Source organism: Nocardia amikacinitolerans (assembly GCF_900215415.1).
Lineage (GTDB): Bacteria > Actinomycetota > Actinomycetes > Mycobacteriales > Mycobacteriaceae > Nocardia > Nocardia amikacinitolerans.
Map to the genome: position 1 here is coordinate 1,729,859 of NZ_OBEG01000001.1, position 55,495 is coordinate 1,785,353.

The following is a 55,495-nucleotide window of genomic DNA, read 5'->3' on the forward strand; positions in this document are numbered from 1 at the left end:
GATGGCCAGCAGCGCGCCGAGCGGGCCGAGCACCCAGGACCAGAACACCAGCGACAGGAACGTCACCGTCACGCTCAACCCCACGGCGTCGCCGACGAACTTCGGCTGGATCACCGACTGGATGACGAAATTGATCACGCTGTACAGCACGATCACCCAGATCATCAGCCCGACACCGCCGTCGAGCAGGGCGAGCAGCGCGGGCGGCAGCAATCCGACGATGAATCCGATGTTCGGGATGTAGTTCGTGATGAACGACAGCAGCGCCCACAGGACCGGGAGCGGCACGCCGAGCAACCACAGTCCGATGCCGTCGAACACCGCGACGATGAGACCGAACACCGTCGAGACGATCAGATACTTCCTGGTGCCCTGCGCGAACGCCTCGATGGCGAACGCGATTTCGGGCCGGACGCGCTCGACGACCGCCATCTTCCCCCCGATGGCCATGCCGTCCAGCGCCATGAACACCAGCAGCGCGAGCACGAAGAACAGATTCGAGAAGACGGAGAGCAGACCGCGCAGTGCCCCCTCCAGCAGGTCGACGAGTTTGCCGATGTCGACCGAGCTCAGCAGATTCTGAATCTCCTCGGCGTTGACCCCGGCGTCGGCCAGCGCGCGGCGCACACCCTCCAGCAGCTCGTCGACCCGGTCGGCGTAGTTCGGCAGCTCGGTGGCCAGCTGCGCCGCCGACACCACGAGGGCGCCGACCAGCACGATCAAGATCGACCAGACAGCGATCAGTGCAACGACCATGCCGACCCATGGCGGCCAGCCGCGTCGCCGCGCCCAGGTCTGGAGGGGCTGGACGGCGATGGTCAGCATGAGCGCGAGGAAGACCGGGGCGAGGATGCTCGCGAAGACCTTGATGCCCGCGATGGCGCCCACGGCGCTCGCCGCGGCAAGCAGCACGATGAGGCCGCGCGGAATCGCCCAGGCTCCCGCGGTCGCGGCCGGCGGTTCGCCGTTCCGCGCCTGCCCGGTCCGAGGCGATCGCTTCTCCTCTCGCCCGCTATCGGTCAACTCGCGACGACCTCGCGCATCCTGGCGCTCGGGTGTGCCATGCGTGTTCCTCCGCTCTTCGGTGCGCCGCCGTGGTCGACGCTATGTCCGTCGAGGCCGCGGCGCTTCACACGTTTCGGGTGAGATCGGCTGTCCCGCCGGTGCCTATGCTGGCGCCATGAGCCTTCGGCACGGGGTCTATCTGCCGCCGTTCGGTGAGCTCGCCGACCCGCGGGTGCTGGCGGATCTCGCGGCGGAGGCGGAACAGGCCGGCTTCGACGGCGTCTTCGTCTGGGATCACGTGGTGCGCCCGCACCGGCCGGGGCTCGCGGTGTGCGACGCGTGGATCGCGCTGGCCGCCATGGCCCTCGCGACCCGTCGCGTGACGATCGGACCGCGGGTCACGCCGTTGTCACGGCGGCGGCCGCACGACGTCGCCAGGCAGGCCGTGGCGCTCGATCAGCTCAGCGGCGCCCGGTTCGTGCTCGGCGTCGGCTCGGGTGCGGACACCGGTGGCGAATTGAGCAAGCTCGGTGAGGCCACGGAGCCGCGTGAGCGGGCCCGGTTGCTCGACGAAGGCCTGCACGTGATCACCGCGCTGTGGAGCGGCGACGAGGTCCGGCACGACGGTCCCCGCTACCGCGTCGACGACCTGCGTTTCCTGCCCCGTCCGGTGCGGCGCCCCCGCATCCCGATCTGGGTGGCGGCGCGGTCCGTGCGCGGCGCGCCGTTGCGCCGAGCCGCGCGTTACGACGGTTTGTGCCCGGAAGCGTCGCCCGGCGAACTGACCGAGATGCTCGAGGTGATCGCGGAGTATCGCGCCGACCTCACCGGCTACGAGGTGGCCGTCGCCGTCCCGCCGGAGCGCGACAAGGAACAGGAGGCCTACGAGCGGGCCGGAGCCACCTGGTGGCTGCGCCAGCTGCCCGAGATCTGCACGCGCGCCGAGGCTTTCGCGCTCATCGACCGGGGTCCGTACTGACAACCCATCCGATTGCGTTGCGGTGGTTGGGCTCTCGATGATCAGAACCCGTGCCCACGCGGGCGCTCGGCAATAGCGTCGGACCCATGAGCGTGCGCGGACGACGGCCTTTGAAACTCGTCACCGGGGTCAGCGGCTCGCCGGAGGTGTACGCCGCGGCGGTGGATCCGCGACGGTCCACGCTGGCGCAGGCGGTCGAGATCGCGAAAATCGCCGAGGCCGAGAAGTTCGACGCGCTGTTCGCCGCGGACCTGCTCAGCTTCGGCGCGCAGGGCGCGATCGGCGCGCAGGAGCCGCTGATCTTCGTGTCCGCGCTGGCCGCGGTGACCTCGCACGTCGGGCTCATCGCGACGGTGACGACCACCTTTCACCACCCGTACAACTTGGCCCGCCTGTTCGGCACGCTCGACCACGTCAGCAACGGGCGGGCCGCCTGGAACGCGGTGACCTCGTCGGTGGGCGAGGAGAACTACGGCGACCAGGAGCTGCCGAGCCCGGAGGAACGGTACGCGCGGGCGGCCGAATCGCTCGCGGTGGTCAACGCCCTGTTCGACAGCTGGGCGCCGGGAGCGCTGACTCCCGACGGCCGCGGCGGCGCGGTGCTGCGGCCCGAGTTCGTGCGATCGATCGACCACGCGGGCCGGTACTTCACGGTGCGCGGTCCGCTGAACATCCCACCGCTGCCGCAGCGACGCCCGGTGCAGTTCCAGGCCGGTCAATCCGAGGGCGGCATCGAGCTCGGCGCCCGCTTCGCGGAGGTGGTCTTCACCTCGCTGCCCACCTTGGAAGACGCCGTCACCTACACCAAGCGGATCCGGGCACGCGCCGCCGAACTCGGTCGCGCGGAGGGGCTTCCGTTCATCATGAGCTCGTTCCACGCCACCTACGGCGCCACCGAGGCCGAGGCGCGCGCCGCAGTACGGGAGCGCGAAGAGGCCACCGACTTCGAGGCGGGGCGAATCGCCTTGGCCGACATGCTCGGCGGCGGTGTCGACCTGTCCGAGCTGCCGCTCGACAAGCCGATCCCCGAGCGGCTGCTGCCCGACGTCGGCGCGGTGCACCGCCGACGCGGGCGCGTCGAGATCTTCACCAAATTCGCCAGGTCGGGAAAGACGTTGCGGGAGTTGATCATCGCCGCCAAGGACACCGGCCACTGGGCTGCGGCGGGCACCCCGGAGCAGCTCGCCGACGCCATCGCGGAACGCTACGAGGCGGGTGTCCTCGACGTCATCGCCCTCGGCGGCCTGGACGACCCGCGCACCGGCGACTTCCTCCGCAACGGACTGCTGCCCGAGCTCCGCCGCCGCGGTATCGTCGGCGCCGACTACGTCGGCGACACGTTCCGCGCGAATCTGGAACTGCCGCCGCTGCCGGAGTGAATCCCACCGTGTCCGTTCGGAATACCCTCAACCGAGGGCGGCGAGTTTTCCTTCCAGCACCGACCTTTCCCGTTCGTTGGCGCACAACCGCACCGCACGCTTCAGCTCGTCCCGCGCCTCGTCCGTGCGGCCGAGCCGGGTGAGCAGTTCACCGCGCACGCTGGGCAGCAGGTGCGAATTCGCCAGCGCGCCAGCGGTTACCAGTTCGTCCACGATCGGCAGTGCCGCGGCGGGTCCCTGCGCCATGGCGACCGCGACCGCCCTGTTGAGGTCGACGACCGGTGACGGTGCGAGTCTGCCGAGCGCCTCGTAGACGAGAACGATGCGCTCCCAATCGGTTTCGTCCACCGACGGCGCGAGAGCGTGGCATTCCGCGATCGCCGCCTGCAAGCCGTAGGCGCCGAGACCGCGGCCGAGCTGCTCCGCACGGGCGAGGGCGGCGCGGCCGCGCCGGATCGCGCCGCGGTCCCAGCGCCGTCGGTCCTGCTGTTCGAGCAGTACCGGCTGCCCGTCGGGGCCGGTGCGGGCGGGGAACCGCGCCGCGGTCAGTTCGAGCAGCGCCAGCAGGCCGTGCGTCTCGGGTTCGCCCGGCATCAGCCGGGCCAGCACCCGTGCGAGGCGCTGCGCCTCGCTCGCCAGGTCGAACCGGATCAGATCGTCACCCGAACTGGCCGTCGATCCTTCGGTGAAGATCACGTAGATCACGCTGAGCACCGATCCGAGCCGCGCGCGCCGCTCCTCGGCCGAGGGCAGCGCGAACGGCACCCGCGCCGCGGCGAGCGTCTTCTTCGCCCTGGTGATCCTGGCCTGCACGGTCGCGGTCGGGACGAGGAACGCCTTGGCGATCTCGTCGCTGGTGAGACCGCCGACCACCCGGAGCGTGAGCGCGATTCGCGCCTCCCGCGGCAGCACCTCGTGACAGGAGACGAACATCAGCGCGAGGACGTCGTCGTCGATCTGGTCCGGGTCCCAGAGCACGTCGCCGACCTGCTCGGCGGGCGCGCCACCGGAGGCCGCGCCGCCCTCGTCCAATTCGTGAGCGAGGGCGGCGTACCTCTCGTCGAGGGCCGAACGCCTGCGAAACGCGTCGATGGCGCGGCGCTTGCCGACGGTGAGCAGCCATCCGGCGGGATTGCGCGGCACGCCTTCTCGCGGCCAGTTCACCAGCGCTTCGGCCAGCGCCTCCTGGGCGAGGTCCTCGGCCAGCGCGAAATCGCCGGTGTAGCGCGCGAGCGCACCGACGATCCGCGCGGACTCGATCCGCCAGACGGCGGCGACGGCCTCACGGCCGGTGTGGTCGGCCATCGCGGGTCGGCTCGCTCAGAGCTGGCCGGTGGCTTCGCGCCACGCCCGCTCTTTCTGGATCCACACGTTGTCCTGCGGGAACTCGTCGATCGTCGGGACGCGGCGGATCTCGGTCTTGAAGCCGGGTCCGGAGATGGGCATCCGCTTGGCCCACTCGATGGCCTCTTCCTTCGATGCCACGTTGAGGATGTAGAAGCCGCCGAACAGCTCCTTGGTCTCGCCGTAGGGGCCGTCGGTGACCACGGGCGTCTCCGAGGAGTGGTCGACGACAACGCCTTCGGCGGCGTCCTCGAGGCCCTCCGCGGCCAGCAGCACGCCCGCCCGGATCAGCTCGTCGTTGAACCGGCCCATGGTTTCGAGCATCTTGTCGAAATCGATGTCGCCCATTGCCTTGTAGGCCTCGTCGGTGGCGCGCATGATCAGCATGTACTTCATGGTGTGTCTCCCTGTGCTGTGCGGGTCCCTCGTGGACCCTCTCGCCCATAGGTCGAACGGGGATCGCCGCGGATCGACACCGGGGCCGAACTTTTTTTCCGGCGATCGCGGGCAGCATATGACGGACCGTCCGCCGAGGGGTTCGCTCGGCGATCATCGGCCGATCCGTCCATCTCCAGACGCCGGGAGCGCTGCCGTCTTTCCATCGCGTTCGCGGGGGCCCGTCGACGCGCGCGGGTCACCGTTCGGATCCGTATCGTGGTGCCGTGCAGACCTTTTCAACGCCACACGTCGGCGCCGTCAACGATCTGACCGCACGGTGGTGCGCCGCCGCGGGCGACGGCGACTTCGTCGTCTCCGGAGCCGGGCTCTGGCCGCTGCTCGCCCTGCTGGCCGCCGCGGCGGACGGGCCCGCGCGATCGGAACTGGAAGCCGCCGTCGGCCTGCCCGCCGAGGCGGCGCAGGAGGCGGCACTGCGGACGCTCGACATCCTCGCCGACGCCGTCGATTTGTCCGCCGCGCTCGGTATCTGGGTCCGAAGGGACCTTCCGCTGCACGACGAGTGGCTGAGCTCGCTGCCGGTCGGCACGGTCGATCTGCTGACCGGTCAGCCCGCGCTGGACGAGTGGGCGCGACGGCACACCAAGGGCTTGATCGAACGATTCCCGCTGCCCGTCAGCCCCGACACGCTGCTGGTCCTGGCCACCGCGCTCGCCGCGAAGACGAGCTGGCGGTTGCCGTTCCGCGCCACCGTCATGTCGCCGGAAGCCGGTCCGTGGCGTGGACGCCGACTTTCCGCGCTCACCCGCACCGACCACGACCTTCGCACAGTGGCCGTGCTGGACGACGAACGGCCGGTGACGCGGTTGGTAGTCGCCGGGAAGGCCGACCTCGACGTGCATCTGCTGATCGGCTCCGACAGTCCCGCCGAAGTCCTCGCCACCGGGTTGTCCGCGCTCGGCGGGTCGGTGCCGTACCGCACCGGACTCGACGCGGGTCCGGTCGCGCCGGGGCTGGTCGCGCGGCAGGTGTTCGGCCGCGAACAGCTCGACCGTCTCGAGGTTCGCCTGCCGCCCTTCGCGATCCGCTCCCAACACGACCTCATGAAGCATGCCGAACTGTTCGGGTTGCGCGCGGCGAGCGACCCGAGCAGGGGTCATTTCCCCCGGATCTCGCCCACTCCGCTGGCGATCGACCAAGGTGCCCAGGACGTGCTCGCCAAGTTCGACCGCGAGGGGTTCGAGGCTGCGGCCGTCACCGCGTTGTCCATGAATGTCGGTGCCGCACCGGCGCGTCCCGAGCAGCGCCACACCACCGTCTTGGAGCTGGACTTCGACCGGCCGTTCGGCTTCCTCGCCGTCCACCGCCCGAGCGGGATGGCCGTGGTCGCGGGATGGGTCGCCGATGTCGCCGACGCTCCGCCGCCGAATCCGTATCCCGTGCCGGTTCCCGGATTCCCGCGGTGATCGGCGTCAGCCGCGGTCGCGCCGCCGGGCGCGCAAGCGACGCGCCCGCGCGGTGATCGTCGCCGACACCGTCCGCAACTCCCCGGACAGCAGGAACGCCTGCACCAAGCCCTCGACCTCGTCGATGACCGCACCGTCCGGCCCGCACACCAGGCAGTGATACCAGCATCGGCCCCGGTGCAGGCCGCCCGCGCCCGGCCCGAGCAGATCTCGGTAGATCCGCGTCGCCAACTCCGACAGCGCCGCCGCCGTCTGCGCGGGCGTGCCGGAGTTGCTGACCCGCCACCACCGCTCCTCCAGCCGGCCGGGTAGCGAGATCTCGACCACGTAAGTCAGCTCCGACCTCGGATCTCCCATATCAGCAATGGTGCCCAGCGGAACCCGTCCTATTCGGCAACGACGCGCCGTCCGCGACCGGGCTGCGGATTCCGAGACGCGGTTTGGTGCCATCTCCGCCGGGTACGCGGGCGAAAACGAGCGGGTAGTGCGGACCGGGAGGTGCGGGATGCGTCGGTGGCGACAGATCGCGGGAGCTGGAGTCGCGGTGTGCGCGCTGGGACTCACCGGATGTGGTGACGACGACGCGGACACCGGCCCGACCGCGAGCCCGACCACTCCGATCGCGACTCCGGCCACCACGACCACCCCGGACTCCGCGAGCCAGCAGTCGGTGGAGACGGCCTCGATCTCGGCGGCGCAACGGGCGCTGCGGACCGCGGCCGACGCCGTGCCGAACGGCCGCGCGTTCGACGTGGAGATCGAGACGAGCAACGGCAAACAGGTCTTCGACGTCAAGGTGGCCTCCGACGGCAACGAGGTGAAGGTGCTCGTCGACCAACTCGGCGAACAGGTCGTGGCCCAGAGCCGATCCGACGAGCCGAGCGACGACGTGGCGAAGGTCGAGTCCGCCACGTTCGACGCCGGTCGCGCGCTGGAAGCCGCCGCGGAGCGCGAGCCGGGCGCGAAGCTGGTCGAGATGGAGCTGGACACCAACCGGGACGGGTTGTTGATCTGGCAGGTCGAACTGGTCCGCGCCAACGGTTCGGAGGTCGAGGTCGACGTGGACGCCCGCACCGGCGCTGTCGTCGGCATCGGCCAGGGCTGAGCCGTAATGTGACTCTTGCCACAGGCCGGTACATGCGCGTACCGTTCGAATGGTACGCCGAAGTACCACGCTGGGAGATGGCGCATGAGCACCGTGACACTGCCCGAAGGACCCTCCACGCCGCCGCTCGTCCAGAGCCTCGCGATCGTGGCAGGCCGGACCCGCGCCTGGCGACACTGGCGCCGCAAGTACGGCTCCGCGTTCACGGTCCACATGCCCAGATTCGGCCGCACCGTGGTGATCTCCGATCCCGCGGAGGTCAAAGCGCTGTTCACCGCGGGTAGCGACGTCGCGGACAACCTGGATGTCAACCTCGGCCAATTCCTCGGTCCCGGTTCGCTTTTCGCGCTGAGCGGGGCCGAGCACCGCAAGCAGCGCAAGTTGCTCACCCCGCCCTTCCACGGCAAGCGGCTCGCGGTGTACGAGGCGCTCATCGAAGAGGAGACCGAACGCGAGCTGGCGACCTGGCCCTCGGGTGTCGAGTTCGCGACGATGGATTCGATGATGCGGATCACCCTGAACGTGATCCTGCGCGCGGTGTTCGGCGCGGAAGGCCGGGAGTTCGAGGAGTTGCGCGACCTGCTGCCCCGGCTGGTTCTCGTCGGATCGGCGCTGGCCGCCTTGCCCGTTCCGCGCAACTTCCTCGGCCGCTACGGGCCGTGGGCTCGCTTCGCCGCGCACCGCAAGCACTACGACGAGATCGTCGCGCGCCTCATCGCTCGCGCCGCCGCCGACCCCGATCTGGGCGACCGCGACGACGTGCTGTCGATGATGTTGCAGGCCCGCTACGACGACGGCTCCGCGATGACGCACGGCGAGATCGCCGACGAACTGCTCACCCTGCTCACCGCCGGGCACGAGACCACCGCCACGACGTTGGCCTGGACCGTCGAGCGGCTGCGCAGGCACCCGGATATCCTGCGGCGCTTGGTCGCCGAGGTCGACGCGGGCGGCTCGGAGCTGCGCGAAGCGACGCTGCTCGAGGTGCAGCGCGTGCGGCCGGTGATCGATGCGACCGCGCGCAAAGTGCGCGCCGAGTCGATGACACTGGGACGCTGGACGCTGCCCAAGGGCCAGAACGTGCTGGTGAGCATTCGGCTGATGCACGACAACGAGGAGCTCTTCCCGAGGGCCCGCACCTTCGACCCGGACCGATTCGTCGGGGTGCGACCGGGCACCTTCACCTGGATCCCGTTCGGCGGCGGTTCGCGCCGCTGCATCGGCGCGGCCTTCGCCACGATGGAGATGAACGTCGTGTTGCGCACGCTGCTCAGGGATTTCACGCTGGAGCCGAGCACCGCGCCGGACGAGCGCGCGCACTTCCGCGGTGTGGCGCTGGTACCCGCTAAGAAGGGCAGGGCGGTCGTGCGTAGGCGAACGCCGCGTCCCACGGTTCCGGCCGAGACACGGGCCGCCGAGGTGACCGCATGAGCGAAGGTCTTGTCGACGTCGGTCGCGGCGTCCGCCTCGCCTACCAGCGCCTCGGCGCGACCGAAGGGACGCCGATCGTCCTGATCGCCGGACTCGGCCAACAGCTGCACGCGTGGCCCGACGGGCTGTGCCGTCTGCTCGTCGAACGCGGTCATCCGGTGCTGCGCTTCGACAATCGCGATGTCGGCGAGTCGACGCATTTCGCCTTCCCGCCGCCGGGACCTCTCGACTTTCTGCGCAAGCGGTGGCATCCCCAGCAGTACGAACTGGGCGACATGGCCGCCGACACCGTCGGCCTGCTCGACGCGCTCGAGCTGGAATCCGTACACCTGGTTGGCATGTCGATGGGTGGCATGATCGCGCAGACCGTCGCCGCCCGCCATCCCGAGCGGGTCGCTTCGCTGATCTCCGTCATGTCCACCACCGGTGCGCCGCGCGTCGGCCGCCCGGCGCTCTCGACATGGCGCCGCATGTTCGGCAGACCACCGCGCACCCGCGCCGAGCACGTGGACGCCGCCGTCCGCATGTACCGGCACATCGGTTCCGCCGGTTATCCGTTCGACGAGGCCGCGGTGCGCGCGGCGGCGGCACTCGTGTGGGATCGCGACCCGCGGCCAGCGGCGGGCGTCGGCCGCCAGCTCGCCGGAATCCTGAAGTCCGGCGACCGGACTCGCGAACTCCGCGCGGTGACCGCACCGACGCTGGTGCTGCACGGCGATCGCGACCTCATGGTGGCGCCGACCGGTGGCGCCGTCACCGCCCGCGCCATCACGGGCGCGCGCCTGCACACGCTGACCGGCCTTGGTCACGATCTGCCCGACGGCATCTGGCCGACGCTCGCCGACCTCATCGATGATCACATCCGCACCGCAGTCACCAGGAGCACCGATGCCCCGAAACACTAGGCCCCTGTCCGGTCACCCGGCGATGATCACCGGCGCCGCCTCCGGCATCGGACGCGCACTCGCCCAGCATCTTTCCCGCCGCGGGTCCCCGGTCGCCATCGCCGACATCGACGCGGCGGGACTGAAGGAGACCGCCGCGTCGCTGTCCGGTCCCGTGCTCACCCGCGTGCTCGACGTCCGCGACGCGGCCGATCAGCGGGCATTCGCCGACGAGGTGCGAGACTGGCTGACCGCGCCGTTGGCCGCCGTGTTCAACAACGCGGGGGTCGCGGTGTCCGCGTCGGTGCTCGACGCGGACGCCGAGGACGACGAATGGTTGCGCCGGATCAACTTCGACGGCGTGGTCAACGGCACGCGCGCCTTCCTGCCGCTACTCGTCGAGCAGGACAGCGGCGTGATCGTCAATACGTCGAGCGTGTTCGGGTTGGTCGGGATGCCGAACCAAAGCGCCTACTGCGCGGCGAAATTCGCGGTCCGCGGCTTCACCGACGCACTGCGCCAAGAACTTCGGGGCACCGGCGTCTCGGCGGTGAACGTACACCCCGGCGGCATCACGACGAATATCGCGCGAAATGCCAGGGTGCGCAGGGATCCCGAGGGCCTCGGGCGCAGCAAGGAGCAGATGGCGGCCGATTTCGAAGCCGTCACCCTGACCTCGCCCGAGAAGGCGGCCGACATCATCACTCGGGGCGTCGAACGGGGCAAAGCGCGGATCCTGGTCGGCCCGGACGCCTACCTCTTCGACGCGCTCGCGCGGCTCACGCCAACCCACTACTACGCCGTGATCTCCTTGCTGGAGAGGCGTTTACGGGCCAGGGGACGCGCCGCGAATCCGGGCGTCAGCGAGGCGCGGGCATGAGTGAGCACCTCGACGTCGTGATCGTCGGCGCCGGCCTTTCCGGCATCGGCGCCGCCCACCACTTGCAAACGGCTCTGCCCGACCGGACCTACCTCGTGCTGGAGGCGCGCGAGACGATCGGCGGCACCTGGGACCTGTTCCGCTATCCGGGCGTGCGCTCGGACTCGGATATGCACACCCTCGGCTACCGGTTCCGGCCGTGGACCGACGCCAAGGCGATCGCCGACGGACCTGCGATACTCGACTACGTGCGCGCGACCGCGACCGAGGCGGGCATCGATCGGCGAATCCGCTTCGGGCACAGGGTCGTCGACGCGTCCTGGGACAGCGCGACGGCACGCTGGACGCTCACCGTCGAGCACGCCGCCGCGACGGTCACCATGACGTGCTCGTACCTGTACGTCTGCGGCGGCTACTACCACTACGACAGTGGCTACACCCCCGAGTTCGACGGCATCGAGGATTTCCGCGGGCAGGTGGTGCACCCGCAGCACTGGCCCGACGATCTCGACCACGCGGGTCGGCGCGTCGTCGTGATCGGCAGCGGCGCCACGGCGGTGACACTGGTCCCCGCCCTGGCGACAGACGCTGCCCACGTCACCATGCTCCAGCGTTCGCCCACCTACATCATGTCCGTCCCGACCGTGGATACCGTGGCCACCCGATTGCGCGCGCTGCTCGGTCCGCGCCGTGCCTACGCCGTCACCCGATGGAAGAACGTGCTCATCGGCACGCTCATCTATCAGCTCAGCCAGCGGCGGCCCGCGATGATGCGCAAGTTCATCCGCGAGCAGACGATCAAGCAGCTGCCCGCGGGCTACGACGTGGACGTCCACTTCAACCCGACCTACGGCCCATGGGACCAACGGCTGTGCCTGGTTCCGGACGCCGATCTGTTCCGGGCGATCGGTAACGGCAGCGCATCGGTGGTCACCGACCGGATCGACCGCTTCACCGAACGCGGGCTGCTGCTGGCCTCCGGCACGGAGCTCGAGGCCGACATCGTGGTGACCGCGACGGGTCTGCGATTGCTCGCGCTCGGTGGCATCCGGCTCACCGTCGACGGGCGGGAGGTCCCGCTGCCGCAGACCATCGCCTACAAAGGCATGATGCTCGGCGGCGTACCGAATTTCGCTTTCACCATCGGCTACACGAACGCCTCGTGGACGTTGAAGGCCGATCTGGTCGCCGAATACGTCTGCCGGCTGCTGCGGCACATGGACGCGCACGGCTACGACCGCTGCGTGCCGGTGCCCGACCCGGCGATCGACACCAGACCGCTGCTGGACTTCCAGGCCGGCTACGTCCTGCGCTCGCTGGACCGGTTCCCGAAAGCGGGATCGCGGGCGCCGTGGCGGCTCGGCATGAACTACGCGCAGGACGTGCTCACCCTGCGGCACGGCCGGATCGACGACGGCACCCTCCGCTTCGCCCGAGCGACGCGCCACCGCGCGGGATCCGACGTGCTCGCGGAGCCGGGCGGTCACTAACCTGGTCGATGTGACCCGCGCCGAGCCCGCCACCACGACCGCCGCCGAGGCTGCGCCGGAATCCGGCTTCCGGCGCAGGCTGCTCGACGCGATGGCGGAGGTGATTCGGGAGCGCGGCTACCGCGACGCCACGGTGGCCGACGTCGTCCGGGCCGCGCGCACCTCGCGGCGCACCTTCTACGAGCACTTCACCAGCAAGCAGGACTGCTTCATCGCGCTGCTGACCGAACGCAACAGCGAGACCATCCAGCGAATCTACGACGCCGTCGATCCGCGGGCGCCGTGGCGGACCCAGGTCCGCCAGGCCATCGAGGCGTGGATCGAGGCGTCGAAGGCCGACCGGACGGTCACCCTCGCCTGGATCCGTGACACACCTGCGCTGGGTGAGGACGCGCGGCGGCTGCACCGCGAGGCCGCCGACGCATTCGTCGGCCTGATCCAGAATCTCACCGCCACACCGGAATTCGGTGCGCCCGGCGTCCACCGAGCGACCCGCAGAACCGCCACCATCCTCTACGGGGGCTACCGCGAACTCATCGCCTCCGCCGTGGAGGACGGCGAGGACGTCTCGGATCTGGTCGAGGTGGCCGTGGAGACCGCCATCGCCCTGCTCGGTCCGCGCTACGAAGCCGACGAGCGCGAGTAGGCGTACCTCCGCCTTCGCTCCGGCCATGCGCGGGTTATGGACGGACTGCGTCCGGCGGTGTCTATCGTGCGTACTCCGCCTTCGCTCCGGCCATGCGCGGGTTATGGACGGACTGCGTCCGGCGGTGTCTATCGTGCGTACTCCGCCTTCGCTCCGGCCATGCGCGGGTTATGGACGGACTGCGTCCGGCGGTGTCTGTCGTGCGTACTCCGCCTTCGCTCCGGCCATGCGCGGTCTGGCGACGGACTTCGTCCGGCAGCGCCGACTAGAACAGCGACCGAGCTGAGCCCCAGAGGAATTCGCGTCTGGTGAGTGTTCACAGTTTCACGAACACTGCTATTCGCAGAACCTGGTACTCGACTACCTTCCTCTGCGACAGCTCGTACCGAAAGGATCCACTGTGTCCGGACCGATCCGAATCGTGCTCACGATAGTCAGCGTATTAGCTGGTGTCGCATTGACTTTCGTTCCTCGAACGCCCGCCGACGCGGCGGGCATCGTGCGCTGGGAGGCGAGGGTCAGCGACCGCGTCCTCGACATCGGCATCTCCTCCCCCAACCTGGAAGGCCCCGACTGGTCGGTGAAGGTGGTCCGCCTGCTGCTGCCGCCCGGCTGGTCCAAGGACGCGAACCGCACCTGGCCGACGGTCTGGGTGCTGCACGGCGGCTTCGACGACCACAAGTCCTGGACCGACAAGGGCGACCTCGAAGCGCTCACCGCGGACGCGGACGCCATCTTCGTGCTGCCCGAAACCAGTTGGTGCAGCGCCTATTCCGACTGGTACAACAACGGCGCCGGGGGCGCGCCCGCCTGGGAGAAGTACCTCTTGGAAGACGTGCGCACCATCCTCGAATCCACCTACAAGGCCAACACCACCCGCGCCATCGCGGGCAACTCCATGGGCGGTCTCGGCGCGATGAAGTTCGCGGCCGAGTACCAGGGCATGTTCCGTTCCGCGGCATCCTTCAGCGGCAACGTCGACCCGCTGCACGCCTCCGGCGCACCCGGCGACCCGGACAAGCCCGGCCAGGGCTGCGCCGCCGACTGGAAGCGCGTCTGGGGTGACTACAACATCCCCGCCCAGCGTGCGATCTGGGAGCAGAACAACCCGTACAGCCAGGCCGCGAAACTCACCGGCAAGCCCCTGTTCGTCTCCTACGGCCGCAGCGGCGGCGTGGAAGAGGCTGTCTACCAACAGAATTACCGCTTCGTGGACCGCCTCCAGCAACTCGGCGCCACCGTCGACGAGCGCTACGTCGAAAACCACGGCCACGACTGGCCCGCCTGGCGCGCGCAGATGCAGAACGCCCTCGACATGCTGCTCACCTCAGTGGGCGCGTAACCACCGTGCGGCCCCGGCAGCACCGCCGGGGCCGTCGCGGCTCCCCCGCCGGGACCATTCCGACCGAATGTCACCCTCACCGGCCAACACCGGCTCGGGGTCACCTTCGGTCGCGGGCTTCGCCGGCGCGATCTTCCCCGGTACCTTCGAGCACAGGCAACGTCGCCGACGGAAGGACCACCCGATGACCGCCTCTCCCTTCGATCTCGGCGGCCACGTCGCCGTCGTCACCGGCGGCAACTCCGGAATCGGGCTCGGTTTCGCCCGCGGCCTTGCCCGCGCGGGGGCCGACGTCTGCGTCGTCGGCCGCAATGCCGAACGCAACGCCGCGGCCGCCGCCGAGTTGAGCGAGTTCAGCGGCCGTGTGCTTCCGCTCGTCTGCGACGTCGGCGAGGAGCAGCAGATCGTGGACACCATCGCGCGCGCCGCCGCCGAACTCGGGCGCATCGACTCCTGTTTCGTCAATGCCGGTGTGGCACAGGGTATGACGCCCTTTCTAGAGACCGACTTGGCGGAGTTTCGCCGCGTCACCTCGATCAACCTGGACGGCGCCTTCGTCACCCTGCGCGAGGCCGCGAAGGTGATGGTGGCCAACGGCACGGGCGGCAGCCTCGTCGCCACCGCCAGCCTGGCGGCCAGGCAAGGTGTGCCGCGGGGCCAGTCCTACGCCGCGAGCAAGGCGGGCATCATCGCGGTGATCAACTCGATCGCCGTCGAACTCGGCAAGCACGGCATCCGCGCCAACGCCGTGCTCCCCGGCTGGATCGATACCCCGATGACCGAGCACATCTTCGCCTGGGACCGCTTCCGGGAACGCGTTCAGCCGCGAATCCCGGTGCGGCGCTGGGGCTCCCCCGACGACTTCGAGGCGGTCGCGGTCTACCTCGCGAGCCCGGCCAGCGCCTACCACACCGGCGACACCCTGCTGATCGATGGCGGCTACAGCATGTTCTGACAGGCGGCACCGAAGCGGACCGACAGCGCGACGCGTCACGCCGCGGAGGCCGCCTCGTTCCGGGCCCGCAGGCGAAACCGCCGACGGGCCCGGGTGCTCGGTCAGCCGATCACATCGGCGAGACGGTCGACCTGGGTGGGGTCGGAGCCGTAGCAGTAAAGCATCACTTCGTCGGCGCCGAGGTCGGCGAATTGCTTTATGGTCGTGCGGATCTCGTCGGGGGCGGTGCGCAGGCCCGCCACCATGTTGTCGGCCCAGCCGCTGAATTCGTAGTAGGCGGCGATCGCCGTGCGGGCTTCGTCGACCACGGACTGGGGACCGAGGGCGACGTTGACCTGCGCGACGAGCCGGGGCTGGCCGTCGCGTCCGTGGTCGTGCCAGGTCTTGCGGACGGAGTCGAACAACCCGCCCGCCCAGTTCGGCGGGACCGCGGAAAGGAAACCATCGCCCCAGCGCGCGACGCGTTCCAGGGCGGCGGGCTTGAAGCCGCCGAACAGGATCGGCGGACCTCCCAGCCGGACGGGAGTCGGTCCGATCGGACCGCACTCCGCGCCGAACGGCTCTCCCGACCACAGCCTGCGCAGCTGTGCGAGTTGCTCGTTCATCCGGCGGCCGCGCGTGCGCAGCGCGACGCTGGCGGCCAAGTGGTCGTCGGCGCGACCGCCGACGCCGAGTCCGAGTATCAGCCTGCCGCCGGACATACGGTCCAGTGTCGCAACCTGTTTGGCGAGCAGCGCCGTCTCGCGCAGCGGGGCGAGCAGCACCTCGGTTTGCACATTGATACGGCTGGTCGCTCCGGCGACGACGGACAGCGCGACCAACGGTTCGGGATTGTCGTAGACGAGGCGGTCGAGCAGGCCGAGGGTCGAGAACGGTCCCGCGTCGGCACGCCGGGCCCAATCGAGCAGGGCGATGGGGTCGGAGACCGGCAATCCGAGTCCGATATGCATGGATTCCTCCAGAAAAATGGGTGGGCAAACAACACCGCCCACTCCATCGCCTGGATCATCGAGGCGTGGTCTCCCATTCTGCGGCTGTACTTCTGGGGAGCACCAATCGGATTACGGCCACTATAGATTCACCGGGTCGCACCGCACAAACGAGCGTGCCTACTTCATGTAGTTCAGCAGGCCGAGGTTCGGTTCGAGTGCGCCGTCCTGGCCGAGGGCAACGAAGTCCGCTTCCACGGCCGAGCGCGCGAGCTTCCCGGCGCGCACGGCGCGGTAGCGCACGAACGACCAGAGGAAGACGTCGAGGTTGTCGAAGCGGGTGCCGCCTTCGAGCACCTCCTCTTCGTGAAACCACACGGCCACTTGACCATTGGTGAGCACGACGTACAGATTGCCGCCGCCGTCGGCGCCGATCGAGTAGACGTCGTCGTCGGTGAGCTCGGTGGTGTAGTCCGAATCGAGGAGCCCGCAACCATTTTCGCCGAAGTCGAAACCATATGACCAGGAGAAGATGTCCAGGAACTGCGGCAAGCGACCCGAGCGCACCCGGCGGTCGAGGGCAGCCAGGGCCGCCGCGTCCGCGGGAGCTAGGCGCGCGAGAAACGGTGTCACGGGCCGGGTTTGCTCCGGTACCTGAACGGGAGTCGCATCGGGAAACCACCGCGCCAGGTCGGCGTCGAGGTCGCGATCGGTGTAGCCGACGAGGTCGGCGAGGGTGAGCGTCACGCGGGGATTGTAGAAGCAGCTTCGGACATACTTCCGACGGTCAGGGACAGCCGGTGATCAAGGGCTCGCCGCGCAGCGCGCTATCGATCAACTCCTGAAAGGCGCCGTCGATCGGTTCGTCGGCGTGCGACACCCGGCGGCCAGGGCAGAAAGATTGCACGCTCGCGTTCGTCGCGCCGGGCAGTGGTTCGCGCTCCTCGCCCGCGTCCTCGGAGAACAGGTGGTAGGCGGGAAGGTCGGGCGGAATCGCCGGTGCGGCGTTGAGCGCGGTGAGGAACGGCGAACCCGGGCTCAGGTCGCGGCAGCCCGGGTAGAACGGGGCGCACAGCAAGGCCAGAACCACACCGTTCTCCGGGGTTCCGAAATCGACATAGGTGCCCACCGCCGCGCGCCCGTCGAGAAACTTCACGAAGTGCCGCTGGGCCAGGCCGCCCATCGAGTGACCGACGAGATCCACTCGCGCCGAGCCGGTTTCACGGCGAATCTCGGCGACCTTGTCGGCGACCGCGCGCGCCGAGTCGACCAGCGGCGCGGTCGCGGCGGGCTGACCAGGCAGCACCATCGCGTAGGCGGTGTAGCCACGCGAACCCAACCATTCCCGCAGCGTCTCGAGTTTGCCGACGTTCGCGTCGAACCCGCCGATCACCAGGACGGGGTTCCGCGCGGAACCGGGCACCGGCTCGGCGGCGGCGGGTCCGACCACGACGCCGAGACCGAGCGCGACCGGAACCAGAAGGGCGAGCAGCTTTCGCACGGTATCCATCGATCTGCTTCCTCGAAGGAGGCGGAATGTCGATGGGGACAGTAGCGGACGAGGTTGGGCCTGCGCAGCTGCGGGCGATCGCGTCGTCGAACTGCCCGCGGTGACACCGTGGTGCTGTAGCGCAGTGGAGACCGCAGCCGGCCGGACTCCGTCGCACGTCTACTACGCGGCGATCCGCTGGGCGGTCGCTTACGCCAGGCGCGTGAAGTCGGCACCGGCGACCACCGCCAAGAACTCACCGATCGTGCGGGTCGTGCGGGGTGCGAAGACGCCGCCGACGGTGAAGCGGGGGCCGCCCCTACCGGCGGGCCGCGTGAACGGGGCCCGCAGCGGTGCGACCACAGCTCCTTCGGTGGGCGGTACCGCCGGGACGCACCCGCGCGGCACCTCGGCCGTGGCAGGCGTGCAGGTCTAGTCGGCTCCGACGCCGAGGGCGGTGAGCAGGACCAGGACGACCGTGGTGACGGCCAGGACACCGTGCGCGGCGACGATCGCGACCGGGAAGTGCCGTTCCGGCGGAGTGGCTTCGCCGACCTCGGCGGTGCGGGCGCGGTACACCGGCAGCCAGCGCGCCAGCATGCCGAATCCGAGGGCCGCGACGGGGACCAGCAGGGCGAACGCGATCCATGCCAGCGCCGTCGAGTCCGCTATCAGGTAGATGATCCAGACGATCAGCCCCGCCGCGGCGAGCAGGAAGTGACCGAAGACGACCGCGGGCGGCAGGTGGCTGGCGGTCGGTTCGCGCGCGCCGCCTTTGGCGATCCAAGTGCCGAGCAGGACCGAGCCACCGCCCGCGGTCAACAGCCAGGTGATCAGTGCTGCGATGCCCATGACGTGCTCCTCCAGGTGAAGTTCGAAGGGAATATCAGCGTGGGAATCCGCGGTCGATCGCACTCCACCCCCGACCGCCGTTCGAGCGACGACCTCCAGGGGCCGATCCGCCCTGGAGGCCGACTTTTCCAGTGATCACATCATCATCGGCATGCCGGGCAGCATGTTGAGCAGACCCATGAACATGTCCATCATCTGCATGCACATACCGGGCATCATCATCGCGATCACCTCCTCGGGTCCCGCGAATCGCTGATCAGTTGCCGCCTACCCATGATCGCCGCGAATATGCGGAAATTTACGACGCCGAGCCCGCAGGGTGCGCTCGAGACTCGCAGGTGAATTGGTGGGATGTTTGGTTCAGGTCGCGGGTTCGGGCTCGAGGGAATCGACGGCTCGGCCGCGAGGTCGTGGAGCCGGTGCGTGGTGATCGAACAGGAACGCCGCTGCCATGTCGCCGGCGTCGCGCAGGCGGGTGGCGGCGTCGGGCGTGCGGTCGAGGACCCAGACGCCCTGGAGGAAGACCAGCAGGAAGCGGGCCAGCGCACGGGGGTCGCGGTCGGCGGCCAGTTCGCCTTGCGCGTGGGCGCGCACGAACGCCGAGGTGAACACGGTTTCCCAGCGTGCCCAACCCGATTCGACCAGCGCGGCGATTTCGGGGTCTCTGGCGGCGAGTTCCACGGCGGTATTGGACACCAGGCAGCCCAGGTAGCGGTGTTCCTCGCGGACCTCCGAGACGAAGTGGTCGAGGAGCGCCCGGATGGCGGGGACAGCCGGGCCCGGTCGCGAGAGCGCGCCGGTGATCCGCTCGTCGGCGAGTTCCAGATAGCGTCGCAGCGCCTTGATGAACAGGTCGCGCTTGCAGCCGAAGGCGGCGTAGATGCTGGCCTTGCCTATGCCGAGATGCTCGACCAGGTCGGCCATCGAGGTCGCTTCGAACCCGCGCTGCCAGAACAGATCCATGGCGAGGTCCAAGACGACGTCTGGGTCGAATTCCTTGGTGCGCGCCATGTTTCGAAATTCCTCCCTATTGCGACCGATAGGTCGAATATGCACCCCTCGGCCGTCACGCCCTTCCGCTGTCACGTAAAACTACAGAAGAGGGGCTTATAGCAGAAGTTCGCGTCGCTACCGCCATTAGGTCGAAACCGGTTCAATTCTGCAATCAGACGCCAGGGCCACCGCCGCCGGGGCCACCCGGCCAAGGCTGATGCGGGCCGCCGTAGCCCGGGCCCATCCCCGGCCCGCCCTGCGCGCGGCGATTGGACCGGCGGGTCACCAGCACGACGATCAGCGGAATACCGATCACCACCAGCGCGACCACGCCGATGACGGCCAACCAGATCAGGTATCGGACGATTTGCAGGTGTTTCTCCGAACCAGGCGGCGGCTCCGGAGTCGGGTTGCCTACTTGCGCAAGAACATCGAATGCGGTGGCGAGAATCATTGTGGTGCTGCCGATCTGCTCAGCGGGAGTCCTCGACGAATCGTACGACGCCAGAGGGTAAATCAGGAAAGATACGGCTTTGCCCAATCGGTGAACCGCTCCCCCAGCTCCGCCTGCGCCGCCGCGAGGACAGCGGTCGGATCCTCCGCCGCCGAAAGACCGAATTTCTCGTCGAGCCATGCCACGAACTCGTCGTGGCCGTCGCTGTACGAATCGTCCTCGCCGCGATAGAAATACGCCTCTTCCATATCGACCGAGATCTCCGAGTCGAAGCCGAGAAGCCGGAACAACTCTCGGACGTCGCGAGCGACGACATGTTGTCCGCCTTCGTCTCCGAAGACGACCACGGGCAGCGTCGCCAGATCGGTCCGGTCATCGATACGCCAGAGCGCGTAGAACGAGCCGGAACCATTGGCCTGCGCGAAGGGAATCAGCCGGTCGGTGAACTCCGGATCTTTCGACCAACCCGCCACCAGGCCCGAGAGGTCGCCGAAGTCCGTCAGGCCGAACCCGTCGGCGTAATTCTCGTAGCCGAGCCTGTCCTGCAATTCCATCAGCAGGTTGAGCTCGTCGACGGGCGAGTACGTGCTGTTCACTGTGTCTCCAAGGTGCGGGAGTCCTGTTGCGGCCGCCGGGATTTCGATGCCGAGTGGATCGAGCGCCACGCTCCGAAAGCATAGGACCTCGGCTCGGAGCGCCCGGTTCTACGGCCTTCTCGACGGCAGCTACCCGATGCCGCAGGTCGTCGGTATCGACTGAACCTGATGCGCGACAACAAATCCCATTGACCAAAGATCCATTCGATCCGGCTGGCCCACACACGACTCCGTGGTGTTCCAGCCGGCGGATGCGTGCGTGGGCTGCTTCTGGTGTGATGGTGCCGGAGGGAGGACACCATGCTCGAGAGAGCGCGCGGCAGCGCCGTGATGGTGGGTGCGCTGCTCGTGGTCGCGGCACCGACCGGATGCGCCAACACTGGAAAGGCCACACCCGCGCCGACCGTCACCGTGATCGCGCAGCGGAAGAGATGAACGATCACGACAACAGGCAGCGCGGCCGGAGGTGGTTGCGGCGGGTGGCGGCGATCGGAGCGGGCGGCGTCGCCGTCGCGGCGGGGTTGCTCTGGGCGCTGTGCGTGGTCATGGTGCTGGAGTCGCGGTTGTCCTCCGACCCCGCCGATGATCCGCACGGCTACGGCCTGATATTCGGCACGGTGCTCGCGATCCCTGCCGCGACGGTCACCGCCGCCGCGTTGCCGTGGGCGGTGCCGCGACGTCGCAGGGCGCGCGTCGCCCGGCTGACGACATCGATGCTGCTGGTGAGCATCGTGATATTGCTTGTCGCCCTGTTCACCGCGTAGCACCGGCGGCCGCTGCTGGCGACCAGCAGCCCGGGCACGCCAGGCCCTTGCCTGCCGTGGAACACCACTGGCGGACGGGTACGGTGCCACCCGGTCGATCGCGGTGATCCGGGCGTCAGTTCCGCGCGCGGAGGGTGGCCTCCAGTGCCAGGCGGGTCGGGGTGGGCTCGATGCCGAGTTTCTCGGTCGCCGCCGACGAGTTCAGGACGAACGGGCGGTCGAATTGGTAACGCAATTCCCGGATTTCGCGGGCGTCGGCGTTGACGAGCCCGGCCGCCCACAGCAGCGCCGACGGCATGCGGCGGACCCGCGCCGGGGCCGCGCCCGCGAGAGTGGCGGTCAGCTCCGCCAGGGAGCGGACCGATATCGGGGCGGGGGTGGGCACGTGCCACGCCCTGCCCCAGGTGGATTCGTCATCGGCCAGCGCGACGAGGGTACGGGCGACGTCATCGATGGCGGTCCAGCTGTGCGGGACGTCCGGGTCGCCGGGGAACATGGCCGCCTTGCCCGCGGCGACGGCGGGCAGGACCGTGGCCGTGAATGTCGAGTTGGCACCGGCTCCCAGGTAATCGGAGCCGCGCACCTCTGCGGTGCGAATACGGCCCTCCTGGTGCGCGGACAAGGCCTTGTTCCAGAGATCGGCGCGTACGCGACCCTTCGCGGAGTTGGGGCGCAACGGATGTGATTCGTCGACCGAACCTTCGAATTCCCCGTAGCCGTACAGGTTTCCGACGGTGAGCAGGACCGCGCCGGAGGCTTCTGCTGCGCTGATCGCGGCGTCGATCAGCGGTGGGAAACCGGTGGTCCAGCGCGTGTACGGGAGGCCAGCGCACTGGTGGATGGCGGTCGCTTCCGCGCAGTGCACCGCGAGGGCCGAGGCGTCGGCGGCGTCGACGGGGATGCGCGCGATGCGTGGATGCTCCGGCCCCGATCCGCTGCGGGTGAGGAGACGAACGTCGTCGCCTCGCGCTGCCAGGAGTTGAGCGGTGGCCGACCCGACGGGTCCGGCTCCGATGACGACGTGCAGGGACATGGGGGTCCTCGATCCATTCAGGTGTTCTACTTCGAGAACAGCGTTCTCGCTTGGTTCGACACTATGCCCGGAGGTCGAACACTGTCAAGAACAGTGTTCTCGAAAGCATCGATCGTTCTCGGATCGGTCACGCGTTCTCTACACTGGCCTCATGTCCGCCCCCTCACTGCGCGCCCGCGTCCGCACGGAAATGATCGAGGAGATCAAGGCCGCCGCCCGCCGACGCCTGGCAACGGACGGGGCCGACCTCTCGCTCCGCGGCGTCGCCCGCGATCTGGGAATCGTCGCCTCGGCGCTCTACCGCTACTTCCCCAGCCGAGACGATCTCCTCACCACCCTCATCCTCGAGGGCTACGAATCCCTCGGCGCGGCAGCCGCTTCCGCCGCCGCGGCGCCGCCCGACGACGACTACCGCGGCCGCTGGCTCGCGGCCTGTACCGCCGTCCGCGACTGGGCCCTTGCCCACCCCGCGGAATACGGTCTGCTGTACGGCAGCCCGGTCCCCGGCTACAAGGCCCCGGCCGACACCATCGGCCCGGCCTCGGTCGTGGTACTCCTGCTCTCCGATATCGCCACCGAGGCAGCCGCTGCCGGACACATCGATCCCCCACCGGCGTCTACCCCGCTCCCCACCCCCGTCCGCACCGACCTGCGCGCCCTGATCGAGCGGCGCATACAGACCGAACAGCTGACCGGCAACCTTCCAGAGGACGTCCTCGACCGCGTATTCGCCGGCTGGACACAGCTTTTCGGCCTGATCAACTTCGAGATCTTCGGCCGCCTCGACGGCACCATCGAGGCTCGCGCGGAGTATTTCACCCACCATATGACCCTCATGGCCGATCTCGTCGGACTGCCCGACACCCCCGAGCGATACCGGGCCACCACCTAGCCGGCCGCACCCCATTCGTCGACGGCGACCGATAAACGCCAGCAGGCGCGCACCTCCTCCAGGGCGCCGAATCCCGCCCGAGCCCGGCTAGCGGCAGTGCCGAGGCCAGCGCGACCGGGGTCCGAGTGGATAGCCCGTAATCATTCCACTTGCCACCCGTCGGCGCGCCGATCGCGCGGCCCGTCCTTCGCCCGAGCGCTCCTTCGAACCGAGCATGCGATAACAGTGCGCGATCGGTTCGGCACGGAACGGCGCCGCCTGCTCGATGAAATCCTCCTGGACCGGCGCGGTCGTACTGCTGGGTCTCGATGTTGCGGAGATGGGCACCCCTACCGGTAGAGACTCGTCCGGCGGCCGGAATGGCTCACGAAAGGAAGGTCATCGCAATGAACACACCGCCGATCGTCACGCCACAGGAATGGGAGACAGCGTGGCAGCAGCTGCTCGTGAAGGAGAAGGAGCTGACCCGCGCACGCGACGCGCTGGCCGCATTGCGACGGCGTATGCCGTGGCAGGCCGTGGACAAGGACTACGTGTTCGAGGGACCCGAGGGCAAGGCCAGCTTGCTCGATCTGTTCCGGGGTCGACGTCAGCTGATCGTCTACCGCGCCTTCTTCGAGCCGGGCGTGGACGGCTGGCCCGACCACGCCTGCCGCGGCTGCTCCATGATGGCCGATCATGTCCCCAACCTCGCCCACCTGAACGCCCGCGACACCACACTCGTGTACGCCTCCCGCGCGCCGCAGGCGGACATCGAGAGGTTGAAGGCGCGGATGGGGTGGGATATGCCGTGGTACACGATCACCGACGACTTCGACGCCGACTTCGGCGTGGACGAATGGCACGGCACCAACGCGTTCATCCGCGACGGCGACGACCATATATTCCGCACCTACTTCATCCACGACCGCGGCGACGAGGCGCTGGGTACCACGTGGAGCTACCTCGATATGACCGCACTGGGCCGCCAAGAGCAGTGGGAGGACTCACCGGAGGGCTACCCGCAGACCCCGCCCTACGAATGGTGGGACTGGCACGACGGATACGGGCAGCACGCGCCGTCGCGGTGGTTCGGCGACCCCGACCCGGACAACCCCAAATGACCAACGGCCGCCGCGAGCCGACTCGGAGGGCCGCGCCGCCACATGATCGACAGGACCAGTCGACTCGGCGCGGTCATAGGAGGGCGAGCGAGCCGGCGCACCGCCGAACCCTGGGTCCAGGATCTACGAACGGTCCACCGTGATCTCGCCCTGGTCGCTGACAATCTTGACAATCACATCCTCGAAGTGGAGGTATCTCCGGACCTCGCATTCGAACTGGTTGCCCACCTCGACCACGACGGACCCGGGGCAGCTCACCCGGCCCGCCGGCTCGTCTCCCACGCCCTGCAGCATGTTCGCCACCTGCTGCTCCAACGCCGCCTGGTCCAGCACCCGCGGCTGTTCGACCGGGCCCAGATCGGTGCTCATCACCTTCACGGTCACCGCCACCGCGCACACGGCGACCACCGCGGAGGACACCGCCATGACGGAACGGGCGAAGTTCTGTTGATCGACCACGCCGATAGTCCTATCCCCGCCAAGAGAACTTGGCAAGACCACTCGAGGCGCACACCTTTCGGTGCGCTGCGGCCGGAACCCGTTCCGCGAGCGCCGAACCCGGAGGTCCGGCGCTGCCCAGAACGAGCCGTGGTTAGAGTCCAGCAGACGAAATACCGACGCATGAACGCCAACTCATCGACACGGTCTGGGGTGCACCGATGAATTCTTGGTGGATCGGTCGTCGATACCCCTGGATGCACCGGCAGTGGTGGGTCGGAACAGAAGCAATCGATCCGGACGATGATTCGGCGGGGTCAGTGGGAGGCGCGGTGGGCGGTATCAGAGTGTTGGTGGCGGGAGCGAGCATTGCCGGGCCCGCGCTGGCCCACTGGCTGCACCGGCGGGGAGCCGTGGTGACGGTGGTGGAGCGGGCCGCCGAACTGCGTCTCGGTGGTCAGGCCGTGGACGCGCGTGGAGTGACCAAGGAAGTCATTCGGCGCATGGGGCTGGACCCGACGGTCCGCGCGGCCTGCACACAGACCATCGGCGCACACACCGTGGACGCGGACGGGAACGTGCTCGAGACCTTCGGCGTGGACGACGACGGCGGCGACGGATTCATCGCCGAGATCGAGATCCTGCGCGGTGACTTGTCGCGGGTGCTCTACGAGGACACCCGTGCCGATGTCGAATATGTCTTCGGCGACCGGATCGCCGAGCTCTCCCAGGACGCGGACGGGGTCGAGGTGGTCTTCGACAGCGGTAACCGGCGGCGTTTCGAGCTGGTGGTCGGAGCCGACGGGCTGCATTCGGCGCTGCGCGCAATGGTTTTCGGGCCGCACGAGCGGTTCGTCCGCCACCTCGGGCACGTGCTGGCCTTCTTCAGTGTGCCCAACGAGTTCGGGCTCGACAAATGGCTGATCGAGTACCAGCAGTCCGGGCGCTCAGCCGGGCTACGGCCGATACAGGACGCCACCCGGGCGATGGCCATGTTCTCCTTCCCCGCGGCCGACATCGATGTCGATTACCGCGATATCGAGGCCCAGAAGCGGCTGCTGCGTGAGCGGATGGACGGCATGGGCTGGTTGACCCCGCGCATCCTCGCGCATCTGGACGACACCCCGGACTTCTATCTCGACCAGGTCGCCCAGGTCGTGATGGATCGCTGGTCGCGTGGGCGGGTTGGGTTGCTCGGCGACGCGGCGTTCAGCTCCTCCCCGATGTCGGGCCAGGGCACCGGGCTGGCCCTGGTCGGCGCCTACGTGCTTGCCGGCGAGCTGGCCGCCGCCGAATGGAATCCAGAGATCGGTTTCGCCCGCTACGAGGCGCGGATGCGCTCGTTCGTCGGGGCCAATCAGCAGATCGCCCAATTGAACGCGCGCAGCCGCGAGGTCCCCGGCTCCGATGCCGAGCCGGGCCCCGATTTCACCGGAGAGTGGTTCGCCGAGCTGGTCGAGCGCGCGATCAACGGGATCGACCTGCCCGACTACGCGGGGCTGCCGGACACCGGAGTCCCGGCCGGACCACCGACCACCTCGTCGGCCAAGCCGTAGGTGCCACTCAACGAGTCGAACGCGACGAGGCCCGGTGCCTGAACCGCCTGTCCGCGGGCAAGCTGGGGATGCCATTCAGGAGGACCGAATCGCTCCGGTGCTCAAGGATCTTCGCGTGCTCATCCTCGCCCCCTACCGGTGGTAGCGCCTGCGCGCAGTACGGTGCGCGAAGGATCCCGATGAATGGGATGCCTCGTAGTCGATCCGCGCGAATAGCTGCTTCTGTGAGACGCGACACCCCAAATTCCGGTCATCGGCATACCTGAAGTGGCATTCGCCACGATGAAAGGCATTCCCACCTATGCGAATCCGATCTCTTCGAATTTCCATTGCGGTGGCAGCGACCGCGGTCGCGGCCACAACCGCTGTCACCGGCGTCGCGTCCGCCGATATCGACTTCGGAAGCTCCGGCAGCAGTTCCGGAAGCAGCTCCGGCAAAATGGTCATCACCCTGGTGCGCCATGCCGAGTCCGCCGGTAACGCCTCCGGCCTGATCGATACCAAGGTGCCCGGACCCGACCTGACCGCACGTGGCCGGACACAGGCAGACAACCTCGCTATCCAGCTGGCCGACAAGAACTACGACTGCGCCTTCGCGTCCAACATGGTGCGTACCGAGCAGACCGCGGCGCCGACCGTCGCCAAGCAGGACCTGAGCCTCACCATTCAGCCCGGTTTCCGGGAGATCGAGGCAGGCCAGTACGAGGGCACCCCGGAGCGCGATTCGCTGTCCGGGTACCTGCAGGCGCCGATCAAGTGGCTCTCCGGCGACCTCAGCGCACGGATTCCAGGCTCCATCGACGGCAACGAGTTCGACGGCCGCGTCGATCAGGCACTGCTCGATGTGCAGAGCCGCAAATGCACCAACCCGGTGATCTTCTCGCACGGCGGGACCATCATGTTCTGGTCCATGATGAACGCCGACAACGCCGACAAGGGCAAACTCAGCAGCGATCCGATGCGCAACGGCGGCCGCGTCGTCCTCGAGGGCAGCCCGCAGAAGGGCTGGACGATTGTCGAGTGGGTCGGCCACCCGGACCTCGGCTGATCTACCCTTCCGCGCCCCGGATGTCACCGACACAATCGATGGCACCGGGGCGCAGTCGTATCTCAGCCCAGGGGGCGGATTTCGCGGTGCCTGCTCGACACGCTCCCACGCATCCTCGCCAACACGCCCTTCATGATCAACCGTGTTGCGACACAAGCTAGAACCCGGCATCCGCTGCGGGGTCAGCCTTCAGGAGTTACCGACAAGGACATCGTCCTGGGCTCATTGGTCGGCGTGCTCCCCGCGCGGGCGTGGACAAACTAATTCAACCAAATGGTTGACGATTGCGGCGCGTCGAGCGCATACTCAACCATGTGGTTGAACAAGAATCCGACCGGCTGGACGCGCTGTTCCACGCGCTGTCGCACCCCACACGCCGCGCCATGCTGCGCAGGCTGGCCGACGGGGCGCACAGTGTTGGCGAGTTGGCCGAGCCGTACGCGATGACACTGGCCGGGGCGTCCAAGCACATTCAGGTGCTCGAGCGCGCGGGGTTGGTGCGGCGGACGGTGCACGGCCGGGTTCATGTCTGCCGCCTCGACGCGCGGCCGATCCGGGACGGCGCCGAGTGGATGCGCTTCTACGAGCGCTTCTGGACCGAGCGACTCGACAGGCTCGAAGAACTACTCCGAACCGAGGATGAAACATGACGGCACAACAGATTTCCGGCTACGGCACGGTGACCGAACCCGGCGCGGTGCGCATGGAACGACTGCTGCCCGGCCCCATCGAGCGGGTGTGGCGGTACCTGACCGACGCCGAACTGCGGCGCACCTGGCTGGCGGACGGCGAGATGGCGCGGGCGGCGGGCGGCGAGGTCGAACTGATCTGGCGCAATTCCGAACTCACCGGCGCCGACGATCCGGCGCCGCCGCAGTACGCGGGCGAGCACCGGATGCGCGGCGAGGTCCTTGCCTGGGAGCCGCCGCGACTGCTGTCGTTCACCTGGGGCGACGGGTCCGAGGTGACGTTCACGCTGGAGCAGGTCGGCGAACAGGTTCGCCTGGAACTCACCCACCGCAAGCTGCCCGATCGCGGCGCCCTGCTCAGCGTCTCCGGCGGCTGGCACAGCCACCTCGATCTGCTGGTCACCCGGCTGGCGGGCAGCACGCCGGAACCGTTCTGGCCCAAGCTCGCTCGGCTCGAGGCGGAGTACGCCGAGCGCATCCCGGAGTAGCGGACCGCGATTCGCGCTCGAACGGACACGCCGGGATCTACACCGCGGTCGCGACCACCGGTGGCGACCGCGGTTCGGTGTCCTGCGGCTAAGACCAGCGACCGGTCCAACCGGCGTACTCCATCCATCGTTCGACGTAGGCGGCCGGTCTGTCGCCGATCTTCCTCGACCCGCCGGTGTTGTCGGTGGCGAAGATCGGGCCGGGCAGTGCCGGAATGGCGAAGGCTTCCACCATGCCCGGCAGATGGCCCGCCAGCTCGGCGTAGTGCCGCTGCAACTGGGTTTCGACGCGCGCGGCGAGCTCCGACGACATCGAGCCGCGGGCGGTGTACCACGCACCGTGGGCGTCGACGCGTCCGAGCGCGTACGCCGCGGCGGTCGACTCGATCAGTCGGCGAGCGGCCGGGTCGACCGTTCGAGCGGCGGCGATGACGAGTGCGGTCGTCGCGAGCCGATCTCCGGTGGTGGCGGCCAGCTCGATCGCCGCCGAGTCCCGACCGAGGACGACACCTGCGGATCGGTAGCGGCCGTCTTCCATCGCGCCGGCGAGCGCGTGTTCACGATCGACGAGCAGATCGAGGTACCACGGAAGCTGTGCGGGCGTGTTCGGTAGTCGAAGTTCGGTCAACCCCGGGGATAGCCCGGCCATGACCAGCAGAATCTGGTTCTCACCCTCGGCGGTGATGATCGCTTCCAGATTGCCGAGCCAGTCCACCAGGTGGTTGACGCGCAAGGCGCCCTGCGCCGCGGCGCGCTCGCGGCAGATCCTGAGCGCGTTGTCGGCGGCGTGGGTCAGCAAGGGTTTGGCCAGCGCCGACCACAGCCTCTGGTCGGGTTCGTCAGCGGTCGCGCGCATGTCCCGGATCTGTTGTCCCAGTGCGCTTGTCGCGTACACCGACACAAAGGCCGACACCAGGTCCCGCCGCACCGCGTCGCGGTCGGACATCCTCGTGCCGGATCCCGGACGTCGCTGGCGGCTGTAGTTCACCAGTCCTGACAGGCCCGCGCGGGCACTGGCGATGGCCGCGGTCGCCAAGTCGAGGCGTCCGTTGTCCAGGACGGCGATCGCGCGATGGAAACGGCGGCGCGGCGGGAGCACACAGTGAAACCGACCGTCCTCGTCGAACCGCGCCCACTCACCCCCCAACAGCGCTTCGCGCGGCAGCCACACCCGATCGAATCGCAGCATCGCGTGATCCATCGGCGCGGACGCTTTGTCCGGCAGCGTGACCACCTCCACACCGGCCGCGAGCCCGTCGGAGGTGCGCATCCGCAACAGAAACGGCAGCACACCCTCGTCGCGACCCTCGATCATCAGCCGGGCGGTGACCACGACGGTCTTCGGCACCCCGTCGTCACCGACGTTCGGCATGAACTTCGCGGCTTCCGGTGACGGCGTGGTCAGCCAGAACCCCTTGGAGACGGGGTCCCACTCGGCGATGGTCTGCTGGTCGGCCCCGTTCGTTCCGCCGAGTTCGGTCAGCGCGAGCACTCCCATCGCGGCGCCGGAATCCAGGTCCGCCAGACATTCCTGCTGGTAGGGCCAGCCGTTCCCGTGGGCGAGGATCGCGCCGATCGCGAGGTCGAAGTGGCCGGTCAGCACCAGCAGCAGTCGTGGTGCGGCGACCTGAGCCCAGTCGCACAGCGCGCCGCGCAGCTGCGTGTCGGTCGCGATATCGCTGGCGGGGCGGCCAAGGGCCGCGATGACCGCGCGCAGCAGATCGGGTGCGGCCTTGGTCTGCTGGGCGAAGGTCAGGCCGGACCGCGGGAGATCCCCGAGGCCGGCGACGATGTCACGGACTCGAAGGTGCAGGTCGGTGTGCGCGCCGAAGATCACCTCCCGCAACGCTCGCACGGTCGAGCCCGAATCATCGAGCTCCAGCAGAGATTCGGAGGACAGGTCGACGGGAAGTTCAGCTCTGGTCATTGCCTCACCCTTGGGACTGCCGACGACCGCGCGATTGTCCACTGCGTCGAGCGCGGAGGCGCGGTCGCGGGCGGAACGAAATAGGAAACGCCTGCCGAGCCGAGCGCCGCACGGCGCTCGGCTCGATCTCATCTGGTCGGACTCAGTTCATATGCCTCACCCGACATTCAGTGGCGGCATCTTGGGGAAGGCGACCGGCAGGGCTGCCAGCGCTCGATGGAACGGACCTGGGCGCCACACCAGGTCCTGCGCCGGGACCGCCAGCCCCAATTCCGGAAGTGCGTCCAGGAGCTGGTCGATGGCATCCTGGGCGATCTGGAACGCGGATGCCTGCGCCTGGCGCGGACATTGGTGCGGGCTCGGACCGCCCCACCCCAAACTCCACGCCGCTCCGTGGCCGAAGTATTGGCCGTTGTTCATCGCCGGGTCGTTGCTGCACGCCGCCATGCTGATGATCACCGGTTCGTTCGCGGGCAGTGACGCCCCCGCGATCATGACGGGGTTGGGCGGGTAGGTGATGCAGTAGTTGGCCAGCGGCGGGTCGGTGGCCAGGATCTCTTCCAGCGCCGCACGGGTCAGCGGCGCCGAACCGAGATTGTCCGTCTCCCAACGGCTGTCGGTGAGCATCAACCGCAACGTGTTGGCGATCAGGTTCTGCTGCGGTTCGATGCCCGCCGCGTAGCAGGTGACCAGCGCGTTGATCAGCTCCTTGTCGTCCAGGTCGGCCGGATGCTGGACGAGTCGGGTCGCGACGTCCTCGGCGGGATGGGCCCGTTTGAGCTCGACGAGCTCGAGCAGCGCGTCGTCGAGCATCGCGTTGACCGTGGCCGTGTCCACGCCCTCGAACATGGCCGCCGACGCCGCGGCCACCCGCTCGCCGATCTCCGGCGGACACCCGAGGATGTGGTTGAGCACGCTGAACACCAGCGGTTGCACGTATTGGCTGATGAGATCGGCCTCGCCCGCCCGGCAGAACGAGTTGATCAGCGGAACCGCGATCCGCTCGACGACCGCGTGCAGCGAATGCAGATCCACACCGGCCAGAGCATCGTTGGTCGCCGTACGGTAGCGAATGCGAGTCGCACCGACATTGCGCAGCGCATTGGGCCGCCATTCCACCATCGGCAGGATCGGCGAATCCGGATCGATGGTCTTCTGCCAGGCCCGCGGGTCGGCCGGGAAACGCGTTTCGTCGCCGAGGATCTTCACCGCGGTCGAGTAGCCGATGACCAGGGTCGCCGGAATGCCCGGGTCGATCTCGACCGGCACCAGCGGTCCGTAACGGCGACGCATGTCTTCGTAGGCTCGGTGCGGATCGTGAGCGAACTCGGGGCTGTAGAGCGAGATTCGTGGTCCGATCAACTCGATGGGGCGTGGTTCGGCGCCCTCACGAAGTGGCGCCTGCTGCGGCTGCACGCGGCTTCTCCTTAGAGATTCAGGGGTGGGGTTTTGGGAAAGGTCACCGGTAGAGCTGTCAACGCGCGGTGGAAAGCGCCGCGCCGCCATTGCGGCTGCTCGGCGAGCTCGATCTCCGGCAGGACATCGAGTAGCTGTTCGACCGCCTCGGTGGCGATCACCATGGCCACCGCCTGAGCCTTGTCCGGGCACGTATGCGGTCCCGCTCCCCACGCCAGATGCGAACGGTTGCCGGTGCGATCGCCGCCGCTGATCGTCGGATCGTTGTTGGATGCCGCCATGCTGGTGATCACCGGCTGATTCGGCGGGAGCATCGTGGCGCCGATGATCTGCGGCTGACGCGGGTAGCCGACACAGCCGTTGGGCATCGGCGGGTCACCGAACAGCACGTCGTCGATCGCGTCTCTCGTCGATAGGGATCCGCCGAGAAGGACGTCGCGGAACGAGACGTCGTTGGTCATCTCGAGCAGCGTGTTGGCGATCAAGTTCCAGGTGGGCTCGGCGCCGCCCTCGTACATCATGCCGACGGTCCGGGTGATCTCCGCGTCGCTGAACCGGCTCGGATGCGTCAGCAATGCCGACATCACATCCGAGCCCGGCCGCGAACGTTTGTCCGCCAGCGCCGTGCGGACGACCACGGCCAACTGCTCGGCAGCCGCCTCCGCCGCTGCCGCGTCGGCGGCGTCGCGCAGGTGCGTCAACGCGGCGAACGCGGCGTCGTCCGCCTCGGGCGGGAAACCCACCAGGGCGTTCATCACCCGCACGGTCAGCGGTACCGCGTACTCGTTGAGCAGATCGGCGGCACCTTCACCGCAGAACGAGTTGATCAGCGGTACCGCGTTGGCGATGACGTCGGTGCGCAGCGCGTGCAGGTCGACCCGAGCCAGACAGTCGATGTAGGCCTGCCGGTAGCGGGTGTGGTCCTCGCCCCTCGCGGAGCTCGGCCGCCACTGCGACAGCGGCAGTGCGGGCCATCCCGCCTTCGCGGACAGATCCGTGGGATCGGTCGGGAAACGCGCCGGGTCGCCGAGAATCTGCAGCGCCTCACGGTAGCCGAGCACCAACGTCGCGGCGACCCCGTCGGCCAGCTCGACGGGAGCCAGCGGGCCGTATTCCTTCCGGAGCGCGGAATACGCACCGTGCGGATCAGCGGCGAACGCCTCCGAATCCAGCCTCACGGGCGTCGGCCTCGACCGTCCGCGCGGGCTGCGATATCCGCAACCCGACGCACGGTCGGATTTCTCGGTGTCGATCTCACAGCAAAAACCCCCTACAAATCGAATACTTCGATGAAAGCTACTCGAGCACGAACGATTTCAAGCTGCGTAGATGAAGCGGCCGCGCGTCGACGCGGTCCGGTGAAGCTGAGTCGGCAATCCGCCGGCGACCCCGAAACCCCGGTCGCCCTGTGCCGCAAGGACTCAGCCGCTGCGTAGACCAGCCGAACCGAGTTCGGTCCAGTGCCACGCCTGCCGCTCAGTAAACTTGCGGCAGTTGAAAAGTGTTCGACCAAAACAGGTTTCGATCACATCGGAGGATCATACCTACCGGAACCATCACTCGCAGCTCGACTGCAGGACAAGCAACTTCGGTGCACACGGCCGGAAACGGCGCGGCGCGGTCGATTCGAGTTCGGGCCGGCTCTCGATGCGGTACGACAGGCATTCCGGGGAGCGGACCGCTCGGCAGGTGGGCAACGCGCGCGTACAGCAGCCGCAGGTCCGCTCGCGGTCCGACCGCCATGGCGACCGCGACGGCGTGGTTCGGCGCGATGATCGGATCGTCGCCGCCGACGGCGCGCAGCGTCAGCGCCACCTGCGCGGTCGGCGCCAGCGCGGGGTGGCAACACAGACGACGACGTGGACCGGTCCAACCCGAGGTCTGAGTGTTTCCAACCCGCGGGAGGAAGATCTTGCGCGCCCTCTGCGACGAGAGTTGGTTGTGTCATTCCGGGACGCCTTCCGGGGCGTCCCGAAAAGCGCTCAGTTGAAGGAAAGATCATGAAATCAACCAAAATGCGCGCAGCCGTCGCAGCGGTAGCGATCGCACCGATGATCGCCCTCGGCTCAGGCGTTGCTACCTCGGCCCCGGCCGTCGAACCTCCTGTGCCCGTCCAGGTGGCGCCTGCCTCCGACCAAGTACCCGCGGAGGTCGAGCCCGCCCTTCTGTGGTGGAACCCCTTCCTGTGGTGGGTCTGCTTCGTGCCGCCGATCTTCCCGTTCGGTACGGGCATCTGCTTGGTCTGACCTGAGCAGCAACGCGACAATGCCATAAAGGCCGCGCGTCACTCACCCGTCGGGTGGTGATGTGTAGTAGTAGTGCTTGAACAAGCACCTCCAACCAGACTCGATGCCAGAGAGAACACAACGACAAGGCCTGATGCCGTCGCGCCGATAGGTCTTGTGCGAGAAATGTGCCGACGTCATTCGCGCCGCACGGGAGTATCGCGGCCCCAGCGATGGGATGGACAAATGTTCAGGAAACTCGCAGTGGCCGCTCTCGCACTCGCGGCAGGCGCGCTGTCAGCCGGGGCACAGCCAGCCATCGCACAGGCCGCGGACCCGGCGGTGCTCGGCGGCGGCTCCGGCATTGTCATCGGCGACCAGGGCGTCTGCACGCTCACTACGATCGGGCACGATGCCGCAGGTCGGCTGGTCGGTCTCACCGCAGCTCACTGCGATGCGGCGGGCACCACCGTCGTCGCGGAGGCACACCGTGACGCCGGCGTCGTCGGCACGTTCGCCTACACGAACCCGGAGATGGACTACGCCGTCATCGAGTTCGACGCGGACAGCGTCATCCCCGTCGATCGCGTGGGCAATACGACGATCACCGAATTGGGTGGTCCGGCGCGGTTCCCGGACATCGCATGCAAGCAGGGGTACACCACGGGCCAGACCTGCGGACTCGCCTACGGCGATGTGTTCGAGACCAACAACTGGGCGTGGACCCAGATCTGCGTCCTACCCGGCGACTCCGGCGCACCGATCGTGGTCGGGACGACACTGGTCGGCATGGTCAACGGCTACCTGTACGTGCCGTGCCTCGGACCGCAGCTGGGCGGGAACATGGCCGCCATCATCGAGGACATCGACGCGCGCGGTGGCGTCGGCGCGGGCTTCCGCCCGATCTGACCTCCCACCGCGCCGAAAGGAGTCGCCGCTCCGCACGCGGCGCCGAGGGACATAAACGGAGATCGAACGAACCCCTACCGATCGTGATAGTCGATCACGCCGCTCTCCATGGCACGTTCGACCAGGAACACGCGTTTCTGATTCGGCGGCAGGGCTTCGACGTCGAAAATCTTGAACAACGCTCGCATGTGGGTTTTGACCGTGGCGACGCTCAGGCACAGATCATGGGCGATCTGCCAGTTCGACGCGGGATAGGTGAACGCGGTCTCGGAGTCGTACGGACGACACAGCGCCTCCAGAATCGAATACTGAGCGTCGGTCAGCGAGTTCCGGGTCGGCAGCCGCACTTGGACGATCGTCTTCTCGTCTTCGGACGGGCTGCCGTCGGTGAAGACGAACACCGATTTCCCCAGGCGCACCGTATCGCCGGACTCCAGCTTGCGAAATCCGCTGACGCGCTCGCCGTTGACGAAGGTCCCGTTCATCGAGAGACCGTTGTCGATCACGATCCAGCAGCCGCCCACTCGCTCGATGATGGCGTGCAGACGCGAAACAGTCGCGTCGGCCGCCACGATGATGTCCGCGGACTCCGACCGGCCGATCGTCATACGGGTCGCGCCGTGATCGAGGGAAATCTCGCGCCAGACCCCGTGGCGGTCCCGGTGCGACAGTGTGGCACACCCGTCCGACTGTTGCCGCGCCCGTTCGTATGCTGCCGGGTACGCTCGGTTACCCAGCGTCTTTTGCCCGTGTGGCGTGGACATGATGCGTAGTTCCCGTTCCGAAGTACGTCATGACTACGAACACCCGACCCATAACACAGAATGCGCTCTTTCGCGGCCGATTGCACGCGACAAGCCACTGACCTGCGGATTCAGGGGGACTCTTCCGGCTCGGGGCCCGCTTTCGACCCTCCGGCCGAACCGCAGGTGTCGATCTCGGGCCCGCGCACGGGCGCGGAGCCCGCAGCCGATGCGGACCGCCCCCTCACGGCGGTCCGCCGCCCGCCCTCGACGCGCGAAGTTCGGTCGACAGTCAAACTAGACGACTGTCCAACTTTGCGCGAGGGTTCCGCTCACCACTATCGAAATCCTTGTCGTCCCCCGTGCCGCACCGCTTGGATTGCCGGGTTCAGACAAGGCGGGACGGCGGCAACGCGCTGGTCCGCCACCTCGCGACGAGCATTCGGGAGCACGAGTGAAATTCCATCGGGTACTGGCGATCCCGGTCCTGGTAGCAACCGCGGCCCTCACCCTGACCGCGTGCGGCACCGACGACGCGTCCACCGGCACGGTGGTGCGCATCGGCACCACCGATCGGGACCAGGTCTGGGACGTCTTCGAGCGTAAGGCGAAAGACCAGGGCATCACCCTGCGGATCACCAACTTCTCCGACTACCAGCAACCGAACCTCGCGCTCGCGCAGGGACAGATCGATGTCAACCTGTTCCAGCACCTGCAGTTCCTCGGCCAGTACAACGTGGCCAACAACGACACGCTGACCCCGATCGGCTCGACCTACATCGTGCCGCTCGGGCTGTACTCGAAGAAGCACCGGTCGCTGGCCGACATCCCGCAGGGTGGCCGGATCGCCATCCCGAACGACCCGACCAATCAGGCGAGGGCGCTGTTCGTGCTGCAGGCCGCCGGGCTGCTGAAGCTGTCCGGCGACAGCCGCCAGCCCTCCCCCGCCGACATCGACAAGGCCGCCTCCAAGGTCACCGTGACGCCGGTCGACGCGGCGCAGACTGCGCTGTCGCTGGCCTCGACGGACGGCTCGATCATCAACAACACCTTCCTGGAGCGCTCCGGCATCGACCCGGATTCGGCGCTGTACAAGGACGATCCGAGGAATCCGGCCGCCGAGCCGTACATCAACGTCGTCGTCACCAGGGCCGCGGACAAGGACAACCCGCTCTACAAGCGGGTGGTCGACGTCTGGAAGGACCCGGAAGTACAAGCGGCGCACGCGGAGTCGACCAAGAACACCGCGGTCGAGGTGACCCGCCCCGCGGCGGAGCTGGAGCAGATCCTGCGGCGGGTGCAGCAGACCATCCGCGACGGCAAGTGAGCTCGAGGCCGGACGAGCGCGCGGCCGCGGTCGAATTCCGCGGCGTCACCAAGGTTTTCGGTAGCGGCGCCGATCGCCACGTCGCGCTCGACGGCATCGACCTGCGGATCGAGCGCGGCGAGATCTTCGGCGTCATCGGTTATTCCGGCGCGGGCAAGAGCACGCTGGTGCGCCTGATCAACGCGCTGGAGAAGCCGACGAGCGGCGCCGTCCTCGTCTCCGGCACGCCGATCACCGGCGTGCCCGAGTCCCGGGTGCGGCGTATCCGCCGCGACATCGGCATGGTGTTCCAGCAGTTCAACCTGTTCCGCTCGCGCACGGTCGCGGGCAACGTCGAGTACCCACTGAAGATCGCGGGGTGGCGGCGGGCCGAGCGCAAGGCTCGGGTCGCCGAACTGCTCGAGTTCGTAGGCCTCTCGGAGAAGGCGCGCAGCTATCCGGATCAGCTCTCGGGCGGGCAGAAGCAGCGGGTCGGCATCGCGCGAGCGCTGGCGACGTCACCCGCACTGCTGCTGGCCGACGAGGCCACCTCGGCGCTGGACCCGGAGACCACCGGCGAGGTGCTGCGGCTGCTGAAGAAGGTCAATCGCGAACTCGGCGTCACCATCGTGGTGATCACCCACGAGATGGATGTCATCCGCGCGGTGGCCGACCGGGTCGCGGTGCTCGCCGAGGGCCGGATCGTCGAGTTGGCCGAGACCTTCCAGGTCTTCGCGGCGCCGCGGGCGACGCCGACCAAGTCGTTCGTCGGCACCGTGCTGCGCAACCGGCCCGATCCCGGCGAACTGGCCCGGCTGCGCGAACGCCACGGCGGCACGCTGGTCACCGTCGACGTCGACGACGCGCGGGGGCTCGGCCCTGCGCTGACGCTCGCGGCGCACGCCGACGTGCGGTTCGAGGTGGTGTACGGCGGGGTCAGCACATTGCAGGACAAGACCTTCGGCAGCGTCACGCTGGCCCTGCACGGGGCGGACGACGCGGTGGCGAAGGTGATCGACGAACTCGAGCGGAGGTGACCGTGCACACGGATTGGGAGAGACTGCGGCCGGTGCTGACCGAGGCGATCGGCACCACCGTCTACCTCGTGCTGGTCACCTTCGTGGTGGGCGGGCTGATCGGACTCTTTCTCGGCACCGCCCTGTACACCACGCGCAAGGGCGGTCTGCTGGCGAACGCGCCGGTCAACGTGCTGCTCAACGTGCTGGTCAACATCGTGCGGCCGATCCCGTTCCTCATCCTGCTCGCCGCGCTCGGGCCGGTGACGCTGGAGGTGGTCGGCACGACGATCGGCACCGAGGCGGCCGCCTTCGTGATGATCGTGGCGGCCTCGTTCGGGATCGCCCGGATCGTGGAACAGAACCTGGTGACCGTCGATCCCGGCGTGATCGAGGCGGCGCGTGCGGTCGGAGCGGGACCGATGCGGATCATTCTGACGCTGCTAGTCCCGGAGGCGCTCGGTCCGCTGATTCTCGGCTACACCTTCGTGGTGATCGCGATCGTCGACATGTCCGCGATGGCGGGCATCGTGGGTGGCGGCGGACTGGGCGATTTCGCCCTGGTGTACGGGTACCAGCGCTTCGACTGGCAGGTCACCCTGGTCGCCACCCTGATCATCATCGTCGGCGTGCAGGGCATCCAGTTCCTCGGCAACTGGCTGGCGCGCAAGGTGCTGCGCAGGTAGCGGTCAGAGCGCCTGGATGTACCAGTCGAGCGGACCCTCGGCGGGATCGTCGCTGCTGCGCAGATAGTGGAATCTGGCCCGGCGGGCCACGCCCACCGCGGCGGAGCTCGCCGGATCGATCCGCAGCACGACTTCGTCGGCCAAGCCGCTGCCTGCCAGGTACCGGCAACCGAGGATCACCGCCTTGGTCGCCAGGCCCCGGCCGCGATAGGCCGGGTAGATCTCGAAGACCAGGTCGGCCTGACCCGCGGCCAAATAGAACCGACTGGTCTGAATATCCAGGGTGCCGACCAGGGACGCGCCGTGGTCGGCCGTGATCGCGAACAACCGCTCGGGCCCCCCGGAGGCCCAGCTCGCCACACACTTCTCGAAGTGGGCTCGCACGTCCTCCAACGAGCCGAGAGCGCCGCCGGGCCCGCGCGCCCGCCCAGGGCCCGCGGCGGCCAGATGCGCCTCGGCATCGGCGACCGCGATCGGTCGCAGCGCGATCACGCCGTCGGATAGCTGCACCACTCCATAATCGTCAACAAGATCACGATTCGGCAACCGACATCCCGGAGAATTCGCCACAAAGCGGGCGGCGGGGCCTCAGCCCACGTTGGACGTGCAGGCCGAGAGCACCGTGCTGGCCGGCCGCGGCGAGGCGCTGCCGAGGTCGGGGAACGGCGGCGCGCTCAGGCCGAGCACCTGGATCGCGGCGCGCTCGGCCCCGCCCTTGGTGGTGTCCCACGCCCAGCCGACGCGCCCGTCGGCGCCCTGCGCCACGGCGCCGCAGGCATTGCGGAAGTGCACGACCACCTGACAGTCGCGCGCGCCGCACTCATCGATCGCGTTGGCGTCGGCCGCCGCGAGGCTGGTGTAGTTCACCGCGTAGGAGGCGGCACCGGTGCTGCGCGACAGGGCCATGGCGCCGTAGAGATCACCGATCCGGGTCTCCCACGGCTCCGCCTGCTCGGCGACCGCGGGCCCCGCACCGGCGACCACCGCGCCCGCGGCGATGACGCCGACGAAGATACTGCGCGACAACGACATTGGAATTCCTCCCCGTTTCAGAAACGATTCGGGTCAGATCATCGTCCACGAAATCCGAAATGTCCAAAACGCCGGAGCATTTCGAATGAAATACTCGCCCTGCGCATTTCATTGAATAGGGATCGGCGCCGGGGGGTGCTCGCCACGAGCAAGGCCCGAGACGCCGAAATCGAGCTCCGGCGGAAATCTCACCCGACGTTCTTGGTGCAGGCCGACACCGCGACCTGCGCGGCACGCGGAGACGCACTGCCAAGATCGGGGAAGGGCGGCGCGCTCTCGCCGAGCGAGGCCACCGCGATCCGCTCGGCCTCTTCGCGGGAACCTGCTGCGGCCCAGCCGAATCGGCCGTCGGCGCCGCGGGCGATGGCGCCGCAGCCGTCGACGACGTTCAGCACCAGGTCGCAATCGTAGACGTTGCACTCGCGGATGGCCGCGGCGTCGGCCTGGACGCGGCTGGGATGGTCCATCGTGGCAACCACCCGGCCGGTGCTCGGCGAGAACGCCAGCGTGCCGTAGAGCTTGGGCGCCGCGTCGGCCGCACCGGCGGCGACGACCCCGAGGGCGGCGGTGGAGGACACGGCGACGGCAAGGGCCGACTTGCGCAGCACAGACAACAGGATCTCCCCGTTCAGAAGCGATAACGGGGAGATCCTTGCCGAGCGTGCCCGAATTGTCCAGATGTTCAGCGGATCGCGAACGTCAACGCCCCCAGGGCATCTGGACGTTCGGGACGATCAGGGCCGATCAGCGCGCGTTGGCCGTGCAGACGACCTCGACGATACGCACGCCGCTCATGTTGGCGGAGCCGACGTTGGCCAGCAGCGCCGTCGGAGTGACCTCCGCGATCCGCTGGTAACCGGCGCGCTCGGCATCCGCCCTGGTCGGGCCGGACGCCACGACGGCGGCGTCGTTGCTCTCCATCAGCACACCGCAGCCGTTCGCCCACGAGGCAGCCACCTCGCAACCGTCCGTGCCGCAGTCGGCGATCGCCGCGGCGTCGGCGTCGGCGGTGCTCGCCTCGTTGACGCTCACGCCGTACACCAAACTGTTGGGGTTCACCGCGATCGCCGCGTGCTGGCTCGCCGCGTTCGCGGAGCCGGCACCGAGCACCGACCCCACCGCAAGGCTGCTCACCGCGACGGCGAAGCCGACCTTACCCATCAATCTCATCGAATTATCTTCCTGTTCGGATCGGCCCCGGAATCGGAGCCACCGCAATCATTGCCGACGGCATCGACATTCGAAAGTCGGCCATTGGCGCGAGAAACGAATCGGGCCCGGATCGACACGATCCGGGCCCGATTTCGAACGGCCGCACATGGCCGCGGCGACGGCGAAGTCGCGCTCTTATACGGTGAACCCGAGGGCGCGCAGCTGCTCGCGGCCGTCCTCGGTGATCTTGTCCGGACCCCACGGCGGCATCCAGACCCAGTTGATCTCGAGATCCTCGACCAGACCGCTGCGCACCAAGGCGTTCCGCGACTGGTCCTCGATGACATCGGTGAGCGGGCACGCCGCCGAGGTCAGCGTCATATCCAGCTTGGCGATCTCGTTCTCGACCTTGATGCCGTAGACCAGGCCGAGATCGACGACGTTGATGCCCAACTCGGGGTCGACGACGTCGCGCATCGCCTCCTCGATGTCCTCGAGGTGCTTGATCTCCTCGGCCGAGAGTTCGACCTGCTCGTCCGCTTCGGTCGCCGGTGACTCACTCATGACGTTTCCCATCCTTCGGCAGGGCGCTGCCCATCGTGCGCTTGGTCTCTTCCGCGGAGGTTATCCGGACCACGGCGTCCTTGAACGCCATCCAGCCCAGCAGTGCGCATTTGACCCGCGCCGGGTACTTGGAAACACCGGCAAGCGCGATGCCGTCGCCGATCATGTCCTCGTCGCCCTCGACGGTGCCGCGGCTGGAGATCATCTCGTTGTAGGCGTCGACGACCTTAAGCGCCTGCTGCACGGGCAGCCCGATCACCTGATCGGTGAGGATCGAGGTGGCGGCCTGGCTGATCGAACAGCCCTGACCGTCGTAGGAGACGTCGGCGACGTCGCCGTTGTCGTCCAATTGCACGCGCAGCGTCACCTCGTCACCGCAGGTCGGGTTCACGTGGTGCACTTCGGCGCCGTACGGTTCCCGCAGCCCGCGGTGGTGCGGGTGCTTGTAGTGGTCCAGGATCACTTCCTGGTACATCTGCTCCATGCGCATGTCTTATGCAACTCCGAAGAAGCTCTGAGCCTTCCGCACCGCGGCGACCAGCGCGTCGACCTCGTCGAGCGTGTTGTAGACCGCGAACGAGGCCCGCGCGGTGGCGGGAATGCCCATCCTGCGCATCAGCGGCCAGGCGCAGTGGTGGCCGACCCGGATCGCGACGCCTTCGTCGTCCAGGATCTGTCCGACGTCGTGGGCGTGGATGCCCTCGACGACGAACGACACCGCGCCGCCGCGATCCACGTTCTCGGTCGGGCCGACGATGCGCACGCCGTCGATCGCGCCGAGCCCCTCCAGGGTGGCGCCGACCAGCGTGTGCTCATGGGCCGCAACGGCATCCATGCCGATCTCGTCCAGATAGCGCACCGCAGCGCCCAATCCGACCACCTGCGAGGTCATCGGCACGCCCGCCTCGAACCGCTGCGGCGGCGGGGCGTAGGTGGTGGCCTCCATGGTGACCGTCTCGATCATCGAGCCGCCGGTGATGAACGGCGGGGTCTCCGCGAGCAGCTCGCGACGGCCGTAGAGCACGCCGACACCGGAAGGGCCGAGCATCTTGTGCCCGGAGAACGCGGCGAAATCGACGCCGAGTTCGCGGAAGTCCACCGGCATGTGCGGCACCGACTGGCAGGCGTCCAGCACCACAAGGGCGCCGACTTTCTTTGCCCGGCGCACCATTTCGGTCACGTCGGCGACCGCGCCCGTGACGTTCGACTGGTGGGTGAACGCGACGACCTTGGTGGCGGAAGACAATTCGAGCGAATCGAGGTCGATCCGTCCGTCGGCGGTGATGCCGTACCACTTCAGCGTCGCACCGGTGCGCCGCGCGAGTTCCTGCCACGGAACGAGATTCGCGTGATGCTCCAGCTCGGTGATGACGATCTCGTCGCCGGGGCCGACGTGGTACGGGAACCGGTCGTCGGCGAACGCGTAGGTCACCAGGTTCAGCGATTCGGTGGCGTTCTTGGTGAACACGATCTCGTCGGCGTCGACCCCGACGAACCGGCCGATGTCGGCCCTGGCGCCCTCGTAGGCGTCGGTCGCCTCCTCGGCAAGCTGGTGCGCGCCGCGGTGCACCGCCGAGTTGCTCTCGGTCAGGAATCGCCGTTCCGCGTCGAGTACCGCGAGCGGCCGCTGCGAGGTCGCGCCGGAGTCCAGGTACACCAACGGTTTCCCGTCCCGAACCGTGCGGCTCAGGATCGGGAAGTCGGCCCGGATACGGGCGACGTCGAGGGTGCGGACCGTAGCGGTCATGTCAGGCTCCAGCGGTGGCGGCGGACGTGAAGCGGACGTAGCCGTTGGCGTCGAGTTCCTCGGCCAGCTCGGCGCCGCCCTCGGCGACGATGCGGCCGCCGACGAAGACGTGCACGAACTGCGGCTGGATGTAGCGCAGGATGCGGGTGTAGTGCGTGATCAGCAGGATGCCGCCGTCCTCGCGCTCCTTGTAGCGGTTGACGCCCTCCGAGACGATGCGCAGGGCGTCGACGTCCAGGCCGGAGTCGGTCTCGTCCAGGATGGCGATCTTCGGCTTGAGCAGGCCAAGCTGCAGGATCTCGTGGCGCTTCTTCTCACCGCCGGAGAAGCCCTCGTTCACGCTGCGGTCGGCGAAGGCGGCGTCGATCTCGAGCTCGCTCATCGACTCCTTCACCTCCTTGACCCAGGTGCGCAGCTTGGGGGCCTCGCCGCGGACCGCGGTGGCTGCGGTGCGCAGGAAGTTCGACATCGAGACGCCGGGCACCTCGACCGGGTACTGCATGGCCAGAAACAGGCCCGCACGCGCGCGCTCGTCGACCGACATCTCGAGCACGTCCTCGCCGTCGAGGGTGATCGAGCCCGAGGTCACCGTGTACTTCGGGTGGCCGGCGATCGCGTAGGACAGGGTCGACTTGCCGGAGCCGTTCGGGCCCATGATCGCGTGCGTCTCGCCCGACTTCACGGTCAGGTTCACGCCCTTGAGGATCTTGATGGGCTCGCCGGTCTCGTCGGGGTTGGCGACCTCGACGTGCAGGTCCTTGATTTCCAGGGTGGTCATGGAGTTCCTTTGCGGGGTAAGAGTTTCGGTGATCAGACGCCGATCGCGGCGAGCTCGGCCTCGATGGCCGTCTCGAGCCGCTCCCGGACCTCGGGGACCGCGATCTTCTGGATGATCTCGTGGAAGAAGCCGCGCACCACCAGGCGGCGGGCGGCGTCCTCCGGGATGCCGCGGGCGCGCAGGTAGAACAGCTGCTCGTCGTCGAAACGGCCGGTGGCCGAGGCGTGTCCGGCCCCGAGGATCTCGCCGGTCTCGATTTCCAGGTTCGGCACCGAGTCGGCGCGGGCGCCGTCGGTGAGCACCAGGTTGCGGTTCACCTCGAAGGTGTCGGTGCCCTCGGCGGCCGCTCGGATCAGCACGTCGCCGACCCAGACCGTGCGGGCATCGCCCTTCGCGGAATGCGGATCGCCTTGCAGCGCACCCTTGTACAGCACGTTCGACTTGCAGTTGGGCACCGCGTGGTCGACGAGCAGGCGCTGCTCGAAGTGCTGGCCCGCGTCGGCGAAGTAGAGGCCGAGCAGTTCGGCGTCACCGCCGGGGCCGTCGTACTTCACGGTGCCGGTCAGGCGCACGAGGTCGCCGCCCAGGGTCACCGCGGTGTGCCGCAGGGTCGCGTCGCGGCCCAGCTCGGCGTGGTGGGCGGTGGCGTGCACGGCGTCGTCGGCCCAGTCCTGGACCGCAACGACGACCAGCTTGGCGCTGTCGCCGAGCACGAATTCCACGTTCTCCGCGTAGGTTCCGCTGCCGCGCTGGTCGATGACGACGGTGGCGACGGCGAAATTCCCCAGCCGGATCTGCAGGTGACCGTAGGCGGTCTTGCCCTCGCCGGGACCGGTGATGGTGATCGTGATCGGTTCGGCCACTTCGGTTTCCGAGCCGACCGACACGATGGTGGCCTGCTCGAAACCGGAGTACGCCTGCGCCGCGACGCGATCCGCCGGGATGCCCGCCTGGCCCAGGCGAGCATCGGTGCGGTCCACCGTCTCCACGGTGACGCCCTCGACCTGCGTGACCTCGACCTGCGTCTTGCCGTCACGGGTCGCGGTGCCGTCGTGCAGGCCGCGCAGGCGGCGCAGCGGGGTGAACCGCCACGCCTCGTCCTTCGCGTGCGGAACTTCGAACGCGTTCACGTCGAACGAAGTGAAGACCTCGCCCTTGTTGATCGCTGGAGTACGAGCCTCAGCGGCTTCGGCAACGTTCTCGACGGCCATCAGCCGACGGCTCCTTCCATCTGCAGTTCGATCAGGCGGTTGAGTTCCAGCGCGTACTCCATCGGGAGTTCCTTGGCGATCGGCTCGACGAAGCCGCGCACCACCATCGCCATCGCCTCGTCCTCGGTGAGGCCGCGGCTCATCAGGTAGAACAGCTGGTCCTCGGAGACCTTCGAGACGGTCGCCTCGTGGCCCATGGTCACGTCGTCCTCGCGGATGTCGACGTAGGGGTAGGTGTCCGAGCGGCTGATCGTGTCGACCAGCAGCGCGTCGCACTTCACGGTCGACTTCGAGCCGTGCGCGCCCTTGTTGACCTGAACCAGGCCGCGGTAGGACGCCCGGCCGCCGCCGCGCGCCACCGACTTCGACACGATGGTCGAGGAGGTGTGCGGCGCAAGGTGCAGCATCTTCGCGCCGGTGTCCTGGTGCTGACCCTCGCCCGCGAACGCGACCGAGAGGACCTCGCCCTTGGCGTACTCGCCGGTCATCCAGACCGCCGGGTACTTCATGGTGACCTTGGAGCCGATGTTGCCGTCGATCCACTCCATGGTCGCGCCCGCCTCGGCCTTGGCCCGCTTGGTGACCAGGTTGTAGACGTTGTTCGACCAGTTCTGGATGGTGGTGTAGCGGCAGCGGCCGCCCTTCTTCACGATGATCTCCACGACCGCGGAGTGCAGCGAGTCGGACTTGTAGATCGGCGCGGTGCAGCCCTCGACGTAGTGCACGTAGGCGCCCTCGTCGACGATGATCAGGGTCCGCTCGAACTGGCCCATGTTCTCGGTGTTGATGCGGAAGTAGGCCTGCAGCGGGATGTCGACGTGCACGCCCGGCGGCACGTAGATGAAGGAGCCACCCGACCACACGGCGGTGTTCAGCGCGGAGAACTTGTTGTCACCGGCGGGGATCACCGAGCCGAAGTACTCCTGGAAGATCTCCGGGTGCTCGCGCAGACCGGTGTCGGTGTCCAGGAAGATCACGCCCTGGGCCTCCAGGTCCTCGCGGATCTGGTGGTAGACGACCTCGGACTCGTACTGCGCGGCGACACCGGCGACCAGCCGCTGCTTCTCCGCCTCAGGGATACCCAGCTTGTCGTAGGTGTTCTTGATGTCCTCGGGCAGGTCTTCCCAGCTCTCGGCCTGCTTCTCGGTCGAGCGCACGAAGTACTTGATGTTGTCGAAGTCGATGTCCTCGAGGTTGGAGCCCCAGTTCGGCATCGGCTTGCGGTCGAAGATGCGCAGCGCCTTGAGCCGCTGCTCGAGCATCCAGGGCTCTTCGTTCTTCTTGGCCGAGATGTCGCGGACGACAGCCTCGGACAGGCCTCGTTGCGCGCTGGCACCGGCCACATCCGAATCGGCCCAGCCGTAACCGTATTTGCCCAGCGAAGCGATGGTCTCTTCCTGAGTGAGCGGTTGCACCTGGTCGGTGGTCGTCGTCATTCGGCACTCCTTCCGGAGTCGTTCGTTCGTACCGTCGCGGGCTGTGCGGCGGCTGGTTGTGCGGCTTTGGAATTGGTAATCGGTAATACGAGCAGCGGCACGTGCGTTGTGCACGCGCAGTCGCCGTTGGCGATCGTCGCGAGCCGCTGCACATGGGTGCCGAGCAGATCGCGGAACGCCTCGAGTTCGGCCTCGCACAGCTGCGGGAATTCCTCGGCGACGTGCGCGACCGGGCAGTGATGCTGGCAGATCTGCACGCCCGCGCCCACCTTGCGCGTGGACGCGGCGAACCCGGCGTCGTTGAACGCCTCGGCGATCTCCTCGGCCTTGGCCTCGGTGGTCTCCGTGGTGTGTTCCGCGACGGGTTCGATCCCGGCCACGATAGTGCGTGCCCGTTTGCGGGCGAACTCGGTGATGGCCTGGTCGCCGCCGATCTCGCCGAGCTGGCGGATCGCCGCGCCCGCGAGGTCGTCGTAGGCGTGCCCGAGCTTGCCGCGACCGGCCGCGGTCAGCTGGTACTGCTTGGCAGGACGGCCGCGCCCCTTCTGCTGCCACGGCGCGGACCGGCTGGCCCTGGCCTGCCCCGAATCGATGAGGGCGTCCAGGTGGCGGCGCACGCCCGCCGGGGCGAGCCCCAGCTTGTTGCCGATCGCCGTCGCGGTGATCGGCCCCTCCTCCAGCAGCAGCTGGACGATGGCGGCGCGGGTGTGATGCCCCTCGGCCCCGACCGTGGCGATGGCAGCGGACGGCGCGGCACCGGTCTTGCGACCGGACCTCTCGTCGTTCTTCCGCAAACCCACGGTTTTCACAACATCAGTGTGGCGGAATTCGTTCCCGAAATCTAATAAGGATGCCCTGAGTAGAATCGGGGTTGACCTGCGCCGCGCGGGGTCTGGGCGGCTGTCCTTCTTCGGGGCTTGGAGGCCGCGATTCAGTAAACCGGAGACCGCGGCAACGCCTTCACTGGGTTCGCACCGCCCCAACCTGGCGCTTTCCGCCGCGACTCGTCCCCACTTCCCCGAACCCGAGGACGAATACATCGCCGTCTCGCGACCTCACCACACCCCACCGATGCGAGGTCTGGCCTCGCTGCGACATTGGCCACACCCGCCCTCGGGTTCGCGGAAATACGCAACAGCCGCGTCGCTCCGGCCATGCGCGGGCTGTTGACGGACTGCGTCCGGCTGCGCCCATTAGGCTGCGTCTCGTGGCGGTACTGGAGGGCGCGCGGCGCAAGGCAGTGGTATTCGGGCGCCGGGCACTCGGTCTCGACGTGCCCGCGGCCGATCACACCATCGCGGTGTTGCACCGCGACGAATCCGAGGTGCCCGAACTCGACCGCAGAGAGCTGGTCCAGCTCGACCGCATCCGGCTCATGGGCGCGACCGGCACGGTGCTGATGGCGATCAGCGCGCTGGGCATCGGCGCGCAGCCGGTGCAGCAGAATCCCACCTCCGGCATGCGGGTGCTCGGCATCTTCGCCAGGGCGCACACCGGGTCGCTGGCGATGTGCATGATCGGCGCGGTCGTCGTGGTGCTCGCGTGGCTGCTGCTCGGCCGCTTCGCGGTCGGCGGCATCGGCGGCTCCCCACGGCACCGGCTGACCCGCTCGCAGCTCGACCGCACCCTGCTGCTGTGGATCATCCCGCTCAGCGTCGCCCCGCCGCTGTTCAGCAACGACGTGTACTCGTACCTGGCGCAGAGCGAGATCGCCGCGCGCGGCATCGATCCCTACAAAGAAGGGCCGGTCGCCGGTCTCGGGATCGACAACGTCCTCACCAACAACGTCCCGACCATCTGGCGTGACACGCCCGCCCCCTACGGGCCGCTGTTCCTGTGGATCGGCCGCGGCATCGCCGAATTGACCGGGGACAACATCATTCTCGGCGTCTGGGTGCACCGGGTGCTCGCGCTCGCGGGTGTCGCCTTGATCGTCTGGGCGCTGCCGCGGCTGTCGGTCCGCTGCGGCGTCGCTGGGGTGAGCGCGCTGTGGCTCGGCGCGGCGAACCCGCTGGTGCTGTTCCACCTGGTGGGCGGCGTGCACAACGACGCGCTGATGATCGGTCTGATGCTCGCGGGCCTCGAGTTCGCGCTGCGGGCGATCGAGGACACCCATCCGTTCGACGGCCGGGCCTACGCGTTGCTCATCGCGGGTGCGCTGCTCATCTCGCTGTCGTCGACGATCAAGATCACCTCGATCATCGCGATGGGCTTCGTGGGGATGGCGCTCGCCCGACGCTGGGGCGGTGGCTGGCGGCCCGTGGTGACAGCGGCCGCGATGCTCGGCGCGATAGCCCTCGGCACCACACTCGTGATCAGTTCGGCGAGCGGTCTCGGCTTCGGGTGGATCCACACGCTCAACACCGCGAGCGCCGTGCGCAGCTGGATGTCGTTGCCCACCGCGCTCGGCATCATCACCGGTTTCGGCGGTGTACTGCTCGGCCTCGGCGATCACACCACGGCTCTGCTCAGCATCACCCGCCCGATCGCCGCGACGGTCGCCGCGTTCGTGACGGTGCGCATGCTCGTCGCCACCGGCACCGGTCGCCTGCATCCGGTCGGCGCGCTCGGCGTCACCCTCGGCGCCATCGTGCTGCTGTTCCCGGTGGTGCAGCCGTGGTATCTGCTGTGGGCGATCGTGCCGCTCGCGGCGTGGGCGACGCGGCCCGTCTTCCGCGTTCCCGCCGTGGCGTTCTCCGCGGTGGTGAGCGTGTTGCAGATGCCGCGCGGCGCCGATCTGGAGGTGTTCCAGATCGTCGGCGCCGCCATCGCGACCGTCATCGTCGGCGTGCTGTTCATCGCGATCACCCGTAACTCCCTGCCGTGGCGGGCTGAGGCGGGGGTGTCGGCTCCGTCACAGCAGCCGACGTCTTACGGTGTCTCTTCGTGACCGCTGCCTCCGGACCCGCCGTTAGCGTCGACGGCGTCGTCAAGCGTTATGGCGAGACCACCGCGGTCGACGGCCTGACCTTCGATGTCGAACGGGCGCAGGTGCTCGCGCTGCTCGGGCCCAACGGCGCGGGGAAGACGACGACCGTCGAGATGTGCGAGGGCTTCGTGCGTCCCGACGCGGGCGCGGTGCGGGTGCTCGGCCTCGATCCGATCGCCGATTCGGACCGGCTGCGTTCGCGCATCGGCGTCATGTTGCAGGGCGGCGGCTCCTATCCCGGCGCGCGGGCGGGCGAGATGCTCGACCTGGTCGCCGCGTATTCCGCCGACCCGCTCGACCCGCAGTGGCTGCTGCGCACCCTCGGGCTCCAAGACAATCGCCGCACACCGTACCGGCGGCTCTCCGGCGGTCAGCAGCAGCGCCTGGCGCTGGCGTGTGCGCTGGTCGGGCGGCCGGAGATCGTGTTCCTCGACGAACCCACCGCTGGTCTGGACGCGCAAGCGCGGCTGATCGTGTGGGAACTGATCGACGCGCTGCGCCGCGACGGTGTCACCGTGGTGCTGACCACGCACATGATGGACGAGGCCGAGCAACTCGCTGATCAGCTCGTCATCATCGACCACGGACGCATCGTCGCCTCCGGCACGCCCGCCGAGGTGACCGCGCACGGCGCCGCCGGGCAGCTGCGCTTCACCGCGCCGCCCAAGCTGGACCTGAAGCTGCTGAAAACCGCGCTCCCCGAGGGTTTCTCGCCGCGGGAGACGTCGCCGGGCTCGTACCTGGTGGAGGGCGAGATCGACCCGCAGGTGCTCGCCACCGTGACCGCGTGGTGCGCGCGGCTGAACGTGCTGGCCACCGACATCCGGATCGACCAGCGCCGCCTCGAGGACGTCTTCCTGGAACTGACCGGACGGGACCTACGCGGATGACGAAGCCAGAACCGACCGCAAACCGCTTCGCGCCGGGCACTTTCGCGCCCGATCCGCGGCCGACCACCCGCGCCGCCATGCTCGCCGCGCAGACCCGACTCGAGCTGATCCTGTTGCTGCGCAACGGCGAACAGCTGCTGTTGACCATGTTCATCCCGATCACGCTGCTGGTCGGGTTGACGCTGCTGCCGTTCGGCGGTCTCGGCCAGGACCGGGTGGACAAGATCGTGCCCGCGGTGATGATGGTGGCGGTCATGTCCACCGCCTTCACCGGGCAGGCCATCGCCGTCGGTTTCGACCGCCGCTACGGCGCGCTCAAACGCCTCGGCGCCACCGCGCTGCCGCGATGGGGCATCATCGCCGGCAAGAGCGCCGCGGTGCTGATCGTGGTGGTCCTGCAGGCGATCCTGTTGGGCGCCATCGGTTTCGCGCTCGGCTGGCGGCCGGGTCCGGCCGGGCTGCTGCTCGGCGCGGTGGTGATCGCGCTCGGCACCGCCACCTTCGCCGCGATGGGTCTGCTGCTCGGCGGCACGCTCAAGGCGGAGATCGTGCTTGCGCTGGCGAACATCCTCTGGTTCGTCATGCTCGGCATCGCCAGCGTGGTGTTCGCCGCCGACGACCTGCCGACCGCCGTGAACGTGTTGGCGAGGCTGGTGCCCTCCGGCGCGCTCGCGGTCACGCTGGAGCACGCGCTGCGCAGCAGTGTCGACTGGTTCGGTCTCGCGGTGCTCGCTGGGTGGGGCGCCGTCTCGGGCGCACTGGCCGCGCGCTGGTTCCGTTTCGAGTGAGCGTCGGTACAAACGACGGTATGTAGTAGTCCGGGTGCGGTGGCCGGATCGCCGGTCGCTACCATCGTTGCGTGCTGTATCGCGCATTCCTGCGACTCGTCGACAAGCTCCCGCTCCCCTCGCTGCGGGCGCAGCGACTGATCGCGCTCGCGGTCGTGCTCACCCAGGCGGGCATCGCGGTGACCGGCTCGGTCGTCCGGGTCACCGCCTCCGGCCTCGGCTGCCCGACCTGGCCGCAGTGCTTCCCCGGCAGCTTCACCCCGATCGGCGTGTCCGAGGTGGCGGTCGTGCACCAGGCCGTCGAATTCGGCAACCGGCTGCTGACCTTCGTGGTCTCCCTGTTCGCCGGGCTGATCGTGCTCGCGGTGACCCGCGCGCGGCGCAGGAACGAAGTGCTGCTCTACGCCTGGCTGATGCCGGGCGGCACCGTGGTGCAGGCGATCATCGGCGGCATCACCGTGCGCACCGGTCTGCTGTGGTGGACGGTCGCGGTGCACCTGCTGGCGTCGATGCTGATGGTGTGGCTGGCCACGGTCCTCTACGCGCGGATCTGCGAGCCGGACGACGGCGTCCAGACCGTCCAGGCGCCCGCGCCGCTGCGCTGGCTGACCGCGTTGAGCGGCGTCGCGCTGGCCGGCGTCCTGATCGCGGGCACCCTGGTCACCGCCGCCGGACCGCACGCGGGCGACAAGAGCATCGAACGACCGGTCGAGCGGTTGCAGGTAGAGATCGTCACGCTGGTGCACCTGCACTCGCAGCTGCTGGTCGGCTACCTGGCGCTGCTGGTCGGCCTCGGCTTCGGACTGTTCGCGGTCGGCATCTCCCGCACGGTGCGCACCCGTCTGTTCGTGCTGCTCGGCGTGGTCTGCGCGCAGGCGCTGGTCGGTGTCGTCCAGTACTTCACCGACGTGCCCGCCGCGCTGGTCGTCACCCACGTGGCCGGGGCAGGCGCGTGCACCGCGGCGACCGCCGCCCTGTGGGCTGCGCTGCGCACCCGCGAACCGGTGCCCGCCGTCGCGCCCGACCCGGCGACTCAGTCCGCCTGATCCCGCGCGGTTCCCAGCGGAACCGCGCAGAAACGGTGTGCGTCAGACCACCGATGGCCGTGTCAGGCTCGACCAGAGCGGATCCCCCTGGGCGACAAGCCGGTTCGCGATCTCGGCGCGCGCGTCGGTGACGCCGCTGGTGCCCGAGACGCAGAACGCGGTCTCGGCGAGGGTGAGCAGCTTGATGTTGACCATGCGGATTCCCGACAGCGGACCGGCGACGGCGGTCGGGAATCCTTCGCCGGTCAAGCCCAGCAGCACAGTGACCAGCCCGTCCTCGTCGACATAGCTACCGGCGGCCTCCGGAGGAAAGTCCAGTCCGGGTAATGAAACCGACAGCGTCCCATAGTGTTCCAAGTTCCGGGTGAAACGGAATCCGTGCTGCGAGGCGGTCTGCGCGACCGCCATCACCATCTGCCCGAGCCAGGAACCCATCACGTCCGCGAACGGTGCGTCCGCCGGAATGTCGGTGGCGGCCGCGTAGACCTCCACCTCGATGCCGTTGGTCGGGTCGGCGTCCGACCACGTGGCGGGAAACGACAGGCCGAGGCTGGTCACCACCAGCCCGTACTGGCGGCGCACCACCCGGTAGCTGGGGTGATCGATGCTTGGCGGCTCCGACTCCTGCACGCCCATGTGGGCCCAGATCTCGGCCGGAATGAATCTCGATTGGTAGCGCGGGGCCGACACTTCCGGATCGAGTCGCCCCCACGCGTTCCAGACATCGTCGTGCAGCGCCCACATCTGGGCCTCGTACCGCTCATAGATGTCCAGTTCGTCCATTTCAGTCACCCCGCGACGCTACCGACGCCGCGATACCGGTGGCAAAACCGTGCCGCGTGCCACGGTGGGCGATCCGGTGACGGCTGCCACGATGGGTAAGAGGGTAGGAGAAGAGCGGAGACCGAGCCGAGACGACGGCCGCGCCGAGGACACAGCGACGAGACCACCGGAGGGCAGCGAGATGACCAGGTTCGCCAATCAGCAGTCCATCGTCGTCGGCGTCGACGGCAGTCGGTCCGCGCTGGCCGCCGCGCGGTGGGCGGGCGCCGTCGCCGCGCGCGAGGGCGTGCGACTGGTCGTCCTCAGCATCGTGCCGACCATCGACTACCGGATCACCGCCGCGATCGTCGCCGACGCCGACATCCTGCCGACGCTGCGCTTCGTGGCGAAGAAGCACGCCGCGGCCGCGGTCGACGCGGTGCGCGCCGACCAGCCCGACCTGGAGATCACCCAGACGATCGTGGAGGGCGTGCCTGGCGACGAACTCGTCGAGGCGAGCGAGACCGCGCTGCTGCTGGTGGTGGCCGCCACCGCCGACGACCGGATCACCACCCTGCTGCTCGGTTCGACGGCGCTGCGGGTCGCGAACAAAGCGCACTCTCCCGTGGTGGTGTGGCGCGGCGACGTGGACGATCCGCTGCCCGACGAGCGACCGGTCCTGGTCGGCGTCGACGGCAGCCCCGGCAGCGACGCCGCGGTCGGCAGGGCCTTCGAGATGGCCGCACTGCTCGGCGTGCGCGTCGTCGCGCTGCACGCCTGGAACGATCCGGACCTGTTGCAGTGGACGCCGGTGCCCGACGCCTGGGAGGTCCTGGCGCAGCAGGAGCGAAAGTTGTTGAGCGAGCGGCTCGCCGGATGGTCGAGCCAATTCCCCGACCTCCAGGTCGAGAAGCTGGTGCTACAGAGCCCGGCGACCCGCGCACTCCTCGAGCACGGCGCGGACGCCCAGCTCATCGTCACGGGAAGCCAGGGCCGCAACCGGCTCACCGGCCTGCTACTCGGCTCGACGAGCCAGAACCTGCTGCACCACGCACCGTGCCCGGTCCTGGTGGCCCGAGCCGTATCCTGACGGCCGGGGCCGCCAGGTCACTTCTCGTTGCGCGCCTTGGGGAAGCGGGTCTGGCGGGCGACCCAGCCCGCCATCTGCGCCCAGTGGCTCTTGCGCGGGGTGACGACGGAGGTGAGTTCGCGGTCCCACTCGTCGGCCTCGGTCAGGCCGTCGACGATCTCGACCAGACGCTTGGCGGTGGGCAGATCGTCGACCACGCGGTCGCCGAGGATGCCGTCGGCGCCGACCAGGGTGACGCGCACGCCGATGCGGCCGATCGGCTGCAGGACGGCCGTGGCCGAACCACCGTGATCGGCGAGGAAGCCCTTCACCGAGTCGACGAGGGAACTCGACACCTTCACCGGGGCCGGGGCGGTCTCAACGCTCATGCCTGCGCCTCGCTGACGCTCGGCTCCGGCATGCCCGAGGGCGCTGTGCCCATGATTCGCTCGCTGCGCTCGCTCATGCCCGCGAGTTTACCGACCGGTAGGAGGTGGTCCAGACCCGGCGGGTGTAGAACTGAATGCTATGCGCGCCATTCAGGTTTCCGAACACGGTGGTCCCGAGGTCCTGCGGTACACGGAGGTCGAGGAGCCGAGTGTCGGGCCGGATCAGCTGCTGGTGACCACCGAGGCGATCGGCGTCAACTACATCGATACCTATATCCGCACCGGGACCTACCCGCAGCCGGTCCCCTACGTGCCCGGCTCCGAGGGCACCGGCGTGGTGTGCGCGATCGGCTCCGGTGTGACCGAGTTCGCGGTGGGCGATCGGGTCGCGTGGGCGGCGGCTCCGGGCAGCTACGCCGAGAAGGTCGTGGTCCCCGCCGCCGTCGCGATCCCGGTGCCGGACGGCGTCGAGGCGCCGGTCGCCGCGTCGGCGCTGCTCCAGGGCATGACGGCGCACTACCTGATCGAGTCGATCTACCAGCCGGAACCCGGCGAGACGGTGCTGGTGCACGCGGGCGCGGGCGGTGTCGGCCTGATCCTGACCCAGCTGGCCGCGGCGCGGGGCGCGCGGGTCATCACGACCGTGTCCTCCAACGAGAAGGAGGCGCTTTCCAGGGAAGCGGGCGCGGCGGAGGTGCTTCGCTACGGCGACGACCTCGCCGACCAGGTCCGCAAGCTGACCGACGGTGTCGGTGTGGCGGCGGTCTACGACGGCGTCGGCAAGTCCACCTTCGACGCGAGTCTCGCCTCGCTGCGCGTGCGCGGCACACTGGCCCTGTTCGGCGCGG

The 55,495-nt window shown here is 68.5% G+C and carries 61 protein-coding genes and 2 pseudogenes (2 of these 63 cut by a window edge); 31 read left to right on the top strand and 32 right to left on the bottom strand.

Features of this window, described 5'->3' with window-relative positions:
• Window positions 1-1,023: the 5' portion of an AI-2E family transporter gene (locus CRP45_RS07915; protein WP_097244384.1), read on the bottom strand. The gene continues 126 nt to the left of window position 1, outside the view; only the first 1,023 of its 1,149 coding nucleotides appear in the window; its start codon is at window positions 1,021-1,023; its stop codon lies off the left edge, out of view.
• Between the two features lie 157 nt (window positions 1,024-1,180).
• Here CRP45_RS07915 and CRP45_RS07920 point away from each other — a divergent pair, with 157 nt between their 5' ends.
• Both CRP45_RS07920 and CRP45_RS07925 read left to right on the top strand, forming a co-directional pair.
• The gene (locus CRP45_RS07920) at window positions 1,181-1,984 is read left to right on the top strand and encodes an LLM class flavin-dependent oxidoreductase (protein ID WP_097244385.1); all 804 of its coding nucleotides are present in this window, start codon (window positions 1,181-1,183) and stop codon (window positions 1,982-1,984) included.
• 86 nt (window positions 1,985-2,070) lie between these two features.
• Entirely contained in the window at window positions 2,071-3,363 is a 1,293-nt protein-coding gene (locus CRP45_RS07925; protein WP_179830792.1) for an NtaA/DmoA family FMN-dependent monooxygenase, read from the top strand.
• 27 nt (window positions 3,364-3,390) lie between these two features.
• On the opposite strand, the gene CRP45_RS07930 is transcribed toward CRP45_RS07925, so the two are convergent.
• Both CRP45_RS07930 and CRP45_RS07935 read right to left on the bottom strand, forming a co-directional pair.
• Entirely contained in the window at window positions 3,391-4,668 is a 1,278-nt protein-coding gene (locus CRP45_RS07930; protein WP_097244386.1) for an RNA polymerase sigma factor, read from the bottom strand.
• 15 nt (window positions 4,669-4,683) lie between these two features.
• Complete coding sequence (locus CRP45_RS07935; RefSeq protein ID WP_067780612.1) at window positions 4,684-5,103, bottom strand: YciI family protein; 420 nt, start codon at window positions 5,101-5,103, stop codon at window positions 4,684-4,686.
• Between the two features lie 266 nt (window positions 5,104-5,369).
• Here CRP45_RS07935 and CRP45_RS07940 point away from each other — a divergent pair, with 266 nt between their 5' ends.
• Window positions 5,370-6,569 (top strand): serpin family protein, encoded by a 1,200-nt coding sequence (locus CRP45_RS07940; RefSeq protein WP_097244387.1) that lies wholly within the window; start codon window positions 5,370-5,372, stop codon window positions 6,567-6,569.
• 6 nt (window positions 6,570-6,575) lie between these two features.
• Here CRP45_RS07940 and CRP45_RS07945 read toward each other — a convergent pair whose 3' ends face one another.
• Window positions 6,576-6,926 (bottom strand): hypothetical protein, encoded by a 351-nt coding sequence (locus tag CRP45_RS07945; RefSeq protein WP_097244388.1) that lies wholly within the window; start codon window positions 6,924-6,926, stop codon window positions 6,576-6,578.
• Window positions 6,927-7,074: 148 nt separating this feature from the next.
• Between CRP45_RS07945 and CRP45_RS07950 the strand changes: the two genes are divergently transcribed.
• The 8 genes from CRP45_RS07950 (at window position 7,075) to CRP45_RS07985 (ending at window position 15,302) form a co-directional block, all read left to right on the top strand.
• Entirely contained in the window at window positions 7,075-7,674 is a 600-nt protein-coding gene (locus CRP45_RS07950) for a PepSY domain-containing protein (protein WP_097244389.1), read from the top strand.
• 84 nt (window positions 7,675-7,758) lie between these two features.
• Window positions 7,759-9,105 (top strand): cytochrome P450, encoded by a 1,347-nt coding sequence (locus CRP45_RS07955; RefSeq protein WP_097244390.1) that lies wholly within the window; start codon window positions 7,759-7,761, stop codon window positions 9,103-9,105.
• Window positions 9,102-10,010: an alpha/beta fold hydrolase gene (locus tag CRP45_RS07960; RefSeq protein ID WP_097244391.1), complete on the top strand. Its 909-nt coding sequence runs from the start codon at window positions 9,102-9,104 to the stop codon at window positions 10,008-10,010. Before CRP45_RS07955 ends, CRP45_RS07960 begins: the two co-directional genes overlap by 4 nt.
• Window positions 9,994-10,869 carry an SDR family NAD(P)-dependent oxidoreductase gene (locus tag CRP45_RS07965; RefSeq protein ID WP_097244392.1) on the top strand — a complete coding sequence of 292 codons (876 nt, stop codon included), beginning with the start codon at window positions 9,994-9,996 and terminating at the stop codon, window positions 10,867-10,869. The genes CRP45_RS07960 and CRP45_RS07965 overlap by 17 nt, the downstream gene beginning before the upstream one ends.
• The gene (locus tag CRP45_RS07970) at window positions 10,866-12,359 is read left to right on the top strand and encodes a flavin-containing monooxygenase (protein WP_097244393.1); all 1,494 of its coding nucleotides are present in this window, start codon (window positions 10,866-10,868) and stop codon (window positions 12,357-12,359) included. The genes CRP45_RS07965 and CRP45_RS07970 overlap by 4 nt, the downstream gene beginning before the upstream one ends.
• A gap of 10 nt (window positions 12,360-12,369) precedes the next feature.
• Window positions 12,370-13,005: a TetR/AcrR family transcriptional regulator gene (locus tag CRP45_RS07975; RefSeq protein WP_245909970.1), complete on the top strand. Its 636-nt coding sequence runs from the start codon at window positions 12,370-12,372 to the stop codon at window positions 13,003-13,005.
• Between the two features lie 457 nt (window positions 13,006-13,462).
• Window positions 13,463-14,347 carry an alpha/beta hydrolase gene (locus tag CRP45_RS07980; protein ID WP_245909971.1) on the top strand — a complete coding sequence of 295 codons (885 nt, stop codon included), beginning with the start codon at window positions 13,463-13,465 and terminating at the stop codon, window positions 14,345-14,347.
• Between the two features lie 184 nt (window positions 14,348-14,531).
• Window positions 14,532-15,302: an SDR family NAD(P)-dependent oxidoreductase gene (locus CRP45_RS07985; protein WP_097244395.1), complete on the top strand. Its 771-nt coding sequence runs from the start codon at window positions 14,532-14,534 to the stop codon at window positions 15,300-15,302.
• Window positions 15,303-15,403: 101 nt separating this feature from the next.
• On the opposite strand, the gene CRP45_RS07990 is transcribed toward CRP45_RS07985, so the two are convergent.
• From CRP45_RS07990 to CRP45_RS08000, 3 genes are all read right to left on the bottom strand, one after another.
• A complete protein-coding gene (locus CRP45_RS07990) occupies window positions 15,404-16,252 on the bottom strand; it encodes an LLM class flavin-dependent oxidoreductase (protein WP_097244396.1) in 849 nt (282 codons plus the stop codon).
• A gap of 159 nt (window positions 16,253-16,411) precedes the next feature.
• On the bottom strand, window positions 16,412-16,978 hold the full coding sequence (locus CRP45_RS07995) for a hypothetical protein (RefSeq protein ID WP_097244397.1): 567 nt from the start codon (window positions 16,976-16,978) through the stop codon (window positions 16,412-16,414).
• A gap of 40 nt (window positions 16,979-17,018) precedes the next feature.
• Window positions 17,019-17,741 (bottom strand): esterase/lipase family protein, encoded by a 723-nt coding sequence (locus tag CRP45_RS08000; protein WP_097244398.1) that lies wholly within the window; start codon window positions 17,739-17,741, stop codon window positions 17,019-17,021.
• Window positions 17,742-17,865: 124 nt separating this feature from the next.
• Here CRP45_RS08000 and CRP45_RS33210 point away from each other — a divergent pair, with 124 nt between their 5' ends.
• Window positions 17,866-18,156, top strand: coding sequence for a hypothetical protein (locus tag CRP45_RS33210; protein WP_143861370.1), 291 nt, complete (start codon window positions 17,866-17,868; stop codon window positions 18,154-18,156).
• Here the strand turns inward: CRP45_RS33210 and CRP45_RS08005 are convergent.
• From CRP45_RS08005 to CRP45_RS08020, 4 genes are all read right to left on the bottom strand, one after another.
• Window positions 18,153-18,572, bottom strand: a complete 420-nt coding sequence (locus CRP45_RS08005) for a hypothetical protein (protein WP_097244655.1) — start codon at window positions 18,570-18,572, stop codon at window positions 18,153-18,155. The genes CRP45_RS33210 and CRP45_RS08005 overlap by 4 nt on opposite strands.
• A gap of 360 nt (window positions 18,573-18,932) precedes the next feature.
• Window positions 18,933-19,583, bottom strand: coding sequence for a TetR/AcrR family transcriptional regulator (locus CRP45_RS08010; protein WP_097244399.1), 651 nt, complete (start codon window positions 19,581-19,583; stop codon window positions 18,933-18,935).
• Between the two features lie 154 nt (window positions 19,584-19,737).
• Entirely contained in the window at window positions 19,738-20,106 is a 369-nt protein-coding gene (locus CRP45_RS08015; protein ID WP_143861371.1) for a hypothetical protein, read from the bottom strand.
• Window positions 20,082-20,615, bottom strand: a complete 534-nt coding sequence (locus CRP45_RS08020) for a hypothetical protein (RefSeq protein ID WP_218841099.1) — start codon at window positions 20,613-20,615, stop codon at window positions 20,082-20,084. Before CRP45_RS08020 ends, CRP45_RS08015 begins: the two co-directional genes overlap by 25 nt.
• A 300-nt stretch (window positions 20,616-20,915) precedes the next feature.
• Between CRP45_RS08020 and CRP45_RS34925 the strand changes: the two genes are divergently transcribed.
• The gene (locus tag CRP45_RS34925) at window positions 20,916-21,050 is read left to right on the top strand and encodes a hypothetical protein (RefSeq protein ID WP_281256171.1); all 135 of its coding nucleotides are present in this window, start codon (window positions 20,916-20,918) and stop codon (window positions 21,048-21,050) included.
• Between the two features lie 44 nt (window positions 21,051-21,094).
• A complete protein-coding gene (locus CRP45_RS08025) occupies window positions 21,095-21,379 on the top strand; it encodes a hypothetical protein (RefSeq protein WP_143861372.1) in 285 nt (94 codons plus the stop codon).
• Window positions 21,380-21,494: 115 nt separating this feature from the next.
• Here CRP45_RS08025 and CRP45_RS08030 read toward each other — a convergent pair whose 3' ends face one another.
• Window positions 21,495-22,412, bottom strand: a complete 918-nt coding sequence (locus CRP45_RS08030; protein WP_097244402.1) for an NAD-dependent epimerase/dehydratase family protein — start codon at window positions 22,410-22,412, stop codon at window positions 21,495-21,497.
• A 151-nt stretch (window positions 22,413-22,563) separates the two neighbouring features.
• Here CRP45_RS08030 and CRP45_RS08035 point away from each other — a divergent pair, with 151 nt between their 5' ends.
• A complete protein-coding gene (locus CRP45_RS08035; RefSeq protein ID WP_097244403.1) occupies window positions 22,564-23,304 on the top strand; it encodes a TetR/AcrR family transcriptional regulator in 741 nt (246 codons plus the stop codon).
• 204 nt (window positions 23,305-23,508) lie between these two features.
• Here CRP45_RS08035 and CRP45_RS35080 read toward each other — a convergent pair.
• Window positions 23,509-23,625 (bottom strand): annotated as a pseudogene (locus CRP45_RS35080) (RNA polymerase subunit sigma-70); the annotation flags it as partial.
• Window positions 23,626-23,690: 65 nt separating this feature from the next.
• Here CRP45_RS35080 and CRP45_RS08040 point away from each other — a divergent pair.
• Window positions 23,691-24,453: pseudogene (locus tag CRP45_RS08040) on the top strand (DUF899 domain-containing protein).
• A 77-nt stretch (window positions 24,454-24,530) separates the two neighbouring features.
• On the opposite strand, the gene CRP45_RS08045 reads toward CRP45_RS08040, so the two are convergent.
• Window positions 24,531-24,866 (bottom strand): DUF4333 domain-containing protein, encoded by a 336-nt coding sequence (locus tag CRP45_RS08045; protein ID WP_067780534.1) that lies wholly within the window; start codon window positions 24,864-24,866, stop codon window positions 24,531-24,533.
• A 311-nt stretch (window positions 24,867-25,177) separates the two neighbouring features.
• Between CRP45_RS08045 and CRP45_RS08050 the strand changes: the two genes are divergently transcribed.
• The 4 genes from CRP45_RS08050 (at window position 25,178) to CRP45_RS08065 (ending at window position 28,626) form a co-directional block, all read left to right on the top strand.
• Window positions 25,178-26,401: an FAD-dependent monooxygenase gene (locus CRP45_RS08050; protein WP_097244657.1), complete on the top strand. Its 1,224-nt coding sequence runs from the start codon at window positions 25,178-25,180 to the stop codon at window positions 26,399-26,401.
• A 334-nt stretch (window positions 26,402-26,735) separates the two neighbouring features.
• Entirely contained in the window at window positions 26,736-27,449 is a 714-nt protein-coding gene (locus CRP45_RS08055; protein ID WP_245909972.1) for a histidine phosphatase family protein, read from the top strand.
• A gap of 314 nt (window positions 27,450-27,763) precedes the next feature.
• Window positions 27,764-28,099: an ArsR/SmtB family transcription factor gene (locus tag CRP45_RS08060; RefSeq protein ID WP_179830793.1), complete on the top strand. Its 336-nt coding sequence runs from the start codon at window positions 27,764-27,766 to the stop codon at window positions 28,097-28,099.
• Window positions 28,096-28,626 carry an SRPBCC family protein gene (locus tag CRP45_RS08065; RefSeq protein WP_067780526.1) on the top strand — a complete coding sequence of 177 codons (531 nt, stop codon included), beginning with the start codon at window positions 28,096-28,098 and terminating at the stop codon, window positions 28,624-28,626. The genes CRP45_RS08060 and CRP45_RS08065 overlap by 4 nt, the downstream gene beginning before the upstream one ends.
• An 88-nt stretch (window positions 28,627-28,714) precedes the next feature.
• Here CRP45_RS08065 and CRP45_RS08070 read toward each other — a convergent pair whose 3' ends face one another.
• The 4 genes from CRP45_RS08070 to CRP45_RS08085 form a co-directional block, all read right to left on the bottom strand.
• Window positions 28,715-30,553 (bottom strand): acyl-CoA dehydrogenase family protein, encoded by a 1,839-nt coding sequence (locus CRP45_RS08070; RefSeq protein WP_179830794.1) that lies wholly within the window; start codon window positions 30,551-30,553, stop codon window positions 28,715-28,717.
• Between the two features lie 156 nt (window positions 30,554-30,709).
• The gene (locus tag CRP45_RS08075; RefSeq protein ID WP_245909973.1) at window positions 30,710-32,059 is read right to left on the bottom strand and encodes a cytochrome P450; all 1,350 of its coding nucleotides are present in this window, start codon (window positions 32,057-32,059) and stop codon (window positions 30,710-30,712) included.
• Complete coding sequence (locus CRP45_RS08080; RefSeq protein WP_097244407.1) at window positions 31,981-33,147, bottom strand: cytochrome P450 family protein; 1,167 nt, start codon at window positions 33,145-33,147, stop codon at window positions 31,981-31,983. The genes CRP45_RS08075 and CRP45_RS08080 overlap by 79 nt, the downstream gene beginning before the upstream one ends.
• A gap of 298 nt (window positions 33,148-33,445) precedes the next feature.
• Window positions 33,446-33,784, bottom strand: coding sequence for a hypothetical protein (locus tag CRP45_RS08085; protein WP_097244408.1), 339 nt, complete (start codon window positions 33,782-33,784; stop codon window positions 33,446-33,448).
• Between the two features lie 185 nt (window positions 33,785-33,969).
• Here CRP45_RS08085 and CRP45_RS33215 point away from each other — a divergent pair, with 185 nt between their 5' ends.
• Both CRP45_RS33215 and CRP45_RS08090 read left to right on the top strand, forming a co-directional pair.
• Entirely contained in the window at window positions 33,970-34,215 is a 246-nt protein-coding gene (locus CRP45_RS33215; RefSeq protein ID WP_143861373.1) for a hypothetical protein, read from the top strand.
• A 225-nt stretch (window positions 34,216-34,440) separates the two neighbouring features.
• Window positions 34,441-35,103, top strand: coding sequence for a chymotrypsin family serine protease (locus tag CRP45_RS08090; protein ID WP_067780505.1), 663 nt, complete (start codon window positions 34,441-34,443; stop codon window positions 35,101-35,103).
• 74 nt (window positions 35,104-35,177) lie between these two features.
• Here the strand turns inward: CRP45_RS08090 and CRP45_RS08095 are convergent, their stop codons facing one another.
• The gene (locus tag CRP45_RS08095) at window positions 35,178-35,711 is read right to left on the bottom strand and encodes an FHA domain-containing protein (RefSeq protein WP_245909974.1); all 534 of its coding nucleotides are present in this window, start codon (window positions 35,709-35,711) and stop codon (window positions 35,178-35,180) included.
• Between the two features lie 589 nt (window positions 35,712-36,300).
• Here CRP45_RS08095 and CRP45_RS08100 point away from each other — a divergent pair.
• The 3 genes from CRP45_RS08100 to CRP45_RS08110 are packed head-to-tail and all read left to right on the top strand — an operon-like array spanning window position 36,301 to window position 38,854.
• Window positions 36,301-37,173, top strand: coding sequence for a MetQ/NlpA family ABC transporter substrate-binding protein (locus CRP45_RS08100; protein WP_097244410.1), 873 nt, complete (start codon window positions 36,301-36,303; stop codon window positions 37,171-37,173).
• A complete protein-coding gene (locus CRP45_RS08105) occupies window positions 37,170-38,189 on the top strand; it encodes a methionine ABC transporter ATP-binding protein (RefSeq protein ID WP_097244411.1) in 1,020 nt (339 codons plus the stop codon). Before CRP45_RS08100 ends, CRP45_RS08105 begins: the two co-directional genes overlap by 4 nt.
• 2 nt (window positions 38,190-38,191) lie before the next feature.
• A complete protein-coding gene (locus CRP45_RS08110; RefSeq protein ID WP_097244660.1) occupies window positions 38,192-38,854 on the top strand; it encodes a methionine ABC transporter permease in 663 nt (220 codons plus the stop codon).
• Between the two features lie 3 nt (window positions 38,855-38,857).
• Here CRP45_RS08110 and CRP45_RS08115 read toward each other — a convergent pair whose 3' ends face one another.
• From CRP45_RS08115 to CRP45_RS08165, 11 genes are all read right to left on the bottom strand, one after another.
• Window positions 38,858-39,367: a GNAT family N-acetyltransferase gene (locus CRP45_RS08115; RefSeq protein WP_245909975.1), complete on the bottom strand. Its 510-nt coding sequence runs from the start codon at window positions 39,365-39,367 to the stop codon at window positions 38,858-38,860.
• Between the two features lie 75 nt (window positions 39,368-39,442).
• Window positions 39,443-39,886, bottom strand: a complete 444-nt coding sequence (locus CRP45_RS08120; protein WP_097244412.1) for a DUF4189 domain-containing protein — start codon at window positions 39,884-39,886, stop codon at window positions 39,443-39,445.
• Window positions 39,887-40,074: 188 nt separating this feature from the next.
• Window positions 40,075-40,494, bottom strand: a complete 420-nt coding sequence (locus CRP45_RS08125) for a DUF4189 domain-containing protein (protein ID WP_245910013.1) — start codon at window positions 40,492-40,494, stop codon at window positions 40,075-40,077.
• A 136-nt stretch (window positions 40,495-40,630) separates the two neighbouring features.
• Complete coding sequence (locus CRP45_RS08130) at window positions 40,631-41,056, bottom strand: DUF4189 domain-containing protein (protein ID WP_067780496.1); 426 nt, start codon at window positions 41,054-41,056, stop codon at window positions 40,631-40,633.
• Window positions 41,057-41,233: 177 nt separating this feature from the next.
• On the bottom strand, window positions 41,234-41,602 hold the full coding sequence (locus tag CRP45_RS08135; RefSeq protein ID WP_097244414.1) for a metal-sulfur cluster assembly factor: 369 nt from the start codon (window positions 41,600-41,602) through the stop codon (window positions 41,234-41,236).
• Window positions 41,595-42,092: a Fe-S cluster assembly sulfur transfer protein SufU gene (gene sufU / locus CRP45_RS08140; protein ID WP_067780490.1), complete on the bottom strand. Its 498-nt coding sequence runs from the start codon at window positions 42,090-42,092 to the stop codon at window positions 41,595-41,597. The genes CRP45_RS08135 and sufU overlap by 8 nt, the downstream gene beginning before the upstream one ends.
• Before the next feature lie 3 nt (window positions 42,093-42,095).
• Window positions 42,096-43,349 (bottom strand): cysteine desulfurase, encoded by a 1,254-nt coding sequence (locus CRP45_RS08145; protein ID WP_067780488.1) that lies wholly within the window; start codon window positions 43,347-43,349, stop codon window positions 42,096-42,098.
• Window position 43,350: 1 nt separating this feature from the next.
• Window positions 43,351-44,127 carry a Fe-S cluster assembly ATPase SufC gene (gene sufC / locus CRP45_RS08150; protein WP_097244415.1) on the bottom strand — a complete coding sequence of 259 codons (777 nt, stop codon included), beginning with the start codon at window positions 44,125-44,127 and terminating at the stop codon, window positions 43,351-43,353.
• A gap of 32 nt (window positions 44,128-44,159) precedes the next feature.
• On the bottom strand, window positions 44,160-45,338 hold the full coding sequence (sufD, locus tag CRP45_RS08155; RefSeq protein ID WP_097244416.1) for a Fe-S cluster assembly protein SufD: 1,179 nt from the start codon (window positions 45,336-45,338) through the stop codon (window positions 44,160-44,162).
• The gene (sufB, locus tag CRP45_RS08160) at window positions 45,338-46,774 is read right to left on the bottom strand and encodes a Fe-S cluster assembly protein SufB (protein ID WP_067780480.1); all 1,437 of its coding nucleotides are present in this window, start codon (window positions 46,772-46,774) and stop codon (window positions 45,338-45,340) included. The genes sufD and sufB overlap by 1 nt, the downstream gene beginning before the upstream one ends.
• Entirely contained in the window at window positions 46,771-47,583 is an 813-nt protein-coding gene (locus tag CRP45_RS08165) for a helix-turn-helix transcriptional regulator (RefSeq protein WP_084482528.1), read from the bottom strand. Before CRP45_RS08165 ends, sufB begins: the two co-directional genes overlap by 4 nt.
• Before the next feature lie 398 nt (window positions 47,584-47,981).
• Between CRP45_RS08165 and mptB the strand changes: the two genes are divergently transcribed.
• From mptB to CRP45_RS08185, 4 genes are all read left to right on the top strand, one after another.
• A complete protein-coding gene (mptB, locus tag CRP45_RS08170; protein ID WP_097244417.1) occupies window positions 47,982-49,664 on the top strand; it encodes a polyprenol phosphomannose-dependent alpha 1,6 mannosyltransferase MptB in 1,683 nt (560 codons plus the stop codon).
• Window positions 49,661-50,593 (top strand): ABC transporter ATP-binding protein, encoded by a 933-nt coding sequence (locus CRP45_RS08175; RefSeq protein WP_097244418.1) that lies wholly within the window; start codon window positions 49,661-49,663, stop codon window positions 50,591-50,593. The genes mptB and CRP45_RS08175 overlap by 4 nt, the downstream gene beginning before the upstream one ends.
• Complete coding sequence (locus CRP45_RS08180; RefSeq protein WP_097244419.1) at window positions 50,590-51,381, top strand: ABC transporter permease; 792 nt, start codon at window positions 50,590-50,592, stop codon at window positions 51,379-51,381. The genes CRP45_RS08175 and CRP45_RS08180 overlap by 4 nt, the downstream gene beginning before the upstream one ends.
• A 71-nt stretch (window positions 51,382-51,452) precedes the next feature.
• Window positions 51,453-52,427: a COX15/CtaA family protein gene (locus tag CRP45_RS08185; protein WP_097244420.1), complete on the top strand. Its 975-nt coding sequence runs from the start codon at window positions 51,453-51,455 to the stop codon at window positions 52,425-52,427.
• 42 nt (window positions 52,428-52,469) lie between these two features.
• Here the strand turns inward: CRP45_RS08185 and CRP45_RS08190 are convergent, their stop codons facing one another.
• Window positions 52,470-53,219 carry a hypothetical protein gene (locus CRP45_RS08190; protein ID WP_143861374.1) on the bottom strand — a complete coding sequence of 250 codons (750 nt, stop codon included), beginning with the start codon at window positions 53,217-53,219 and terminating at the stop codon, window positions 52,470-52,472.
• Between the two features lie 172 nt (window positions 53,220-53,391).
• Between CRP45_RS08190 and CRP45_RS08195 the strand changes: the two genes are divergently transcribed.
• Window positions 53,392-54,279, top strand: a complete 888-nt coding sequence (locus CRP45_RS08195) for a universal stress protein (RefSeq protein WP_179830795.1) — start codon at window positions 53,392-53,394, stop codon at window positions 54,277-54,279.
• Window positions 54,280-54,296: 17 nt separating this feature from the next.
• On the opposite strand, the gene CRP45_RS08200 is transcribed toward CRP45_RS08195, so the two are convergent.
• Window positions 54,297-54,647, bottom strand: coding sequence for a hypothetical protein (locus CRP45_RS08200; RefSeq protein ID WP_067780466.1), 351 nt, complete (start codon window positions 54,645-54,647; stop codon window positions 54,297-54,299).
• 139 nt (window positions 54,648-54,786) lie between these two features.
• Here CRP45_RS08200 and CRP45_RS08205 point away from each other — a divergent pair, with 139 nt between their 5' ends.
• On the top strand, window positions 54,787-55,495 hold the 5' portion of the coding sequence (locus CRP45_RS08205; protein WP_097244423.1) for a quinone oxidoreductase family protein. It continues 257 nt past the right edge of the window; 709 of the gene's 966 nt are visible here — the first part of the coding sequence; it begins with the start codon at window positions 54,787-54,789; its stop codon lies off the right edge, out of view.

Excerpts from the sequence above, each read along its gene's own strand:
- CRP45_RS07920 (WP_097244385.1), top strand. The coding sequence starts at position 1,181 with ATGAGCCTTCGGCACGGGGTCTATCTGCCGCCGTTCGGTGAGCTCGCC.
- CRP45_RS07925 (WP_179830792.1), top strand. The coding sequence starts at position 2,071 with ATGAGCGTGCGCGGACGACGGCCTTTGAAACTCGTCACCGGGGTCAGC.
- CRP45_RS08090 (WP_067780505.1), top strand. The coding sequence starts at position 34,441 with ATGTTCAGGAAACTCGCAGTGGCCGCTCTCGCACTCGCGGCAGGCGCG.
- CRP45_RS07955 (WP_097244390.1), top strand. The coding sequence starts at position 7,759 with ATGAGCACCGTGACACTGCCCGAAGGACCCTCCACGCCGCCGCTCGTC.
- CRP45_RS08200 (WP_067780466.1), bottom strand. The coding sequence starts at position 54,647 with ATGAGCGTTGAGACCGCCCCGGCCCCGGTGAAGGTGTCGAGTTCCCTC.
- CRP45_RS07985 (WP_097244395.1), top strand. The coding sequence starts at position 14,532 with ATGACCGCCTCTCCCTTCGATCTCGGCGGCCACGTCGCCGTCGTCACC.
- CRP45_RS08075 (WP_245909973.1), bottom strand. The coding sequence starts at position 32,059 with ATGGCGGCGCGGCGCTTTCCACCGCGCGTTGACAGCTCTACCGGTGAC.
- CRP45_RS08005 (WP_097244655.1), bottom strand. The coding sequence starts at position 18,572 with ATGGGCATCGCAGCACTGATCACCTGGCTGTTGACCGCGGGCGGTGGC.
- CRP45_RS07930 (WP_097244386.1), bottom strand. The coding sequence starts at position 4,668 with ATGGCCGACCACACCGGCCGTGAGGCCGTCGCCGCCGTCTGGCGGATC.
- CRP45_RS08070 (WP_179830794.1), bottom strand. The coding sequence starts at position 30,553 with ATGACCAGAGCTGAACTTCCCGTCGACCTGTCCTCCGAATCTCTGCTG.
- CRP45_RS08120 (WP_097244412.1), bottom strand. The coding sequence starts at position 39,886 with ATGTCGTTGTCGCGCAGTATCTTCGTCGGCGTCATCGCCGCGGGCGCG.
- CRP45_RS07960 (WP_097244391.1), top strand. The coding sequence starts at position 9,102 with ATGAGCGAAGGTCTTGTCGACGTCGGTCGCGGCGTCCGCCTCGCCTAC.
- CRP45_RS08000 (WP_097244398.1), bottom strand. The coding sequence starts at position 17,741 with ATGGATACCGTGCGAAAGCTGCTCGCCCTTCTGGTTCCGGTCGCGCTC.
- CRP45_RS07950 (WP_097244389.1), top strand. The coding sequence starts at position 7,075 with ATGCGTCGGTGGCGACAGATCGCGGGAGCTGGAGTCGCGGTGTGCGCG.
- CRP45_RS33215 (WP_143861373.1), top strand. The coding sequence starts at position 33,970 with ATGAAATCAACCAAAATGCGCGCAGCCGTCGCAGCGGTAGCGATCGCA.
- sufU (WP_067780490.1), bottom strand. The coding sequence starts at position 42,092 with ATGCGCATGGAGCAGATGTACCAGGAAGTGATCCTGGACCACTACAAG.
- CRP45_RS08195 (WP_179830795.1), top strand. The coding sequence starts at position 53,392 with ATGACCAGGTTCGCCAATCAGCAGTCCATCGTCGTCGGCGTCGACGGC.
- sufD (WP_097244416.1), bottom strand. The coding sequence starts at position 45,338 with ATGGCCGTCGAGAACGTTGCCGAAGCCGCTGAGGCTCGTACTCCAGCG.
- sufB (WP_067780480.1), bottom strand. The coding sequence starts at position 46,774 with ATGACGACGACCACCGACCAGGTGCAACCGCTCACTCAGGAAGAGACC.
- sufC (WP_097244415.1), bottom strand. The coding sequence starts at position 44,127 with ATGACCACCCTGGAAATCAAGGACCTGCACGTCGAGGTCGCCAACCCC.
- CRP45_RS08130 (WP_067780496.1), bottom strand. The coding sequence starts at position 41,056 with ATGAGATTGATGGGTAAGGTCGGCTTCGCCGTCGCGGTGAGCAGCCTT.
- CRP45_RS08180 (WP_097244419.1), top strand. The coding sequence starts at position 50,590 with ATGACGAAGCCAGAACCGACCGCAAACCGCTTCGCGCCGGGCACTTTC.
- CRP45_RS08035 (WP_097244403.1), top strand. The coding sequence starts at position 22,564 with ATGTCCGCCCCCTCACTGCGCGCCCGCGTCCGCACGGAAATGATCGAG.
- CRP45_RS08095 (WP_245909974.1), bottom strand. The coding sequence starts at position 35,711 with ATGACGATCGGCCGGTCGGAGTCCGCGGACATCATCGTGGCGGCCGAC.
- CRP45_RS07945 (WP_097244388.1), bottom strand. The coding sequence starts at position 6,926 with ATGGGAGATCCGAGGTCGGAGCTGACTTACGTGGTCGAGATCTCGCTA.
- CRP45_RS08065 (WP_067780526.1), top strand. The coding sequence starts at position 28,096 with ATGACGGCACAACAGATTTCCGGCTACGGCACGGTGACCGAACCCGGC.
- CRP45_RS34925 (WP_281256171.1), top strand. The coding sequence starts at position 20,916 with ATGCTCGAGAGAGCGCGCGGCAGCGCCGTGATGGTGGGTGCGCTGCTC.
- CRP45_RS08010 (WP_097244399.1), bottom strand. The coding sequence starts at position 19,583 with ATGGCGCGCACCAAGGAATTCGACCCAGACGTCGTCTTGGACCTCGCC.
- CRP45_RS07935 (WP_067780612.1), bottom strand. The coding sequence starts at position 5,103 with ATGAAGTACATGCTGATCATGCGCGCCACCGACGAGGCCTACAAGGCA.
- CRP45_RS08135 (WP_097244414.1), bottom strand. The coding sequence starts at position 41,602 with ATGAGTGAGTCACCGGCGACCGAAGCGGACGAGCAGGTCGAACTCTCG.
- CRP45_RS07965 (WP_097244392.1), top strand. The coding sequence starts at position 9,994 with ATGCCCCGAAACACTAGGCCCCTGTCCGGTCACCCGGCGATGATCACC.
- CRP45_RS08145 (WP_067780488.1), bottom strand. The coding sequence starts at position 43,349 with ATGACCGCTACGGTCCGCACCCTCGACGTCGCCCGTATCCGGGCCGAC.
- CRP45_RS07990 (WP_097244396.1), bottom strand. The coding sequence starts at position 16,252 with ATGCATATCGGACTCGGATTGCCGGTCTCCGACCCCATCGCCCTGCTC.
- CRP45_RS07970 (WP_097244393.1), top strand. The coding sequence starts at position 10,866 with ATGAGTGAGCACCTCGACGTCGTGATCGTCGGCGCCGGCCTTTCCGGC.
- CRP45_RS08030 (WP_097244402.1), bottom strand. The coding sequence starts at position 22,412 with ATGTCCCTGCACGTCGTCATCGGAGCCGGACCCGTCGGGTCGGCCACC.